Raw genomic sequence first — 54,679 nt, forward strand, 5'->3', positions numbered from 1 at the left:
AGGAACACAGGTGGTCGCCGCCAGCGGTCAAAGGCAAAATCCCTGCTTGGACAATTTGATCATAGAATGCAGTGATCCGCGCCATGCTGTCTTCCAGTCCGGCTGGGTTAGGAGCCACATCGCCAAGGTCGGCGCAGTTCGCCAGTTCAAAGGGGCGGATTTGAGTCGCGCCATTCTGGGCGCGTATCATTGTCGACATGTCACGCAACTGTCGGGGGCCATGACGTGGCCCGGGCCGGTTGGTTGTCCCGCCATCCCAAGGGGTGCCGATGAGACCAATCTGCACATCCTTTAGTCTTGCATCATCCAGCGGCACATGGGGTAACCGCATGAACGTTGGTACGCCCGCAAAGCGGGGAAGATCAAACCCAGAAACCGGGTGGAAAAATGGATCGCTCATTTTGCAAAGTCCTTTTGGCTGCCAGGCACCGCTTCCTGATCTGTCCAACAGGAAAGGACGCGCAGTGCTTGGCACATTGAGCACTACAACTTGTAACCGGGCAATAGAAAACGGCGCCCAACAGGCGCCGCTTGGAAACTAAGATGTTTGGTGGAAACTACCGTTTCCGGTCGCGGCGGGCGCTCATTGGTTGGAAAGCCACTCCAACATGGGCTTCGCAATAGGGTTTGCCCTGCTGCACTGACAGGCCACAGAACCAGAAGTCTTCGGTTGCGGGGTCACCCACTGGCCATTTGCAAGTGCGCTCGGTCAGTTCCATCAGCGACAGGCGCTTTGCCTTTTTCTCGATCTCGTTGACCTTGGCCAAAGCCTCGGGGCTGATCTCGTTGGCGGATGGCTGCGGAGGCAGTGGCTGGCCAGCCGGGATGATCTGTTTGCGGGCAGGCAGATTAGGTTTGCCGTCTGCCGATTTGGCCGGTGCTGGCGTAATCGGACGTGCAGGCTCGGTCTTGGGCTGCACCTTGGGCTTGGGCACCGGTTTAGCCGCGGCTGCGGGCTTCTCCTTGGGCTCGGCCGCCTTGGAGGCGCCTGTTGAGTTACGGTTGGACAGGCCCAACCGGTGTACCTTGCCGATAACCGCATTGCGGGTCACGCCGCCCAGCTCTTTGGCGATCTGGCTGGCCGACTGACCTTCGCCCCACATTTTCTTGAGCAGTTCTACGCGCTCGTCTGTCCAGGACATATGTTGCCTTTCCAAGCTAAAAGCGGCCCCAAGAAACCTGCGGCCGCCGTAGTCATCTGTATCTGGCCCCTATTTTAATCACTGTGACGTGAGTTACAAGCCATCTTGCACCCAGCTGCAGTCGGGTTATGCATGCAGAACACAGAAATCAGGAGCCATCATGTCAGACACCGGGTATCGCATCGGCTTGGGTGAGCGCCGATTTGGCCGCATCAACTGGTTGGGGTTGCGCACTTTGGCAGGGCGAGAGGTCACCCGGTTTCTGGTGGTTTGGACCCAGACTCTGCTGGCGCCTTTGGCAACATCCGCCCTGTTTTTGATGATTTTCAACATCGCCATCGGACCAAATCGCGGCGATGTGATGGGAGTTCCGTTCCTGACCTTCCTGGCTCCGGGCATCCTGATGATGACGGTGATCCAGAATGCCTTTGCCAATACATCGTCTTCTATCGTTATTACTAAGGTTCAAGGCAATATTGTTGACACCTTGATGCCACCACTGTCGGGGTTTGAGATTCTGCTGGGCTATCTTGCTGGCGGCGTTGTGCGCGGGTTGTTGGTAGCGCTGGGGATCTCGGTGGGGCTGGGGCTAACACTTGGTGTCTGGCCAGCACATCCGCTAGTCGCACTGGTGTTTGTGACCCTTGGGGCCTGTTTCCTGGGTGGTCTAGGCATCGTCGCCGGTGTGTTTGCTGACAAGTTTGACCAGATGGCAGCGATTACCAATTTCATTGTTACGCCCTTGGCATTTTTGTCCGGGACTTTCTATTCGGTGTCGGCCTTGCCACCGATTTTGCAAACCGTGTCTTACATGAACCCAGTTTTCTATCTGATCGACGGTGTGCGATTCGGTATGATTGGCACCTCAGACAGCTCGCCATTGTTGGGGCTGGCGGTTTGTAGCGGAGCGACATTCGTTGTTTGTCTGGTTGGCTGGGCGATGCTGCGCTCGGGGTATCGGTTGAAGGCTTAGAACTGTTGGTTCGCAAACGGTCATTTACAGCCCCCATGGGTCGTGCAAATCTCGGCCTGACTGAAAACGGAAAATACTTATGACTTTTGAGACATGGATTGCCTTTGTTCTGGCCAGCGCAATTGTGGTGGTGATCCCCGGGCCCAATATCATTCTGACTGTGAACCATGCGCTTCGCAGCGGACGGCGTACAGGCTGGGGCACGGTTACCGGGCAGGCGTTGGGTGCCTTGGTGGCGATGTCGGCCACCTTGATGGGCGCTGGCGCTATACTGGCGACCTCGGTTACCTTGTTTTCACTCCTCAAAATCGCGGGGGCGGCATATCTGATCTGGATGGCCTATCGCTTGTGGACAGCACCGGTCAGCGAAGTCGAAGACACAGGGCCGATTGCTGGAAAATCACTATGGTCTATTTTTGGTCAATCATTTCTTGTAAGTGCGCTGAACCCCAAAGGCCCAGTGTTCTATATGGCCTTTGTTCCGCAGTTCGTGAACACTTCGCTGCCGGTGTTCGAGCAGTTCGCCATTCTCACCTTCACCTTTTTTGGTGTCGCTACGCTGAATGGTTTGATGTGGCTGTTTTTTGCTTCTGGTCTACGCGCACGGTTGCGCAAACCACGTGCCCAGCGGGCGGTAAACAGAACCGGCGCGTCCTGTATGTTTGCCGCTGGCATCTTCACTGCCAACGCGTCGCGGGTCAGCTGACTTTGGCCGGGAGGGTGGCTTTCCTTAGCCGCCCCTCTCGCCAGGCCAGTACTGCCGCTCCGGTCAGGATGATTACGGCACCCAGAATGGTCACCGCATCTGGCATCGCGCCAAACCCAAAGAAGTCATAGAGCGTGGCAAAGATCAGCGTGGCATAGCTGAACGGCGCCACGAATGAAGCATCTGCCCGCGCCATTCCGTTGACAAAACAAGCTTGGGCACAGGCCATCAACACGCCAAGCGTCGCCAAAGCGGCCCATTGTTCGGGACTGGGCATTTGCCACACCGGGATCACCGCGACCGAGGCAATCAGCACCCCAAGGGTGTTGTTGACCAACAGCACCTGTAGTGGTGATTCACGGCCCGCCAGTTTCTTGATGAAAATCAGTTCCATCCCCATGATCATCGCTGCAGCCAGCGCCAACAAGGCCGCGGGCTGAAAACTATCGGGTGTAGGGCGTAGCAATACCATTGCCCCGATCAAGGCAATCACCGCAGCGCCCCAGCGCCAGGGGCCAACTTTTTCGCCAAGCAGTGGAATAGCCAGCATCATGGCAAACACCGGGTTCAGGAAAGTAATCGCCGTTGCGTCGGCCAGCGGGATATAGGCCACAGCGGCAAACATCAGCGAGACACCGGCCCAGCCAAACGTTGTTCGCCCGATGTGCAGGCCCCAGTTGGGGCGGGTAAGCTTGGGGCGCAGGATCGCAGCGGTCGATGAAATCGCGATAAATGCAAACAGAAACCGCCCATGGCTGACCTGTAGAGGGTGCAGTGGCGTGCCCAATGCATCGGTTCCCAGTGCCTTGGCGATCAGCGTGGTGCCAGCAATAAATGTGGTTGCCACCAGGACAAAGATCGCCGCTAGCGGCGGGTTGTTTTGGATTGGTCTGTTCATGCGCCACCGGTGCGCCAACCGGTGCCACAATGCAAGCCTATTTGATCAGCTCACAGCCGAAGCTTTTGCAAAGCATAGATCCATATGACACCCGTTCCACCTGCGCTGACCAGATAGGGAAGGCGCAGCGCCATCTCGCGGCCCAGGCTTGGCTCTGCTGCGGAAACGATCCAGCCACCCAGCAGCGCACCAAGCGGCAACATCCCCCAACCAAAGAACCGGTACAGGCTGTTCACCCGTCCCAGCAGATCATCAGGTATGCGCCGCTGGCGATAGGACACTGTGACCACGTTCCACAACAGCCCAGCAAACATCCCGATAAACAGCGCCGGAGCAACCATCCAGACATTGGGCATCAGCCCGATCATGCCCCAGCCCACCATCATCAGCGGTAGCGCCAGCATCAGTGATCGCCGCACCCCAAGCCGTGCAGCAATCGCCGGGCAGATCAGCCCTCCGGCCACGCCACCTGCGGCCTCGGCGGTGATCAACAATCCGTACTGGACCGCATTCAGCCCCAACAGTTCCTGCCCAAACAACGGCAGAATGGTCAGTGCCATGATGCTCATCGCGTTCATGCAGCCCAACATGATGGCCAGTTGCAGGATTTCCCTGTGCCCCCACAGCCAGTGAATGCCATCCCGTGCTTCAGCGATCCAAGAACGACGTGGGGTAGCCGGTGCATTTTCCGGTGACAGCCGCATGCACCAAACCAACGCAGCCGCCCCGGCAAAAGTGATCGCGTCCAGAAAGAAAGGTGCAGGCACTGCATAGGCAATCAGGAAACCGGCCAACGGCGGTCCGACAAAGGACCCCATGATCTGCTCGATGCTCCAGATCTGACCGTTGGCTTGTTCTAGCTGATGCTTGGCGACCACCGCTGGCAACACGGTCTGGGCTGCATTGTCCCGTACTACCTCGGCACTGCCCAACAAAAAGGCCAACGCGCACAGTGCAAGGATGTAAGGGGTGCCATTCTCAATGGGGAAATCTGGCGCCGACATGATCACACTGATCACACCCGCGGTCAGCAGAAACCGCACCAGATCGGCCTGCACCATCAACCGCCGCCGATCTACCCGATCGGTCCAGACCCCAGCCGGGATCGAAAACAGTAGCCAGGGCAGGCGGGTGGCAAAGGCAACCAGTGCAATCAACATCGGATCACGGGTGATCAGAGTTGCCAACCAAGGAAAGGCCAATGCGGACACCCCGTCGCCAAGGTTGGAAATAGCAGAAGCAGAAAACAGCAGGCGATAATTTCGCGTCGAAAATAATGATATCATGGCGCCATGAATTGCTTGGGCCGCCGAAATGTCAACACGTCCTGCGCAAAAGGGCTTTTCTTCCGCTCATTCCTCCGCTATGGACCCAAATCATGATCAAACGCACATATATCACCCGACTGGGCACCTCGCTGCGACGCCGACGCTAATTTGCGCCTCGGCCCCTTGATCTATGCGTCACAAAACGACGCAACCCTTCTCAACATCGTTGACCAACTGCCCAGCATACTGCACCTCTTGGGCTTCTATTTCGAAAAAGGATGATCCCGATGATCGCTTCCGTTCTGCCAACCTATAACCGCGCTCCTTTGAACTTTGTCAAAGGCGAGGGCGCATGGCTGATCGAGAATGACGGGCGCCGATTTCTGGACCTTGGGGCCGGTATCGCGGTGAATGCGCTGGGCCATGCGCACCCGGCACTGGTTGATGCCCTGACATCCCAGGCGCAAAACCTGTGGCACGTGTCCAACCTCTATCAGATTCCGCAACAGCAGGCGCTGGCCGACAAGCTGGTGGAACATACCTTTGCCGACACCGTGTTCTTTACCAACTCGGGGACTGAGAGCTGCGAGCTGGCGGTGAAAATGGCGCGCAAGTATTTCCACGACAAGCGGCAGCCGGAAAAGGTCGAAATCATCACTTTTGATGGATCCTTTCATGGCCGTTCCTCGGCTGGTATCGCCGCCGCGGGATCCGAGAAAATGACCGCAGGCTTTGGCCCACTGCTGCCCGGTTTTGTACACCTGACCTTTGGCGACATGGATGGCGTGACCAATGCCATCACGGAAAACACCGCCGCCATCCTGATCGAACCGGTGCAGGGCGAAGGCGGCATTCGCCCGGTCCCCGATGCCGAACTTAAGGCGCTGCGTCAGATCTGTGACGACAACGGGTTGCTGCTGATCTTGGATGAGGTTCAGTGTGGTGTGGGCCGGACCGGTAAACTGTTTGCCCATGAATGGGCGGGGATTACGCCAGACATCATGATGGTGGCCAAAGGCATCGGTGGCGGTTTTCCACTGGGCGCGGTGCTGGCGACTGAAGAGGCAGCCAGTGGCATGACCGCAGGCACCCATGGCTCCACATACGGTGGCAATCCACTAGGTTGCGCCGTGGGTTGCGCGGTGATGGACCATGTCACCAATCCTGATTTCCTGGCTGAGGTAAACCGCAAGGCAGGCCTACTGCGCCAGAAGCTGGAAGGGCTGATTGCATCCCATCCCGAGGTGTTTGAAGAGGTGCGCGGCACCGGCCTGATGTTGGGCCTGAAATGCAAGGCAACCAATATCGACGTGGTCAACGCGGGCTATGACAACCAGGTCATCACCGTACCCGCCGCCGACAATGTGATCCGCCTTCTGCCGCCGCTTACGCTCTCTGATGATGACATCGCCGAAGCATTGAACCGTCTTGACCAAGCCGCAACACAGATTGAACAGGCCTGATCTACATCTGGCCAGAAATATCCCGGGGGTCCGGGGGCAGAGCCCCCGGCGTGACCCAGAAACAAAGTGAAACGTTATGAACCATTTTCTTGATATCCACAAAACCGACCCGGCTGACTTGCGGGCCATCATCGATCAGGCCAAAGCCACCAAAGACGCCCGCCTTGGTCGCCCTAAGGCGGCGTTGGATGATGACCTGCCGCTCAAGGACCGCATGGTTGCGCTGATTTTTGAAAAGCCATCAACCCGGACCCGTGTGTCCTTTGATGTTGGCGTGCGCCAGATGGGTGGCGAAACCATGGTGCTGTCCGGTAAAGACATGCAGCTGGGGCACGGCGAAACCATCGCCGACACCGCCCGAGTGTTGTCGCGCTATGTCGATATGATCATGATCCGGACCTTTGACGAGACTGTGCTGATGGAAATGGCTGAGTTCGCCTCGGTTCCAGTGATCAACGGTCTGACCGACCGCACCCACCCCTGCCAAATCATGGCTGATATTCAGACCTACGAAGAGCACCGCGGTCCGATCAAGGGTAAGAAAGTGGTCTGGACTGGCGACGGCAACAATGTTTGTGCCTCGTTCCTGCATGCCGCAGGTCAGTTTGGTTTTGATCTGACCTTTGCAGGCCCATCGCAGTTGGACCCCGAGGATGAGTTTATCGGTCTGGCACGTCAGGCTGGTTCGAAAATCGTGATCGAGCGGGACGCGCAAAAAGCCGTTGAAGGCGCCGATCTGATTGTGGCCGATACCTGGGTGTCGATGCACGACAGTCAGTCGTCCAAAGAGCGGCGCCACAACATGCTGCGCGGTTATCAGGTCAACGCTGAACTGATGAGCCACGCCAAGCCGGATGCATTGTTCATGCACTGTCTGCCTGCCCACCGCGAAGAGGAAGTCACCTCGGAAGTGATGGACGGCCCACAGTCGGTGATATTCGACGAGGCTGAAAACCGACTACACGCCCAAAAGGCCATCATGCGCTGGTGCATGGGCGGCTGAGGATTTTGTGATGGTTGAAGAAGGATTGCTCGCGAGCCGGGCCGAATTGGCCCGGCTGTTGGCTGGGGAAAAGGTTCAGCGCAACGAGCTTTTTCTGCGCAAAGCATGTTTGGAAGACTGCGAGGCGATTGCAGCCTTTCACCTGCGCCTTTGGTGTCAGACCTATGGGGATATTGCTCCGCAAGCGGCGATCGAGGCCTTGGGCTTTGAACGTCGTAAAGAGCAATGGACAGGGAAGCTGTCGGGCAATCGTCAACACGCTCTGACGTTACTGGCCGAGGATGCACAAGGGCAGAACGTGGGTTTTTGCGATCTTGCCGTGTCAGGGTTTGATGGGTTTGCGGATGCGATTGAACTTACGCATTTGTATCTGGATGAAACAGTACGGGGGCAGGGGCTGGGTCGCCAGTTCCTGAATTTGGCTCAGCACTGGGCACAGGAATGTGACAAAGGTGATTTGGTCTTGGCTGTGGTCCGACAAAACTTGTCCGCGCTTGAGTTTTACTGTGCCGCTGGCGGTACTCCGGTTACTGAACAGATAGACAACGGGCCGCTGTGGCGGTCTGAAAATGTGATCATGCACTGGCCATCTAGCACATGATCTGCAACCTTCGCTCCAAGTTGTATTGGAGCGAAGACCTATGGATCAGACCACAGCCCTTCTTGTTGTTGATATGCAAATGGAGATGGCCAATGCCACCGCGGCAGGCCGTCCCCGTGCGACCCCTGATGCCGAACAGAAAATGGCTGCGCTGATTGAGGCCTTTCGTGGGGCGGGTTTGCCAGTCTGCCACGTCATGCACGATGATCCACGCGCTGAAAGCAAGTTTCGCCGCGATCTTCCCAGTGGTCAGCCGATGGAATGTACTGCTCCCCTCCCAGACGAGCCGGTGTTCTGGAAGACCGGGTCATCCGGTTTTGTCGGCACCGGGCTTGAAGATCACCTGCGCCAATCTGGCACCAATCGCATGGTGATTGTGGGTGGCGTTGCCGCGTTCTGCGTGAATTCCACTGCGCGCTCAGCGGCGAACCTTGGTTTCGAGGTGTTGGTGGTCGAAGATGCTCTGATCGCCTTTGCACTGCCATCACGCCATGGTGGTGATATCGACGCCGAGGTGGCGCTGGAGGTCATACTGTCGGCACTGCATGCGGGCTTTGGCAGGGTCTTGCCTACGCAGGATGTGCTCGACGAGATATCAGCCTTTACCTAATATATTCTGCCTAACAAAAAGCCCCCGCAGCGATACTGCGAGGGCTTTGTTTGATCAGGCTTGGCACTTGAATTAGCCAACCATGATATTCAGCAGCAGGTAAATCACAGCTGACATAGCGGCTGCGGCGGGGACTGTAATCACCCAGGCTGCGATGATGGTCATAAAGTGACTGCGGCGCACCAGTTTGCGGCGGCGGCGTTCTTCTGGGGCCAGCTGCTTTTTCTTCTTTGGGTTCTTTGCTGCATGGTCGCGTACCCGGCGCTCCATGTGCCACTCGCGGAAGAAACCAACACCAAAGACCGCACCAACTGCAATGTGCGTGGATGACACCGGCAAGCCCAACCAGCTGGCAACAATCACGGTGATGGCTGCCGACAGCGACACACAATAGGCGCGCATTGCGTTCAGCTTGGTGATCTGGCTGCCGACCATGCGGATCAGTTTGGGACCAAACAGGAACAGACCAAACGAGATACCAAAGGCGCCAATCACCATGACCCAGGTCGGGATCGATACCTTGGCGGCAAAGTCGCCAAATTCAGTTGCGTGTACGATGGCGGCCAGCGGGCCCACTGCATTGGCCACGTCATTGGCCCCATGGGCAAAGGACAGCAGAGCGGCCGAGATCACCAGCGGGATGCGGAACAGGATCTTCAGCGACTTGTTGCGGTTCTCCAGTCCCTGGGATTGCTTGGCAATCAGCGGCTTGGTGATGGCCCAGCAGGCGGTGCCCAATACCAGACCAATCAGCAGCGCGGTTTGCAGGTCAATCTTGACGATCCGCTTGAGGCCTTTGACCGCCAGGTAAGAGGCAAATGCGCCAGCCATGATGCCCACCAGGATGGGAACCCATTTGCGGGCGGCGGCGATCTTGTCTTCTTTGTAGATGATCTGCGCTTTGATCAGCGCCAGGAAACCCGCAGCGACCAAGCCACCCAGAACTGGGGAAATCACCCAGCTGGCGGCAATCTTGCTCATTGTGCCCCAGCTTACGGCGGAGAGACCGGCGGCAGCAACGCCTGCGCCCATGACACCGCCAACAACCGAGTGAGTGGTGGAAACAGGTGCGCCAACCCAGGTAGCCAGATTGACCCAGAGTGCAGAGGAGATCAGCGCCGCCATCATCGCCCAGATGAAGACATCGCTGGATTCCATGACCTGCGGATCAATAATGCCCTTGGAGATGGTCGAGACAACATCGCCGCCAGCCAGCAAAGCGCCGGCGCTTTCGGCGATGGCGGCGATCAGGATCGCGCCCCCCATGGTCAGCGCATTGGCGCCAACGGCTGGCCCCATGTTGTTGGCGACATCGTTGGCGCCAATGTTAACAGCCATGTAGGCGCCAAAAGCTGCTGCTGCGACAACGACAAAACTGTTTGGTGTTGTGCCCAGTAAAACAGCTGCGGCCACACTGGCCAAAACGATAAAGACCAGGGCTATGCCTGGCGCCACCATGGGCCGAGAGACATAGCTGGTGGCATTCTCAAGGACGGCGATCCTGTTCAGATCGCGGTCCAGTGTCTTCCATTGTCTACGCTGTGGTTCATCGCTCATCGTATCAGTCCCGAGTACAGTGGTCGAAACCGCGCCTAGCCGCCCCTCAGGATTCTCGCAAGAGATTTGTCATGCGAGTGTTGCAATTGTCATAAAACATTTACAATTGGCGTAGCAGTTCCCGTAGCTTTGGTTCGTGTACCAGATTGGCGGCTTCCTCGGCGCGCACCCATTGGCGTTTGCGCTGTTTACGCTCGGGGTAGGACTTTGAAAGTTTGGTGACACGGGCAATATAGACCAGCGTCTGGACCATCTCTGATCGGCCTTTGCCGCGGTTCTTCTGGTAATCATAGTGGCCAATTGGAGCCCCTTTGATCTTGGCTTTCTTAACACCAGCCTCTTCCCAGGCTTCTTGCAGGGCGGATTCTGCGCCGTCTTTGCCATTGATCGGCCAGCCCTTGGGGAGGATCCAGCGGCCGGTGCCGCGGCTGGTGATCATCAGAACTTCGGGGCCGTCATCGGTTTTGCGATAGCAAAGGGCTGCGACCTGCAGGCGTTTGGGCCTGAAGAATAGTGGCTTGAGAATCTCTTCCCAGGCGCGGGTGAGTACGCGCGTCATAAGTGCTCTAAGCCGTTACGGCTTGCCTCGGTTTGTTTTTGTATGCCCCAAGCATAGGCTCTGACCCTGAATATGCAATGAAGGCAAAATATTACGCTTAGGACTGTTACATATTTGGGGGCATTCGCCGGTAACCTGCTGGATTGACAAACGACCGACGCTGGGGTGCCCTGCACCTAATTGTTGGTACGCAAAGGAAGTTTTGATGAAATCTGCACTGATCACCGGCGGCGCGCGGGGCATTGGCTTTGCAACAGCCAAGCAACTGATGGCTGAGGACTGGAACGTAGCAATTTTGGATCGCGACAGCGAGGCGCTGGCCAAGGCGGTGACAGAGTTGCCGGGTGTTATTGGTTTCGATGCGGATGTATCGGTGCCTGAGGATGTTGACCGTGTTGTTAGTGAGGTGTCCGAGAGCCTGGGGCGGCTGGATGGATTGGTGAACAATGCCGGTGTTGCTGACTTTGGCCCGATTCGGGAGACCACATTTGAGCGCTGGCAGCGGGTTATGCGCACCAATCTGGACGGCCCGTTTTTGATGACCCAGGCCTTTACAGAACTGCTGGCGGCGGATGACGGCGGGGCTGTGGTCAACATCACATCGATTTCCGGACTGCGCGCCAGCACCCTGCGGGTGGCCTATGGCACGTCCAAGGCAGCCTTGGCGCAGTTGACGTTGCAACAGGCCGCTGAACTGGGTGAGTTGGGTATTCGGGTTAATGCAGTGGCGCCGGGGCCGGTGGCGACAAAGTTGGCGATGGCGGTGCACTCACCTGAAATCATTGCCGCCTATCACGACGCCCTACCTTTGAACCGCTATGGCAAAGAAGAGGAGATTGCAGCCGGGATTGTCTTCTTATTGTCGGACAAAGCCAGTTTCATTACCGGCCAGATTTTGGCTGCAGATGGTGGGTTTGAAGCAGTGGGGATTGGGCTGCCAGCGCTGCGTTCGGCCGCAAAGACCCAAGACTAAACAGCGATAGCACTTGGCGCAATGTCGGCTCAGGATGAGAGAAGGGGGGCAAGCGCGCCGGGGAGGGATTTCACACGCTGCCCCCATTTTAGGCCCGAGGCCTAATAGTCCGGTTAAAGAGGTCGTCTCGGCACCGGCTGTAGGGGGAATAAAGAAGCTACTCTGTGCCTCGTTACTCTGATTGTTTTTTTGTTCTTGTTTTTGTCGTCTGTAGATAACTTACATTTTTGAGCATCACTTGAATATGAGCATTTAAGCCAAATTCTTCAGAAATGACGCCAATCTGCACCGAGTTGACCTGAAATCGGTCAGTTCAGGCGGTAAATTGCACATATTGTACTACAATTACTTACCTTGTTATCTTCTTTTCTTCGCCCGCAAGGTTGGATCTGCCTGTGTTGGGTCCTCGGGCCAGGGGTGCCTGGGATATTGCGCGCGCATGTCCTTGCGGACATCGTCATATGATCCGGACCAGAAACCCGGCAGGTCGCGGGTGATCTGGATGGGGCGTCGTGCGGGGGAGAGCAGGGTGACCTTTAGGGGGATGCCGCCACTGGTGGGATGTTTGGTCACGCCAAACAGTTCCTGAATGCGCACCTCGATCTCGGGGCCCTCGTCAGCATAGGTGATGGGAATGCGATTGCCGAGCGGGCTGGTGAAATGACTGGCAGCCTCGCGATCGAGCAGTTGGGTCTGTTCCCAGTTCAGTGCGGCACGTAGCGCGGGCAGCAAGTCAAAGCGTTTCCAGTCGTCTGCCGTTTTGACACCGCCTACCATAGGTAGCAACCAGTCCTCGAGGTTGGCCGTTAACCCGTCGGCCGAGAAATCAGGCAGGTCATGGCCCTCGGCACGCACCAATTCCACACGCGCGGCCAGTCGAGCAGCTGCGCCCGACAGGCGTAGGCCAAGATCCCGGATGCCGTCCAGCATCGCTTGGGCCACGGCGTCGGCGGGCACATCCTTCCAGATCCGGTCATCCAGAACCATGGCGCCAAAGCGTTCCTGCTGTCTTGATACCACCCGGCGCTCGCGTTTCGACCAGTCGCAGACATCCTGCCAGTTGATCTGGTTTGCAAACAGTTCGCGAATTTCGGATTGGGATATCTGCGCTGCCAGTCGCACCCGTGCCTCGCGCGGGTTGCCGTCAGTATCCAGCGCCACGATGAAGGGTGCGCCCGCCAGTAGGTCGCCATCGTCCAGCACTGCCCCCTTGCCACCGGACAGTACATATCGCGGCTTGTCGCCTTTGCGGCGCTGGCCAACACGATCCGGATAGGCCAGCGCAGCCAAGGCCGCTGTATTCAGGTCGCTTGCGGTGTTGGGCGCCTGTTTCTTCAGGCGGCGGATTTCTCCCCTGATCCGTTCGACCACGGACATATTGAGTTGGTAGGGGCGTTTGCGCATGAAACCCTTGGGGTCGCGGATTGCGTCCATACGTAGTGAAAGGTCGCTGGGGGCGCCGCGCAGTGGATCCCGCTCAGCCAATAGCGCAGCCAGCGGAGCCGCATCTTGCCCAGCCAAGGTGAGCATATGACCCAAGCGCGGGTGTAGCGGCAGGCGGGCCAGCGCGCGACCGTGGTCGGTGATACGATTGTTCTGGTCCAGCGCGTCGAGCATCTGCAGCAGGGAATGGGCCTCACTCATAGCGCCTTCGGGTGGTGGGGTCAGGAATGACAGATCCGACGGAGCAGCGCCCCACAGCGCCAGCTCCAGGGACAATCCAGTCAGGTCGGCAGCTTCGATTTCTGCAGGCGGGAACGCCGCTAGCGCACCTTCCTCGCCCTTGGTCCAGAGCCGGTAACAGATGCCCTCGGCCACACGGCCAGCGCGGCCTTGGCGTTGGGTGGATTCGGCGCGGGTGACCTTCTCGGTGATCAGCCGCGACATTCCTGAGCCGGGATCAAACCGGGCGCGACGGGCTTGGCCCATGTCGATCACCACGCGGATGTCTTGAATGGTTAGAGAGGTTTCGGCGATTGATGTGGCGAGTACCACCTTGCGGCCGGATTTTATGGGTGCAATGGCGGCGCGTTGCTCGGCAAAGGGCAGGGCGCCAAACAGCGGGCGGATCTCGCAGTCGCCCGACAGGCGGCCATTTAGTGCAGCCACAGCCCGACGTATTTCACCCTCGCCGGGGAGGAACACCAGAATGCCGCCGCCTATGTTGCGGGTGTCTTTCTCAGCCTGTTGCACCAGATCTACCAGCGCATCCAACCGTCGAGCCTTGGGTCCCAGCGGTTTGTCGAGCCAGCGGGTTTCGACCGGGAAGCTGCGTCCCTCGGATGTGATCAGTGGCGCTTGCATCAAAGCCGCGACGGGGGCCGCGTCAAGTGTTGCTGACATGGCCATCAGGATGAGATCGTCGCGCAGTGCGTCTGCCACCTCGAGGCACAGGGCCAGCCCGAGATCGGCATTCAGCGAGCGTTCGTGGAATTCGTCAAAGATCACTGCGCCTACGCCGGGCAGGTCCGGGTCTGATTGCAGCATCCGGGTCAGGATGCCTTCGGTCACCACCTCGATCCGGGTGGATTTGCTGACCTTGGTATCGCCGCGCACCCGGTACCCGACGGTTTCACCGACCTGTTCGCCTAGGGTTTCGGCCATGCGCTCAGCTGCGGCGCGGGCGGCCAGTCGGCGGGGTTCCAGCATGACAATACGGCCCTTGGTCAGGCCCGCCTCTAGCATTGCCAGTGGCACTTTGGTGGTCTTACCTGCACCGGGCGGTGCCTGTAGCACAGCACGGCCCCCTTGTTTCAGGGCAGCAATCAGGTCGGGCAGGGCGTCGTCAATAGGCAGGCGTATCATGCCTGCCTTATCGCCAATGGCGCAGCCAAGGTCCAGCGGCGCGGCATCAGGTCTCTGGACATTCGCCGCAAGCTGACGCCAAGTATGGCAAATTCGATTTGGCAGCCGGGACCACGGGCATGGATATTGCAGAGCTGAGCAAAAGGATCTTGAACGGAGAACGCCGGGCGCTGGCGCGGGCCATCACTCTGGTTGAAAGCGGACGGGCTGACCACCGTGTTCAGGCAACCGAACTGCTGGACCTGCTGGCCCAGCACAAACGGCAGGCTCTGCGTATTGGCTTGTCGGGTACGCCAGGCGTCGGCAAGTCCACCTTTATCGAAAGTTTTGGCATGATGCTGACCGGGCAGGGGCTGCGGGTTGCGGTTCTGGCCGTGGATCCCAGCTCAACCCGGTCGGGCGGTTCGATCTTGGGTGATAAGACACGGATGGAACACTTGTCTCGTGAACCCAACGCATTCATTCGCCCATCCCCTAGTCAGACCCACCTTGGCGGCGTAGCGCGACGTTCACGCGAAGCAGTGGCGCTGTGTGAAGCAGCCGGATTTGATGTGGTGCTGATTGAAACCGTAGGCGTGGGCCAGTCGGAAACTGTGGTGGCCGAGATGTCGGACTTGTTCCTGCTACTGCTGGCACCTGCCGGTGGCGATGAGCTGCAGGGTGTCAAACGCGGCATTATGGAAATTGCAGACCTGATTCTGGTGAACAAAGCCGATGGAGATCTGAAACCCGCCGCAACCCGCACCTGTGCCGATTATGCCGGGGCCCTGCGCCTGCTGCGCAAACGCGCCCGTGACCCTGATAGCTTTCCCAAGGCAATGATGGTTTCGGCGGTTGAAGAGCAGGGGCTAGATGAATCCTGGAACGAGATGCAGGTGCTGATCAATTGGCGCAAAGAGAATGGAATTTGGGACAAGTGCCGAGCAGACCAGGCCCAATACTGGTTCCATGAAGAGCTGCGTCAGGCGGTTCTGGCGCAATTGAAAACGCCCAAAGCGCAGGCCGAGATCAACCGGCTGGCGCTTCGGGTTGCCGAGGGTACAGTTCCCTCGGCCAAGGCGGCAGAGAGTGTCCTGACATTGTTGAACATCACCAGAGGTTAAAGGGCTTCGGTGGTGTGCCGACGTCATTGAACAGGCCGATATCTTTTTGGATGTGGCAGGGCAGATCTCGCAGCGATGCGCGCGCCTGAAGTTGTTTTTCTCCAGTGGTCGAGCGCTTGCGAGATAGGAAATTCTGCACAAGAGACAAAAGCGAAACTTGTGTAAGTGCCGGTAAGCTACGAGTTGTCATTGGGGTCTTCCTTTCGTTATTCTCATGACCTACATGGTTGCTGGCGACCAAAGTGACCAATTGAATATCCGCTACTATGCATAAGGAGGTTTTATGTCGTCTCCCCATCCCTTGCCGCCATTGGCCGCCATTCGGGTGTTTGAATCTGCGGCACGCCACGGCAGCTTTACCCGTGCAGCAGATGAACTTGGCATGACCCAGGCGGCTGTCAGCTATCAAATCAAGCAGTTAGAGGATCGCGCAGGACTTCCCCTGTTTCATCGCCAGCCGCGGGGGGTAAAGCTGACATCCGAGGGGGCGCAACTTGCCGCCAGTTCAGGCGAAGCGCTGGAAATTTTGCGGCAAGCCTTTGCTGATCTGCGCCAGTGCCACGATGAGACGTTGGTTATTTCCGTGCTGGCAACCTTTGCTGCCAGCGTACTTGGGCCGCGATTGTGGCGTTTCCAGGCAGAACACCCGGAAATCGCAACCCGAATCGATATGAACCAAAAGATGGCGGATTTGGAAGCGGGCGAAGCCAGTGTCGCAATCCGTACCGGGAACGGGATTTGGCCGGGCGTGCGCGCCGAGATGCTGATGCGGGCCTACCAGACCCCGATGATCAGTCCCGCCTTTGTTGAACGGTATGGGTCGCTGTCCAGCCCCGAGGATCTTTTAGTTGCGCCGCTGATTGATGCCGGCGATCCAAGTTGGGGTGTATGGTTCAAGGCTGCGGGGCTAGAGCCGCCCAAGCCAGACCGTGGTCATAGGCACTCATTGGGGTCTCAGCTGATTGAGGCGCAGGCCGCAAAGGCCGGACACGGGGTTTGCCTGCTGACGCCATTGTATTATCAACAGGAATTGCGAACGGGTGAGCTGATCCAACCCTTTGATATCGTGGCCGAAGATAACTTCTCCATTTGGTTGGTCTATGCCGAGCGCAGACGCAATGCGCCAGCGATCCGCGCTTTCAGAAAATGGTTGCTGGCAGAAATGAACGATATGATGACCGAGGCACCCCCTGATGCGCTTGACGCCCCTAATGATTCCGCGTAAGAGCAGCCAACGAATTTCTGAGTGCGGCCTTGGGCGGCGCTCTCTTACATCGACGGGGTCTGCTTCCCCGTGACGAAAACGAGGATAATCCCATGTCGCGCCGTTGCGAATTGACCGGAAAAGGCCCGATGACGGGCAACAACGTAAGCCACGCTAAGAACCGCACCCGTCGCCGGTTTTTGCCAAACCTGAACGACGTAACCCTGCAGTCCGAGACTCTGGGCCGTGGCGTTAAGCTGAAGATTTCGGCTGCTGCTCTGCGTTCGGTTGATCACCGTGGTGGTCTGGACGCGTTCCTGGCCAAAGCCAAGGACGATGAGCTGTCGACAACAGCTCTGAAAGTGAAAAAAGAGATCGCCAAGGCCGCTACTGCCGAAGCTTGATCAATTCACTGATCCAAGAATTTGAACGCCGTAGAAGAGAAATCTTCTGCGGCGTTTTCTTGTTTGTTGCGGCTGCGCAAGCTGCGGCAGTTTTGCGGGTTGCGATACCAGTGCCGCAGAGTCATATGATGCGGTGATGAAGCACATTTTGCGGACATATGCGGCCCTGTTGATGGCCCTTGCACTGACGCTCACCGCCCATAATGCGGCAGCGATGCGGACCATGCAGGATGCCACGGGCCAGATGGTGATATGTACCGGCACCGGTCTCGAGGTTGTCTATGTAGATGATCAGGGCCAGCCGACGTCTGCGCCCCATTTCTGCCCGGACTGTGTGACGTTGGCACTGGATGCCGTGGCGGATCCGCGCCATGCAGTTGAAATTGGATTTGTCCTTGTTGCGCCCAGTGATGTCTTAGCCGAACAGCCCATGCATACGGGTGGGACACTGCTCGGCCTGCGCGCTCGTGCACCTCCTTTGTTGTCTGAACTCCAAGCAACTCTATCAAAATCAGACTTCCAAAGAAGGAGAGACCAGATGTCTTTCAAATCCATTGCTCTTGCAACCGTTGCCACTTTCACTCTGGCTGGTGCTGCCTTTGCTGACATGTCGAAGATGATGATCGATGACGCTTATGCGCGTGCGTCGAACAAGATGGCAGGCGCTGCCTTTATGGCGGTGATGAACCACACCAGCGAAGACGACCGCCTGATTGGTGCCAGTACTGATGCCGCCAAACGTGCCGAGCTGCACACTCATATGGAAACCGCTGATGGCGTGATGAAGATGATGCATGTCGAAGAGGGCTTTGCCATCCCAGCCGGCGAGACACACATGCTGCAACGTGGTGGCAATCACGTCATGCTGATGGGCCTGACCCAGGAACTGAAACAGGGCGACACTATTACCATCACTTTGACCTTCGAAAAGGCTGGTGACGTTGTGGTTGAGGTCCCCGTTGATCTGGAGCGCAAGCCTGCTGAAGGTGGCATGGATCACTCCAACCACTAATATGCAGCCAGCGTGGGCGCGACGTCCGACGGCGCTGCCGCCCTCCTTCGCACCCGGCCAGCCCTTTGGGGCTGGCTTTTGCGTTTCAGCGCTTGGCGAGCAGTTCATCAACCCAAGTCGGAACAATCTGTGAGGCTGGGCCAAAGCGGGTCTCTGCAAAATCGGACGCCAGGGCTGAGGGTTCAAGGTTAAGTTCAACCGTATGGGCTCCAGCGGTCAGGGCCTCGTGCACAAAAGCCGCAGCCGGATAAACCTGCGCCGACGTGCCAATGGCGGCAAACAGATCCGCCTGTGATAGATGCGCGTAGATGGCATCCATGTCATAGGGCATTTCGCCGAACCAAACGATGTCAGGGCGCGCCGTTGGGGCTTGGCAGGCAGGGCATTGTTCACCAACCTGCATTTCGGCAGGGGCGGGCCAACGGTGATCACAGGCAGCACAGAGTGCGCCATCCAGAACACCGTGCATATGCAGGACCGATGCCTCACCGCCTTTTTCATGCAGACCATCGACATTCTGGGTGACGATCACAACCTCGTCGGCGTGTTCTGCTTGCAGCCGGGCCAGTGCCTTGTGCGCGGCATTTGGCTGTGCAGCGGCGGCCTGCATGCGGCGGGCATTGTAAAATCCATGTACCAGCGCCGGGTCCCGCGCAAAGCCTTCGGGCGTGGCAACATCTTCAATCCGGTGCTTAGCCCAGAGCCCGTCTTCGTCGCGAAATGTGCCCAACCCGCTTTCGGCGGATATCCCTGCACCGGTCAGGATTACGATTTTTGTCATTGCAACACTCTTAGCGCCAGGTCTTTGACTGTTTCATAGCTTGGCTTGCCTTCAAAAAAATCCAAGGTTGAATGGGTTTCTTCCTCGTACAGGTCGGCATGAAAAAGCCGCTTGGGGCCATCATGGAGCATGGCTGTCATTGCGTAAGATCCAATGGACACTACCTTGCGGTAACAGTTGCCGTCATCCAACAAAAACACATAGGCCTTGGCATAATTTCCCACCACGGGGGACAGCGCATAGGCCAGGATTTGACTGTTTGTGTGGGGGAGAACCTCGATGAGTTCGATGTCTTGATCGTACGGGGCCAGATAACCCGACCAACTTTTCATCACGCAGTCAGTTTCATACTGCGATGGAACGGGTTCTGCCTGGGCGATATTGCCGAAAACAGCGCCTGAAGTGATGGCGACGAGGCCTAGAACGGTGCAAAGTGGTTTCATATCAAAATCTCTGATCCTAAAATGGAAGCCTGATCATAATGCCGCAAAAAGTTCTCTTTGTCTGCCTGGGCAATATTTGCCGCTCTCCAGCTGCCGAGGGCGTGTTTCGCGCATTGGCCCCCGAGGTGCAGACCGACAGTGCAGGCACCGCCTCGTGGCACGTGGGCAAGCCGCCGTATGGGGCTATGCAGCAGGCGTTGCAGGGGCGTGGATTGGATGTGTCAGACCTGCGGGCGCGGAAATTTGGCAGCTCAGACTTTGACCAGTTCGATCTGATCATTGTGATGGATCAAGAAAACCACAGCGATGTAGAAGGCCTGCGCCCGGTTGGCAGTCAAACGCCGGTGCAGGTGTTCACCGACTATGCAAACGGATCTGGCGCTGATCATGTGCCAGACCCCTATTACACCCGTGATTTTGAGGGCTGCCTGGATCTGATCGAGCAGGCCTCAGAGGGTTTGAAAGCAGCGCTTGAGATCTAGTCTTCGATAACCTGCAGCTGTCCGGCCAGCCAGGGCAGTTGGCCAATGGCTGGGTTAATGATCTGACTTTGCACCAGATGGCGCATGGTCTGGGCAACATCACGCGGCACCCGGTCGGCCCAATCGGCGGCGGCAAACAGTGAGATTCGGCGCGAGAAACTGCCAAACGGCAGCGCAAAGGCATCAATCTGGTCGTGGAACCGCACCGCACGCATGTATCCCAGTGGTGTGGTCACCGCCCAACCAACCCGGCGTGCTACCATTGCAATCAAGGCCAGGTGAGAGCCGATTTCAAAGCGCTCTTCGAATTCCAGCTGCTGCCGGGCCAGATGCGCCTCGATCTGTTGTGAAATAAGCTGGTCATGTCCATAGCGCAGCAAGGGCAGTTCATTCAGAAGCTCTGGTTGGGCGTTGGGGTCACGAAACATGCCTTTGGGGGCCACAAGGATAAACGGATCTTGAACCAGAGGGTACTCGACAATGCCCTCGTGCAACTCACCTGTGCTGGCCGCCACCGCAATGTGCAACTCACGCGCCGCCATTGCCTTGTTGATGTCGTGGCTAGAGGCGGTGATCATCTTGAACCGGCACTGGGTCAGGCTATCGGCCAGAATGGTGGCAAGGCGTGGTGTTAGGTCATTGTCGAAATCATCGATCAAGCCAATCGACAGTGTCGACAGATGGGTCAGGTCCATCACTGTCAGCTCGCTCTGTGCCAGACGCAGTTCGGACAATACGGCCTCGGTGCGGTTCAGGAAATTGCGCCCGGCTGGGGTGACCAGCATGGGGCGGCGCCCGTGATCGACCAGATCTGCGCCCAGTGCTTTTTCCAGGTTGCGCAGTTGTTGGCTCACAGCCGGCTGGCTGAGCCCTGTCAGCTCAGCGGCCTGTGCGACGGATCCGGTTTTGGCCAGGGCCTCAAAAACCTCCAAGCCCCGTAGGGTAACCCCTTTCATCAACATCTGCGCGCTCCCCTTCTTTTTGTTGCGCATTTGTGAGACCCCATGCCCGATGGGTCAAGGGGAGAAATCCGCCTTGGGGAGAGAGTTTGCGGTATTTAACTGCCTATGGGGGAATTTGCGTAAACTGGACAGATTTGTCCAGATTTGGATTAGCTACAGAATTGCGCCGCCCGCTCGCCAAAAGCCTTGTAACGTAGCCACAGGCGCTCGTCGCTGCGGCTGTCGGACTGGCGGACAACCTGCGCCTGATGCGGGTCGCTGAACCACTTTGCCACGGTGCGTTGCTCGGAATTGGTGAGGCTAACTTTGGCCACCTTGCCAATGCAGCTACACAGCTCGCGGCTAGACGTCGAGCGGTCCGATTGGCGACAGGCGCGTTCAACAGCGCTGGCCTCGGCGGGGGTGGTTGAAGTAACGGTCATCATCCCTGCGCAAAGCAGGGGGATCAGCAGCAGCTTCATTTTCAGTGCCCTCAGTTCAATATGACGGATCTTGGCGTCCGCATTTCGCGGCACTATGGCGAAAGGCTCGAGTCGTTTCAATCGTGGTTAAGACGATGATACCAATCGGCAGAAATTCGCCAGAACGATCTGAGGGCAGGGGAAATCAGGACTGATTGGGCCCGCGCATCGATCGGATGGCGCGGCGGATGGCCTGCCATTCATCGGCTTTCTCGGCTTTTCCGGCCTCGACGCATTCCTGGGCCTTGTGGGCGGCTTCGGCCTCGGCCTTGTCCCCGTGGGCGCTATAGAGTGCGCGGGCAAATTCAGCGGTTTGGATGGCATTCATGGGCAGGTCCTCCTAGCGGCTGGCATGGGCTGTTCGCGAGTCTGGAGGGCCAGTATACACGAAATCGCCTGTTTTTGCAGTAAGCGGCGTCCGGGAATGTGTCCGGGGGCACATTCAGCCGAGAATGGGCGGAGCCCAAGGCATGTTGTCACCATGGGCGAGGTTTAAGCAGAATACTGACGGAAGTGCCTGACCTTGGGGAGGTGCAACGCGCCTTCCCGGGGGGAAGGTCAGGCGCGTTTGGGGAAGTGATCTGGGGGATTATTTCAGGGGTGAATCGGTGGGGCCGAACTCTATCCCATTCGGGCTGATGACTGGGGAGCGTTCACCAGTACTTTGCTATTACCTTTGACCGGCGGCACAGCCGGTCAGCGCCCGACCCTCCCGTCAAACCGAAGGTTTGCCTTCGGCAAAACGGCGAGCGCTTCACGCCCACCCAGGGTCAGGCGCGGACCTTTGATCGTCAGATAATGCCAAGTATACGAAGGCCAATTTGAACAAGGCTATAAAGCAAATCGAGGACTGTGTATCCAAGGTGTGCCAAGCGCGCGGTTTTGATTTCTTTGCTGTCAAAGATCTTTGCGCCTTTTTCAGTTGCAATCGCCATTTTAGACGCCCGGCTAAACACACGCGCTGTCACATCTGCACCGGGCAGGTGTGGCGCGCCATCTGGCAGGGGCAGGACCGCGTCATTGATGAGTTCGGGAATGTCTGCGTAAAAATCTTCGGCCAATTCCGGCTCACTGATTTCTGCCAAAACGGGCAGGGCCTGTTCCAACAGTTCCTTGTCCTCTGGCGCCAAGGCTTTCATGGCCTGCTGTGCCAGTTGCTCACGGTTCTTTGCCACCTCTGGGTGGTTGGCACGAATGCCGCGTACGCCTTCCTCGACCGCATCCAGCAATGCGAGGTTATCCTCGTTATCTGGCAGTTCCCGCGTGTCGTGCAGTTGACTGCGCAGGCTGCCAGCTACGCGGGTCAGGGTGAGTTCCGCGTTTTGGGGATCATCCCGGTATTTGGTCAGAACACGGTTGAGTTTCTTCACTGAGCCCGAGTGTTGCGCCAACCCATTATGCCCGCCAATGCAATCCTCTAGCGCATCTTCGATCTGCGATAGAAGGGCGGAGAGGGTGATGGGGTTCTCAATGGGAATCGGGACAGCGAGAAACTTGCCTGTTTCGGGGTTGGCCTCAATTGTTTCTGCCATTGGCAGATGTTCAGACAGCATTTCGGCTTGGATGCGCTCGATTTCTTTGGCGACGGCTTTGGGGCCTGCGTTCCAGGTTTCATCCTTGATCAAAGCAACGCGTCGCTGCAGATCCCAATCAAGAGGATTTCCAGTCAAAATCCCATAGTACCATGCATGCCAGAAGGTTGAATTTAGAAAATCAGGGCCCGCTTGCTCTGAGGAAGAGGCTTTGGGAATGCCAGCACCAGAATAGGTACGATCCATAGAAGGAAACTCAATCAGGCTATTCCAAAGCGGAGTTGTAAAACTCAGGTTGTCGGGGTCAGGATCAATATCACTATCTTGCTGTAGCATTTCGAGTGATGAAGAAAAGAAGTCGGTTGGCTTCGCGTTTTCTCTCTCGAACTTAGCTGTCGCGTCCATTGCGTCCGCAAGGCATAGTTCGCTGCAGCGCTCGGTCGAGTGCTGAACTGAGACAACTGAACATCGAGCCGCGTTTTTGGCGCTGATAGAGATGTCGAACCTTGCGCCATCGCCTGGTAGGCGGAGCCTTTCCAGGCTATTTATTCTTGTGGCCGAAGGGCCGAACTTGGCCGCGACGCACAAAAGCAGTCCTGCGCGATAAAGATTTAATAGATGTATAGGTGTGACGGGTGCGTCATTGTCCTCGGTTTCAAATGGTACCGAGAAGATGCATGGCATGGCCCGTAGAAACGTGCGTGCGACTACGTATCTGCGGTGCCAGTCAAATAGCTCCAATGTGAGGTCAATTGCCTTGTCTACCGGTGCAGCAGCACGCATTCAATTCTCCTTGACCAATCGCTAAATCCAAATCATATCCCCAAGCATGACTGATCTGTCCAAAATCCGCAATTTCTCGATCGTGGCGCATATTGACCACGGCAAATCCACCCTTGCTGACCGGCTCATCCAAGAGACCGGCACGGTGGCTGGCCGTGATATGAAGGCGCAGCTGCTCGACAGTATGGATATCGAGCGCGAGCGCGGTATCACGATTAAGGCCAACACGGTGCGGATCGATTACAAGGCGGACGACGGGGAGGACTATGTTCTGAACCTGATCGACACCCCCGGTCACGTTGATTTTGCCTATGAGGTCTCCCGCTCGATGCGTGCGGTTGAAGGCTCGCTGCTGGTGGTCGACAGTTCCCAAGGGGTAGAGGCGCAAACGCTGGCCAATGTCTATCACGCGATGGAGGCCGACCACGAGATCGTGCCTGTGTTGAACAAGATCGACCTGCCGGCATCCGACTGTGACCGCGTGGCCGAACAGATCGAAGATGTTATCGGGATCGAGGCCACAGGCGCCATTCAGGTTTCAGCCAAAACCGGGCAGGGCATCCACGAAACTCTCGAAGCCATCGTCAATGAGCTGCCCGCCCCAACCGGTGACCGCGACGCACCGCTGAAGGCGATGCTGGTGGACAGTTGGTACGACAGCTATCTTGGCGTGATCGTTCTGGTCCGCATCATCGACGGTGAGCTGAAAAAGGGCATGCGCGTCAAGTTCATGTCCAACGACACCCTGCACAGCGTTGACCGTATCGGCGTGTTCCGCCCCGAGATGGAAACCATCGACGTGCTGGGCCCGGGCGAGATCGGCTTTCTGACCGCCTCGATCAAGCAGGTGCGTGACACCCGTGTTGGCGACACCATCACCAATGACCGACAGGGCTGCGAAGCTGCGCTGGACGGCTTTAAACCCGCACAGCCGGTGGTGTTCTGTGGGTTGTTCCCGGTCGATAGCGCCGAGTTCGAAGACCTGCGCGACGCGATTGACAAGCTGGCCCTGAACGACGCCTCGTTCACCTTTGAAATGGAAACCTCGGCCGCGCTGGGCTTCGGCTTCCGCTGTGGCTTCCTGGGCTTGCTGCACCTGGAAGTGGTCCGTGACCGGATCGAACGTGAATATAACATTGACCTGATCACCACCGCGCCGTCGGTGGTGTATCACGTGTTTATGCGCGACGGCACGATGGTCGAGCTGCACAATCCCGCCGACATGCCCGACCTGACCCATGTTGACCACCTGGAAGAGCCGCGCATCAAAGCGACCATTCTGGTGCCTGATGAATACCTCGGCGATGTGCTGAAGCTGTGTCAGGATCGTCGTGGCTTGCAAGAGGACCTGACCTATGCCGGTTCCCGCGCCATGGCGGTCTATGACCTGCCGCTGAACGAGGTGGTGTTTGACTTTTATGACCGTCTGAAATCGGTGACCAAGGGCTATGCCTCGTTCGACTATCAGATGACCGGCTACCGCGAGGATAATCTGGTCAAGATGTCGATCCTGGTCAACGACGAGCCGGTGGATGCGCTGTCGATGATGGTGCACCGCGACCGCGCAGACGCCCGGGGCCGTGCGATGGTTGAAAAGCTAAAAGACCTGATCCCGCGCCACATGTTCAAGATCCCGATCCAGGCGGCTATCGGCGGCAAAGTGATCGCCCGTGAAACCCTGTCTGCTCTGCGCAAAGACGTGACCGCCAAGTGTTACGGCGGCGACGCAAGCCGTAAGCGTAAACTGTTGGACAAGCAGAAAAAGGGTAAGAAAAAGATGCGCCAGTTTGGTAAAGTGGACATCCCGCAGGAAGCGTTTATATCCGCACTTAAAATGGACAGCTAAGGCTGTTCAACTTGAGTGACGGTGGGCGAAAGAGATTGGCACAGCCAATCGCGTGCCCACACCCTAGCGTTCTGTTGAACCCTCGCCAAAAACAGCAATTCCATAAAAAGGTCGCTCCACCAGAGCGACCTTTCTTATGTCCACTACATCAGGATTGCGCCCGACCCAGATCTCAGGTGATCCGGTGTTGATTGGCTAGAAATGTCCTCGTCAGCGTTTGGCTTCCAACTTTGTTTTTTGCTTAGTATTGCCTGTAGGGCGATGATTGTGACATGCTTGCACCTCATAATTGATTTGAGAATTTTGATCAGCGATGAATAACAGTCTCAAAACGGCGCTTGCCAAGTCAGCAATTGTTTTACTGCCGTCGTATACAACGGCCTATTTTACTGGGCAGATGGTTTATGTGGTCCCGACTTTGGCGGCGGCAAGTTTCTTCGCATCGTCCATTGATTTTAGCCAAGTGATGGAGCGGCGTGTTGAGGAAGACGGCGAAGAAACCGAAGAAGTCAATGAGGGTTCGGCCACGCAGAACTTGGAACATACTAATGAGTTCCAGATCGAACGTGAAGCCTAATTGATAAATGGCTATGCTACTCGGGGTCTGGCTCCAAGGCAGGTGATTGCCCAATCTCAGTTCGTAGCCGATGACTAAACTGTTCCTCGCGCATGCATCTGTTGGATGCTGCCCTTAGAGGTGTCCCCAAAAACTACCAAGTATCATACTGATACGCCACTTAACTCCACCCAGCCGGGTGAAGTGTGGCTATAATCAATTTTATGGCGATCAAGGGCTTTTGATAGCTATAAGACGCTTAAATCGCGTCCTGAAAATCCTGTGCGGCGCCGCTGACGGCCGAGCCGAATTTTGAAATGTCTTTGCCTGCGCCCTTGGTGGTTTCACAGGCGGCAAGGCTGAGCAGGGCCAAGCCCAGTATGGCGAATTTGGTCATTTTGGTCTCCGTCTTTGGATGGATGTAGACCTAGCAGTATTCCCAATCCAGGGCCAGATGTCCTGTGCGAGGTGGCAAAAGGATGCGCGGGGCCATCCTCATATCCAGCGAGTTTATTGCGAAGGGGCAACGACCTAAGCTTCCTTTAGCGCCAGGTGGGGGTGTGGATAGGGAAGGGGAGTTGAGGAGATGGATTTTGCCGCCCGCAGATACGCGCTTGAAACACAGCGCCGGGGATTGGCCAAGAAACTGGCCGATGCAAAGCGTGGATTGTCTTTGGCTCTCCCGCTGAGCTGGCAACCACGGGAGCCCGTGCGGCAGGACGGTGAGGTGTTGGAAAGCGTCGAAGCCGATGAATTGCATCAGATCGATGTGGCTTTGGCCCGTCTGCGCGAGGGCAGTTATGGCTTTTGCCAGATCTGCGGTGACGACATCGATGATACCCGCCTTGATGAAAATCCAGCCACTCCATTCTGCGGTAACTGCGCGCCCTGATCAAGCGCTGCTTTCCATTGCCGCTGGCCTGACCTATAGCAGCTCTGACCCCTGATTTCCGGAGCCCCTGCGATGACCTGCGCCCTATGTTCAGCTGACACCCAATTGACTGATTTCCCGGTTTCGGGCGGACCCGACGGCGCGGTGGCCGCGATCTGCGAGATCTGCCGTACCCAGATCGAAGGCGATCTGGACCCCAACCACTGGCGCTGTCTGTCCTCCTCTATGTGGTCCGAAGAGGTGCATGTTCAGGTGATGGCCGCACGGCTGTTGGCACGTCTGTCCGAACACGACTGGGCCCGCGATCTGGGCGAACAGCTGTGGCTGGATGACGAGGCCCGCGCCTGGGTCGACAATGTTGCGACTGCCAGCCAACACAAAGACAGCAACGGCGCTGCGCTCAACCAAGGCGATACCGTGGTGCTGATCAAGGATCTGGTGGTCAAAGGCGCAGGCTTCACCGCCAAGCGCGGCACCGCAGTACGCGGGATTTCGCTGGTTTCGGACCATCCCAAACATATCGAAGGCCGGGTCGAGGGCCAGCGGATTGTGATCCTGACCGAGTTTGTGAAAAAGAAATAGATGTGCTGCGGTGTGGCGGCGATATTTGCCACACGCCCCGTTGCCGCGCCTGCGGGGATGTGGCACAACCACTGACAACTGACTGAACAGAAGAGTTTAGCATATGACTGACTTTGCCGAACGCCGTCGCATGATGGTTGATAATCAGGTCCGCCCGTCGGACGTGACCAAATATCCGATTATCGAGGCGATGCTCAGCGTCTCACGCGAAAACTTTGTTTCCGGTGATCAGCGCGAAGCTGCCTATGCCGACCAGAATATCGATCTGGGGCAGGGGCGCACATTGCTTGAGCCACGGACCCTGGCCAAGATGCTGGATGCGGTGGACGTGCAGAACGACGAGCTGGTGCTCGATGTGGCTTGCGGCATGGGATATTCCTCGGCGGTGGTTGCGCGTATCGCGCAAATGGTCATTGCCGTCGAAAGCGACGAAGAGCTTGCAGCCGAGGCCCAGACCCAGTTGAGCGAGACCGGTGCAGACAATGCGGTTGTTCACGTCGGTGATCTTGGCAAGGGTGCAGCTGAACACGGCCCCTATGATGTGATTCTGGTACAAGGCGGCGTCGAAGAGCTGCCTGCTGGATTGCTGGCACAACTTAAAGACGGTGGCCGTGTTGCTACAATCTTTATGGATGGCGCTTTGGGGCAGGTCAAAATAGGCTATAAGTCGGGTGAGCAAATCTCCTGGCGTTTTGCCTTTAATGCTGGCGCTCCGGTTCTGCCCGGCTTTGCCGCGGCCAAAGAATTTGCGCTCTGATCCTTTTGGGATCGGGCGTGCACCGCTTGTATTATTGGCGGTGACGACACAAGTGTTTTGACAGCGGCGCAAACCTGCGCCGTCTGGGATATAAATGAACGGGCCGTAAAGGCTCTGCACGGGTGAGGCGACAGATGCGCAAGATTGCGGTTAAGGGACTACTTAAGAGCGTTGTATTTGCGGGCGGCCTGGTTGCTGTTGCCCTGCCTCCCAAGGTGGCCCAGGCCGACAACATTTCCGACGCCATGATTGGCGCCTACAAGAGCAGCGGATTGCTGGAGCAAAACCGCGCACTGTTGCGGGCGACCGATGAAAACGTCGCCATTTCGGTTGCGCGACTACGCCCTGTCATCAATTACACGCTTTCAACGGGCCGGACCTACAATCGCTCTGCGTTTGGGTCTACTGCAGTGACATCCGCCAACAGTGCGGTGTCCGTAGGGCTCACACTAAACTGGCTGCTGTACGATAGCGGCGCGTCGCAGTTCGCCCAGCAGGCGGCTCAGGAAACCGTTTTGTCGACCCGCCAATCCTTGTTGGATATCGAACAGCAAGTGCTGTTCTCGGCGGTGCAGGCTTATGTAAACGTGCTCTTGCAGCAAGACACTGTTCGTTTGCGTGGCAATAACTTGCGTCTGTTGCAGGAAGAATTGAAAGCCGCGCAGGACCGGTTTGACGTTGGCGAAGTTACACGAACCGATGTGGCACTGGCGCAAAGCCGCGTGGCAGCAGCCCAGGCAAGCTTGACGGAAAGCCGCGGTGATCTTTTGACAGCACAGGCGGTCTATATCCAAGTTGTTGGCCACGCCCCTAGCAGCCTGGCCGGGCAACCTACTTTGCCCAAACGCGCGGCGTCTTTGGACGCGGCAACAGCTGTTGCAGTTCGTAATCACCCGTCGTTGCTGGCGCAGCAACACGCGGTCAAAGCCGCGGAACTAACCGCTGAAAGCACGTCCAAGGCCATGGGACCGAGCGTGTCTTTCAGTGCCAACGCCACTCATTCCGAAGCCTGGGGTAACTCTGGTCGAACAGACACATCAGGGGCGAGCCTGACCCTGTCACAACCTATTTATGCCGGTGGCTCATTGGCGGCCAGCCGACGTGCCAGCATCGCGCAGACGGATGCCCAGAAAGGTGCCTTGATCAGCGTGCAACGATCCGTGGTACAGCTTGTCAGTCAGGCTTATGTGGTGCTTGAAACCTCGCGTGCCAGCCTGGTGTCCTCGAACGAACGTGTCCGTGCTGCTCAGGTTGCTTTCGACGGCATCCGCGAAGAAGCCACTTTGGGTGCGCGGACTACACTGGACGTATTGCAGTCCGAGCAAGAACTGCTCGACGCTCAGACCTCTCGGGTTCAAGCACGCGCCAATCAGGTGATTGCGGCCTTTGGCCTGCTCAGTTCGCAGGGGCTGCTGACCGCCGAACATCTGGGGCTGGCGGTCGAAATCTATGACCCGACGCTGTATTACAATCTGGTCAAAGATGCGCCTGCCCATGTAAGTCAGCGTAGCAAAGATCTTGATCGGGTGATGAAGGCTCTGGGCAGACCTTAGGAAAGAATTAACAATTCGTTCTATCGGTTGTGCGATAAAGCTAATCTCGCTACACTTCGCTTATTAGGCGAAAGTGTTGAGCAAGATATGTCGGAACCTGTAACCCATGCCGAAATAGAGGATGTGTTGTCGTCGATTCGCCGATTGGTGAGCGAGGACGGCCGCGATGTGCCTTTGGTAGATGCTCCTGAGCTTGCCAAGAAATCTGCCCCGCGCTTGGTATTAACGCCCTCTCTAAGGGTTGCGGACACTGCTGAGCAAGATGGCGCGCCGGCCGTGCAACAATCCGAGATTCGTGTAACCGAGACCGAGCTTGATGCAGCGCTGCAAAACCTTGCCCCGGCGCAACAGGATGGTACCGAAGACGTGCCTGCCTTGGAGCAGGATGAGTGGGCTGCAACTTCGGTAGAACACTCCCCCGAGCAGTCATCGCAGGATGAAGATGACGTTGTCGCACCATCTGCTCCTCTCGCCGTGGATAAGGCGGAGAGGCCAGAAGCCACGGAGGAGGAGGCCCCCTGGCGGGATCCCGCAGCGACTCTGTTTGCCGCTGCCGGAGTTCCTACCACTGTCCCGCATTGTGAAGCTGAGTCTTCGGACATCGCGCGACCGGTCACTGTAACCTTTGCTGAAAAGATTGCCGCACTCGAAGCTGTTATCGGCCAGGCCGATGAACAATGGGAGCCGGATGGCGAGCCGGGCGAAGAAAATGCAGGGACCCCGGTAGAGACACTTGCTTGGGAAGACCTTGAGGAAGAGACCGCAGACCCGGATATGGGCGCTGTTGATGAGGCTGACGAGGGTATGACCCAAGTCGAGGCCGAAGCTGAGGCTGCGCCTGAAGTCGATTCGCCAGAAGCCATTGCCTTGGATGCGCAGCGTCTGGCTGAAGAGTCGGTACAAGAGCAGGTTCTTGATAGTCTGGTCGCCGACGAAGCCGTTTTAGACGAAGAGTCTCTGCGCGAGCTGGTTGCCGATATCGTCCGCGAAGAGTTGCAGGGCGCTCTGGGCGAACGCATCACACGCAACGTGCGCAAACTGGTTCGCCGCGAAATACACCGAGCCCTGGCAGTGCAAGACCTCGGCTAAGGTCTGCGGCGAGGCTTAGGGCCTGATCGGCCCGGCCAGCTCTAGCAGTTGATCCAGATCCATATACTGTTCCAGGTGGTCCGCCAGCGCATCCAGCGTGGCCTCTACACCGTCGTCATAGCCTGCAACACCCTCATGTCCTAACTCATCCAAGAACTTGGCCCGGAACAGGTCCGAGCTGAACAGCCCGTGCAAATAAGAGCCGCGCACCCGACCATCAGCTGAAGCGGCCCCCTCGGGGCGGCCTTCGATGGTTAGCCAAGCTCGGGTGCAATCTGGCCCTTCGCTATGGCCCATATGGATCTCATAGCCTGTGACCGGCTCATTACCGTGCAATGTATGAGCTTGGCGCAGGGCTACTTTCTTCTCACCAGCCATAGTGGTGGAAATGTCCAGCAAGCCCAGCCCGGCAACTTTGCCAGATTTGCCATCCACACCTTCGGGATCGTCAATCACCTTACCCAGCATCTGATAACCGCCACACAGGCCCAACACGTGGCCGCCACGGCGATAGTGGGCCAGAATGTCGATGTCCCAGCCCTGCGCCCGAAGATAGGCCAGATCGCCAATGGTCGATTTGCTGCCGGGGATCAGCACCAGATCCGCATCACCGGGCAGGGGGAGACCGGCTGGAATAATCTCAACCGTGACGTTGGGTTCTGCCGCCAGCGGATCCAGGTCGTCAAAGTTTGCCATCCGCTCTAGCTGGGGCACCACGATCTTGCAGGCCCCCCCTTCGGTCGAGGCAATGTCCATCATATCCTCGGCCGGTAGCTTCCAGGCCTCCCAAAACCACGGAATCACCCCCAGCGAGGACCAGCCAGTTCGCTGGGCAATGTCATCACGCCCACCATCAAACAAGCTTAGGTCGCCACGAAAGCGGTTCACCGCAAATCCCACAACGCGATCCAGGTCTTGTTGGTCCAATACGGCATGGGTGCCGACGATCTGTGCAATTACGCCGCCACGATGAATGTCTCCAATCAAAACCACCGGCACATCCGCCGCACAGGCGAATCCCATGTTGGCGATGTCGTTCTTGCGCAGATTGGTCTCGGCAGGGGAGCCGGCCCCTTCGATCAGCACCAGATCCGCCTCATCCGCCAGTCGGTGAAAGCTCTCCAGCGCTGCCTCAAGCAACCCGGTTTTGTCGCGCATGAACGATCCGGCGGCCTGGGTGCCACGTCGCTTGCCTTGGACAATCACTTGGGCGCCTGTGTCGCTCTCAGGTTTCAACAGCACCGGGTTCATATCCGTATGGGCAGGCACCTTGGCGGCGCGTGCCTGCAAGGCCTGCGCGCGGCCAATTTCACCGCCTTCAGGGGTGACGGCAGCATTGTTCGACATGTTCTGCGGCTTGAACGGTGCGACACTAAACCCGCGCCGCACAAAGGCCCGCGCCAGCCCGGCCACAATCATCGACTTGCCGACATTGCTGCCGGTGCCCTGTATCATGATTGCCTTTGCCATGCCGGTCTCCCCTGTTGCCCTTGGCATGACCTATTTTAAACACCGAGGGAAGTCTGCGAGCGGTCAAAAACGGTGTTCTGAAATAGAAAAACGCGCCCCCCAGGACGCGCTTTTCTATAGTTGGTTTGGCAGTCTTGTCTTAGGCAGCTTCGGCCTGAGCCGCATTGCGCCGCTCGCTTTCTTCGCGAGACAGAGCCACCGAGGTACGAACCCCGCGACCAACAAAGTCCATCAGCCCGGATACAACCCGCTCGTTTGGGTCGATACCAGCACAGGACAACACTTCACGACCATCGCGCGAACGTGCCCAGCGGGCGATTTGCTCGGGACCATTACCGTATTTCTTGTCATCGGCAATGGCATCATCCAACGCAGCCAGGACAACAGCTGCAAACAGTTTACGGGCACGGTTGCCTTGTTCGTTATTAAAGGCTGTGCCGTCAACGAAATCTCTCATCTCGTTTCCTTTGTTGTTCTTGCTATTGCAATTTTGGCGTGGCGCTTCTTATGACTGATCTAGATCGATTCGGATAGGCTCTTGTTGCATAGCTCTTATGCAAATTTTGCATACCTTTTTCTTGCTAACCACAAAATATCGTTGTCTTGCCACGTAGCGCCCCGCCAGATATAGGAGCGGTTAACAAATCATCAACACCCGGACAGGTTTTTTCTTATGCCCAAAATCAACGGAAACGAAATCCGCCCCGGCGCTGTGCTTGAGCATAACGATGGTCTTTGGGCCGCAGTTAAGGTCGATCACGTCAAACCCGGCAAGGGCGGCGCCTTTGCTCAGGTTGAGCTACGTAACCTACGTAACGGTTCAAAGCTAAACGAACGTTTCCGCAGCGCCGACAAGGTTGAAAAAGTTCGTCTTGAGCAAAAAGACCAGCAGTTTCTCTATGAGAGCGACGGCATGCTGGTATTCATGGACACCGAAACTTACGAGCAAATTGAACTACCTGCCGAGTTGCTGGGCGAGCGTCGTCCCTTCTTGCAGGACGGCATGACCATCGTGGTGGAATTCCACGAAACAGAGGCCCTGCACGCCACTGTGCCACAAAAGGTTATCTGTAAGGTTGTCGAGACCGAGCCTGTGGTTAAGGGCCAAACTGCAGCCAAGTCATTCAAGCCAGCAGTTCTGGACAACGGCGTCCGCGTGATGGTGCCTCCGTTTGTTGGCCAAGACGAAATGATCGTCGTCAACACCGACACCATGGAATACGCCGAGCGCGCTTAAGCGTTTGTGCCATTCAGTTAAGGCCCGGCAACCGCAGCGTTGGCGGGCCTTTTTTATCTGACTTCGTAAAATGAAAAATCTTTTTCGCGCCTAATCTGGGGCGTTTTTCAAGTAGCTTCTCAGATATTTTTTGTACTCGACCTCGGCGCTGGCAGCTGCCAGTGCCGCGTTGTAGCGATCAATTGTGTCGAGCTGGACGGTTTGCTTAGAAAAAACGGTGTAAATCTCGACTGGGGCTAGAAAGTCGATGGGCACCAGCTTGACCTCATCGAACGCGCCTGTGTCCTCAAGAATGTTCGAAACTGCAGTCGAAAGCGGAGCATATATTCCGTCAATGCGCCCCATCAGAAGCTTTTCAACATTGCGTTCCATCAGACGTTTCCCGGCGATCAGATCATATGTGATCTGGTCAGATTGCAGCGGTTCTGGGATGCGCCCCCCAACTAAGAAACCAAGCCTTTGCCCATAAAGTTCGTCAACGGAGCTGATCCGCTCAAGCGGGTTCTCTACCTTTAGGGCGATGGCCTCGGGGATAATGAGATAGGGGTTGGGATAGTGAAATATCTGCGTGCGCTCATCTGTTTTCCCCAGAAAAATCATAGCGTCGATTTCCCCCTCGCTCAGTTGGCTCATCAGTCGGGTGGGCGCGGTCACTTCTGTGGCCCATTCGAATGGCAATCCCAAACGCGGTGCAATTTGCTCTTCGAAGTAACTGATAGCGGCTCCACGAGGTCGACCATCTGTGACCCCAGTAACATGTGGCGGAATATCAAAATAGCCAATCCGGAGAGTGTCCTGCGCAGTGGCTGAAAAACCGGCCATGACAAGCAGAAGTGAAACGAAGATGGCGTGTAGCGTGCGCATTTTGATATTCCTTTCACTGTAATCGGCGGGCTTTTGATCCATGTATTTTGGCCGTTCAGCCCAAATCGCCCTATTATGTAGTTCGAACACAACGTTCGTCCGGCCCAGTTGCGGTCTGCTTCGCTGATCTACGAAAGGGCACCATGCGATCGAAGCAAAAGGCGCTCCAGACACTGCGCAGTAAATTCCTGCGCATTACCATCCCGCTGATATTCTTATCTGTTACCGGGGTGTTTTCCGTGATCGAACTGCTTGCCCATAGGACATCGGTAGATCAGCTACAGCTGACGCTAGAAGGTATAATCCAGACCCAGGCCGCCGCGCTTTCCAATCCAGTTTGGAACCTTGATCGTGATCAGATCCTTCTAAGCCTTCAGGCTGTTGTCACCAATCCTGAGATTTTCTCAGCAACGGTGCTTGATGAAAAAGGAATCGAGATGAGTGCGGCTGGAAGTGTGCCCGATGATGCCCCATCTTCTGAACTCATTCCGCTCACCCAAGACATCCTTTACAATGCTGGAAATGGCAACCGCCTGATCGGAGCCTTGGAGCTTACTGCCACCAGGCAATTCGTAAGGGAGAACACCCGAAAACGGCTGCTGATCGCCGCTATTGTTGCTCTGGTTGCGGTGTCAATCGAGGTTGCATCGGCGCTGTTTGCGCTGCGCCGTATTGTTGGGCAACCGCTGCAACGGCTGTTGTCATCAATCGATGAGAAGCGCACAGCAGGCAGTCCGAAGAAAGTGATCTGGAAAAGCACGGATGAGCTGGGGCAGGTTATCAACGCCTATAACCAAATGCAGACCCGCCAGCTGGACTACGAAACCGAACTAAGGTCCGCCCGTGACACATTCGAAGAGCGGGTCATCGAGCGAACCGAGGAACTGGCCATAAAAAGTCGCCAAATGGAGCAGTTGTCCAGCCAGCTCGCCAAATATCTATCGCCGCAAATCTACGATTCCATATTTTCAGGCAATCAAAAGGTGGTGCGTACCTCGGCGAGAAAGAAGCTGACGGTGTTCTTCTCGGACATCGTTGCATTCACAGAAACGGCAGACCGGATGGAGTCTGAGGAGCTTACGCAGCTGCTGAACCACTATTTGACCGAGATGTCCCAGATCGCGTTAGAGCATGGGGCGACAATCGATAAATACGTTGGGGACGCCATCATGATTTTCTTTGGAGACCCCGAAACCAAAGGCGTACAGCAGGATGCGTTGACCTGTGTGCGAATGGCGATTGAAATGCAACGCCGCATGCGGGAGTTGGCTGATATTTGGCATCGATCGGGTATAGAAAAACCACTACAAGTCAGGATGGGGATCAATACCGGATATTGCACAGTTGGCAACTTCGGTAGCGATGATCGCTTGGATTATACGATCATCGGAGGAGCGGTGAATACGGCCTCGCGGTTGGAAGCCATTGCCCCTCCGGGGGGGATCCTGATATCGTATGAAACCTTTGCTCAAGTGTCAGACGAAATCTGCTGCCAGGACCACGATAAGGTTGAGGTCAAGGGCATTGCTTATCCAATCACCACCTACCAGGTTGTTGATGCCGCAGATAAAGACCAGCGCGAAACTGGGCATTTCTACGAAAGCCTTCCATCGCTCACGATCAAACTCAACACCAACCAAATGACATCAGATGAGCGGGACAAGGCCGCTTTGATCCTACAACAGGCATTAAAACGGTTGTCATCTGAAGACCCTGTAACTGGAGTTCCAGAAAGAGACAACGATGAAGAATGCAGTGATAGGCCCAATCACAAGACGTAGGCCATGGCAAATCTACCCAGTAGACGAATGCTCGTCACGTGTACCTTTCGGCGAGCGGTCCAAATCGATGGCGTGAACCGCACGCAGTTGTTTTGCAAACCGTTTACGGGTGGCCTAATTCATCGCCAGCGTAAATCCGCACTCATCCATCATTTTGCCATAGGCTGCGGTAAAGCCGCTCAGCGAGGCGGTGGCGATGACTTCTTGATTTGTCACGGCATCAACAGTGCTGCCTCGGCGCATGGCCATTAGCATTAACAGCACAGCGTTATAGTGTGGTGCGCTTTCTGCCTGGAATAAGCCGTCTTCGTTTAGAAAAGCAGAGGCTTTGCCGTGAATTGCGCTGCCGGTGTCGAATTGGAATTCGACGGATTGCTGGTCTTGCATCATCGTATCATAGTGTCTGGGGGCAATTTCAACCAAGCGCGGCACCGGAAAGAAATCTGGCGGCCCTGCATCGCCGTTGGAAATTTCCAACGCCCAAACCGGATCGCCATCTCCGCCGGTATGCGCATAGCAGGTCACGCGCAGGTCCTCACCCGTATCAATACGTTCAACCGAGACATGCCAATCGTTATAGTTCCAGTAGTCTGCCGTGGCGGGCAGGGCCGATGTCGCAGCGATAGCCGTTGCAATCAATAAACGCATAATTGGGTCCTCTGAGATGGTTTTTGCACGGTGGCACAAAAGGAAGGGGCTTCCTATTTTTGTTCGACTAAAAATCAACCTGTTCGCCCAGCTGGCAAACAGGTTTGCTCGTTGCCAGTTAGGCTGCAGAATATCTATTTGATATTAATGGGTGTTGTGACGCGGCGGCAGAATATCACGCAGTAGTTCAAATTTTACCCGGTTGGCGCTGACCTGACGATAAAACGCGATCAAAAAGGCCGTGGGGGCCTGCAGGCGTGACAAACCTAGTGTGGCGGCAACCACAGTGCCTACATCGGTGCGGCCCTGCAGTACCAGCCAGCCGCCCAGCATCAGTACAGCCACGGTCCCAGCGCCATTGATTATGCTGAGCAGAAACTTGGTCGACAGCTTCCAGATGAACATGCGCCGACGGGTTTCATAGATGTCGTCAAACTCATCCAGCACCGCTTGGCTGATCTCAGCCACGTCACTTGTGCTAACTTGATTGGTGGCGTGGCGCAGCATGCGAACACGATCGGCGACCAGCGTGTTGATCCTACCTTGTGTGAAAAGAACAAGGACCACCTGCGGGATAATCATCGACAGCGCAATTGTACCCAATCCCGGTTGGGTTGCGGCGATAAAGCCAATCACGCTGATCAGTGTCCCGATCTGAACCACGGGCTCCGAGTAGGCGCTGCCGGCAAACTTTCCCAGTTCTTCGGCTTCGGCTGAAATCGCAGTGGTCAAGGTGCCGGTTTTGATCGCCTTGGGATCGGTCTGGCAGCGATTGGTATCCGCATATAGCCGCCGTCTCAGAAGTCGGATGATGTCTTCGCCTAGTACTCCGGACCGCACCCCCATCAGCCACTTCAATGCCAGGCTAAGCAGGATGGCCAAAGACATGCCCGCACCAAGCCAGAACACTGTCTGGGGTGTAGCCACGCCGTCGGTCAGCGCGTTGACGATCTTCTGCTGAAACTTCAATGGCACCGCCGCCAGAGCAGCGATTGAGATCGACAGGGCAATCAGCACCAGCTGACGACGGCCGCTCACCCGCCAGATCGCAAGATAAAGCTGTAGCAATAGAGGTCCCGATCCTTACCAGTTCAAGCTGATCGTGGACCGGACAGCGACAAAGCTCAACCCGGATCGACCATCCGAAGCGTTGCTTTATCCGCCTGCATCTCGCCTTTGGCACGATCAAAGCGCAAATAGGCAATGGCGTGGTCGCCAGACCGGGTAAACAGTGTGCCTGCGACTTTTCCGCCGCTGGTGATCTCGCTGCCGACAGCGGCCTCACCATCAATCTCAACACGGCACAGCCCTTTGCGCAGTGTGGTCTTGTGCTTCATACGCGCGGTGACTTCTTGGCCGACATAGCAGCCCTTGCGGAAATCAACGCCGTTGAGGGCTTCAAACCCAGCTTCCAAAATGAAACTGTCGGTGGTCAGCTCAACCCCCGTTTCGGGAATGCAATGGGCCACCCGGATTGCCGCCCAGTCGCTGCCATCATCGCCGCCCTCGGTCCCGTAGAGCCGCCAACCCAGATCGCTGTGGCGTTGGTCCGTCAACGCCCCGGCTGGGGCTGGGCCAGTGCCGCGTTGGACTTGTAGATCGGTCACTTCAATTTCGACCTGAGCGCGCAGCCGGTACATCGACAGGCGCTTCAACAGCCCATCTGCTAGATCCTCAGCCACATCCAGTAAGATGCCTTCACCCTCGGCCAGCAAAAAGAAATCCGCCAGATACTTGCCCTGCGGGGTCAACAGCGCGGCGTAAACCAATCCTTGATCCACTTTGGCCACATCATTGGTGACCAGCCCTTGCAGAAAGGCGCGGGTGTCCGGGCCAGTAAGGCGAAAAACGCGACGTGGGCTCATGATGGGGCTCCATCGAAGGGGTCAGAGAGTGGGATAGTGATATAGCAATAAACGATGAGGGAAACCGCAAAAACCGCGATTTCACCATGGCCTTACCAGATCACTGACGAAACACTTTGCGGCTGATCCGGCGCCACCAGCTGGGCTGAATGGTTGAATCCTGGGTCACGGTTGGTGCCTGTGCAGCCACACCAACCGGGTCGACCAAGGTTTTGCCGTCCTGGAATTGCAGCCGGTACAGATCGGCATAGACCCCGCCACGTTCCAGCAGCTCGTCATGGGTGCCTTGGTCAACAACTTGCCCCCGTTCCATCACCACAATCTTGTCGGCATTGCGGATGGTCGACAACCGGTGCGCAATGACAAGAGTGGTGCGCCCACCCGAAAGCTGGTCCAGCGCCTGTTGCACAACCTTTTCAGACTGAGCATCCAGCGCCGAGGTCGCCTCGTCCAGCAGCAAAATCGGAGTATCACGGAGCAGGGCGCGGGCAATCACCACGCGCTGACGCTGTCCGCCAGACAGGGCAGACCCACGTGGGCCAACCATACTGTCCAGACCGTCCGGCAGCTTGGGCAGGAAATCAGCGACATGAGCGGCTTCCAGCACCTTTTGTAGCTGCTCATCGCTGACATCGGTGCGCCCCAGCAGAATGTTTTCACGCAGGGTTTCGTCAAACAGCAATGCCTCTTGGGTCACAACCGAGAACAGATCACGCAGTTTCTCGAGTGCCATGTCACTGACAGCAACGCTACCCACGGTCACATTGCCCGCTTGCGGATCAATCAGACGGGTCAATAGGTTGAAAATGGTGGATTTCCCGGCTCCCGAGGCCCCAACCAAGGCGGTTGTCTTGCCCGCTTCGGCTACCAGCGTCAGATCCCGCAGAACTTTGGCCTCGCCATAGTTCAGGTCAACATTGCCAAGCTCTATCTTCGGCAGACCAGAGGGCTGCGCAACTGGGTTTTTCGGAGATTGCAGCAAGATAGGAGCATCTATCAGCTCCTTGATCCGTTCTAGCGCAGCTGCGGCCGCCTGCCAGGTTCCACTGATCGAGGCCAATCGGCGCATCGGGTCAAAAGCCAGGCCCATGGCTGTGAAAAAGGTCATAAACTGGCCAACAGTTTTTTCACCCGAAATGATCTCGCCTCCGCCATACAGCACCACGCCCATCACGCCGAGCCCGGCCATGATATCGATCATGCCGGTGATCGAAGCCGTGCCAAACGAGGCGCGAACTTCGGCCCGTACAAAGGTTTTGGTCTGATTGCCAAACCGCTCGGTCTGATAGTCCTCAAGATTGTTCAGCTTGATGGGCACCATGCCGTGAAATATTTCATCCAGCCGGGTCGCCAACGAGGCCCCCATATCCCGCGCTTGGCTGGCCTTTTTGCGTACATACCGCTGGATGGCAGAAATTGGCAACAAAAGCAGCGGCAACCCGACAAGCATGATCAAGGTCCAGCGCCAGTCGACGCTGATTGCAACCCCGATTACAGCAACCAATTGGGCCATATCGCGGCCCGCACCGGTGATAACAGCCTGCCAGACCTGGTTGATCGCCATGACATCACTTTGAACACGCTGGATCAAGAAACCGGGTGGGTTGATCTGATGAAACGCCGGATCTTGGCGGATCAAACGGGCCAACATATCTTTGCGCAGATGCGCAGCCGAGGTTTGCGAGATTTGGCTGAGAATGACCTTTTGGCCAACACTTGCCATACCGCGCAGGGTGAAGATTATGAAAAATGTAAACGCCACCCAGAACAGCGCATCCGAGTTGCCCGCAACAAAGACCAGATCGAACATCGGCTGCATCATGTAGCTCAGCGCACCAACGGCCCCGCCTTCGATCAGCATAAATAAAATGGCGACCCCCAGTAGAGGTATGTAGTGACGCAAGTACCCCCGCCACAACCAGCCCATCAGCGCGCGGGAAGACATTGGTTTTCTGCTCATAGGTGGGAACTTTCGCCGGGAATGTTGTTGTATTTCAGCACATGTCTGGGTCGTTGGCGACATTTAAGCATCTGAGACGAACGGTGCAAGCATGCAGGGGCCGGCTACGCCGTTGACGAATTGGAGTTTGAAGAGAGGATTTGAGTTATCCACCTTGGACCATGCGGTCGACATGCCAGTTTGATCTAGTCGAACAAGGCACAGGGGAATGGGGCTGGATTGCGCAGGTTACGACTTCAGGCGCTCTTCCAAACGGTCGATGAAGTGGTTGATCAACACGGCCAGAACCAGCACAGGAACCAGTCCATAGAGCATCCAGATCACAAAGAAGATCCACATCATATTAATGCCCAAAAAGGTAATGGCAGCAGCAAGAAGATCAGGTTTTCGGGGCAGCTTTTGATCGTGCATGAGAGCCTCGGCTTTTTCTTGGATTGTGCAATACAATCTAGTCCGAGGCCGCTGAAAGTCCGGTAAAACTGCCGCGAGGCTTACGTAAAAACGGCTCAATCCGATAGGCGCGCCTTATCAAGTGCTAGGGGCAAAGCCGCTGCAAAGGCGTCAAGATTGCTCTCGCTGCCACAGCTGATGCGGATACAGCGGTTTTGTGGGGCTGCAAATGGCATCCGCACAAACAGCCCCTGATCCACCAGCGCATCCAGAACCCGTTTGGCAAACGCCCCATCAGCCCCGCAATCAATGGACACAAAATTGGTGGCCGAGGGCAGGGCGGTTAGCCCGTTGTCGCTGGCAATCTCGGCGATGCGATCTCGCGCCGAAGTGATCTGGGACACTACGTGTTGCAGCCAGTCCTGATCCTGCAACGCGGCCAGAGCGCCTGCCTGGGCGGCGCGGTTCATGCCAAAGTGATTGCGCACCTTGTTGAACGCAGAAATCAGCTCAGGGGCCGCCATGACATAGCCCACTCGCGCGCCGGCCATCCCATAGGCCTTGGAAAAGGTGCGGGTGCGGATCACGCGAGGGTCATTCGCATCAATCGGTGCCGCAGTGCCCTCGGGCGCGCATTCAACATAGGCCTCATCCAGCAAAAGCAGGCAGCCCTCCGGCAGATGTTCCATGGCTTTGACGATATCTTCGCCGCAGTGCCAGCTGCCCATTGGGTTGTCGGGGTTGGCCAGATAGACGATCTTGGCATTAACCTCAGCCGCTTTGGCAAACAGGCTGGCGGGATCTTCGTGGTCATTCACATAGGGCACAGTGTGCAGCACGCCGCCAAAGCCGCTGACGTGATAGTTGAAGGTCGGATAGGCCCCGGTTGAGGTGACCACATTATCGCCTTCTCCGATCAGCAACCGCACCAAATAGCACAGCAATCCATCGATGCCTTCACCCACCATGATGTTGTCAGGTGAAATGCCATGATGCGCCGCCAGGGCTTGGCGCAGCTCAAAGTTCTCCGGATCGCCATACATCCAGATGTCGCCCGATGCCGCCTGCATGACCTCAATAGCCTTGGGCGAGGGGCCAAAGACATTTTCGTTTGCTCCCAACCGCGCCTTGAAGGCCGTGCCACGGGCACGTTCCTGGGTTTCGGGGCCAACAAACGGCACGGTTGCAGGCAGGGATTGGGCAAGCGGGGTATAGCGAGGATCTGTCATATGGGCAGATAATCCTATCGTTGAAGGGACGACAAGGCTTGCCTGACACTCAAGCCGCGCGCAGTGTGGAAAAAAAATCTGGAGTTTCGAATGCGTATTGTTTGGGGAATTATAGCGCTTGGCCTTGGTTATCTGCTTTTCTGGCCAGTGCCGATGGAGCCAGAGGTTTATGAACCGCCAACCTCACCGGGCTTTGTCGGTGAGTTCGCCACAAACACTGTTCTAGATCAGGCGCAGATGATTACGCTGCCAGATGGCACAATAGGGCCCGAAGATCTGGCCGTGATGCCCGACGGTAGGGTTTTTACCACCGACCTGAATGGAAACCTGTATCAAATCGAAGGCGAAACCCCAGTTGTGGTTGACCAACTGGGCGGACGACCCTTGGGGCTTAAGGCGGGGCCTGATGGGGCGCTCTATATTGCCGACAGCTTTCGCGGCATCCTGCGCTGGACCGGCCCGGGCACGTTGGAAACCTTGGTTGATCAGATCGGTGGTGAGCCGATCATCTATGCCAACCAGCTGGATGTGGGGCAGGACGGCACCATCTATTTCTCCAACTCTTCGGATCGGTTTGATCCTGAATTTCTGGGCGGCACCAAACCCACTTCGGTGATGACCGTTTGGGAACAGTCCGACACTGGCTATGTCGCGCGGTGGACACCGGGCGGCACGGTTGAGAAAATCGCCACCGGCTTTGTTTATACCAACGGGGTGGCGCTGTCCCCGGATGAGGATTTTCTGCTGATCAACGAAACCGGTCGGGCGCGGGTACACCGACTATGGCTGACTGGGCCAAAGGCAGGGGAGCAAGAGGTGTTTCTGGAGAACCTGCCCGGCTATCCCGACAATATCGAGGCACAGGGCGATGGCACCTATTGGCTGGCCTTTGCCAGCCCGCGCGTTCCGGCCGAGGCGCTGATGCCTTATCCGTTTCTGCGCAAGATTGTCTGGCGGCTGGGCCCGATGGTACGTCCAGCGCCAATTCACCGTGGCATGATGGTGCAGCTTGACGGGCAGGGGAACATCCTGCGCACCCTGCAAGATCCGGATGGTCGGCTTGGCATCACAACCGGGGGAAGGATTGTCGGCGATCAGTTTTACATCATGACACTCGACAGTGACGGTTTTGCCCGGATGCCGGTGGGTGACATGCCGCCGATAACCCAGCCCTAATGCCCCAGCGTCAGGCTGGAAGCATATTACGTTCCACGGCACTGTGATCGCGAGATCAGATCAGGAGGCACCATCATGGCACGGGTATCAGTTGAGTACAGGGATCACATCGCCCATGTGACCCTGACACGGGGTGACAAAATGAACGCGCTCGACCCTGAGATGGTTCAGGCCATCATCGCAGCCGGGCAAGAGGTGGCCGCCTCGGATGCACGCGCGGTGGTGCTGTCGGGCGAGGGCAAAAGCTTTTGCGCCGGGCTTGATCTGATGAGCTTTGCCCAGATGGGCAAGGTCGACCCCGAAGAGTGGTTGATGACCCGCAGCCATCACGATGCCAATGACATGCAAGAGGTTGCAATGATCTGGCGCCGGGTGCCTGTGCCGGTGATCGCTGCCATCCAAGGAGCCGCCTATGGCGGTGGTCTGCAACTGTCGCTGGGCGCTGACATTCGTGTCGCCTCGCCAGATGCCAAATTGTCGGTGATGGAAATGAAATGGGGCATCGTGCCCGACATGGGCGGCATGGTGCTGTTACCCCGCCTGCTGCGCTCCGATGTGCTGCGCCGACTGACTTATACAGCTGAGGTGGTGCCCGCGTCACAGGCACTGGATTGGGGGCTGGTAACGGAACTGGCCGACGACCCGCTGGCCCGCGCGCAGGAACTGGCAGAACAGATCGCAGGACAAGGCCCCAACGCCATCCGCGCTGCCAAACGGTTGATCGAACGGGCCGAAGCAGAGGATCGCGAGGCGGTGTTATTGGCCGAGTCATCCGAACAGGTTCAGCTGATTGGCAAACCAGAACAGATGGAAGTGATCGCGGCGCAGATGGGTGGTAGGAAACCGGTGTTTAAGTGACACGGGCAATTCGTGTCTGCGATGTGCCGTAGAAATAGGTGAACAAAACCATATGTTTGCTATGTGATTTTAGATATTTTTTATAAAAGAAATTGGGAGAAGGTGTTGTGGCATGAGCTTGCGGAAGGCGCTGAAAAATGTGGCGATCTTGGGTGTCACGCTTGGCTTGAGCGCCTGCGTGCAAACCATGATCAATTCCCACTTGCTCATTTCAGATGACTACCTAACCGACGAAACCCGCAAAAGGCTTGTGCAAGAGGTCTACCTCAAAGTGGATCAACTGGGTGGGGAGTGCAAATTGCTGGACCCTTCGCGACAATATCATAGCTGCACAACAGCATTTCGCGGAAGTCGAAGTTTTGGGCTTGGCGTTGGGTATGGGCCCAAGGGCGACTATAGTGTCTCGGTAAAGTCAGTTTTGGGTCACTGGATTCCTCCGCGCAAGCAGGCTGTGATTTCGGGAAACTATTTGTCAGATCATCAAAAGGACCTTGAACAATGGATGCGGTCTCTGGTTCCAGAGAGCGCGATACTTAGAGCGACCCGTACTTATACCGGTTATGACCATAGGGAAACTTTCTAACGGCTTAGGAGGATACCTAGGGCTAAATGGAGCGGCGTAAATGAATGTCAGTCGCACTACATATTTTTGGGACCATATCTATTCCTGGCTACATTTTCTAATGAATGATTTGTACAGGCGCGGTTTAGGATGAGGTTGAGAAAAGTTTCTATTTGGCTCGCGATGCTATGTGTCGCACTTGGCTTGAGCGCCTGCGTGCAAACCAGAATAATCTCAACTCTTCAGGTATCCGAGCATTACCTCACCGATGCTAACAGGGCGGCAGTCGTTCTGCAGGTCTATCAAAAAGCTGAGCTGCTTGGTGGAGAGTGCAAGGTATTGAACGAAGGAAGACACTACCACAGCTGTACGGTGCAAACCGGTAATCCGGCTTTCCAGTTCAACGTTGGGTACCAGCCATCTGGAGATTTTACTGTTTCCGTGACGTCTTGGTTTGTTCATTGGTGGCCGTCGAGCAAACACGTGGTGAATTCAGGTGAAAATCTGACAGATCAACAAAAAGAACTGGAAGAATGGATGCGGGCGCTGGTTCCGGAAAGCGCGATCTCGGAAAGAAGCCGAAGGTACTTAGGCGCTGACTTTTAGGAAGTCTTCTGGCTATGCTTGCTATTCCAGCTAGCTTTCCCTCTGTGTCGGTTGTGCCGTTAGGGGAAGCTAATATCGCAAAAAACAGCCTGTTCCGGGTCGTGGGGCTACCAGTATATTTTTGAACTCGGGAGGAAACTGTCTGGGTTGCGATCCTCTCGCTAATTTTCTTTGGTATCACAGTCAGCGACGGATCAATCTAAATAGTTCGGAATTCTGCCGGGGTAGATGCCACCATAATATACGCCACAGCGCTTGAGCGCGCCAATGACCCGTGTTGGTAGCGCCATGCGAAAAATATCCCCGTCGAGGAAGCCTTCTGCCCCGTAGGTTTCATAGGCTGTTACTTTGCCTGCCTCGATGGAAAGTATCACCTCCCAGGTGATATGCCATCCTATGCGTCCACCAATGAAGTCCTGAGTGGAGCGCCAAGGGGCACCAAAGCTTGTGTGAGCTTTCAAGATCTCTGGTGAATACAAATCCCACCACACTCGGGCGCGGTTTCGGTAATTCAGGCAGTTCACAACGGAATGCGTCAAGCGATCTATCGGCATCTCGCTCAAGCCAATTGAAGCCTCGGCGTTGATAAAATGTAGCCGCTCATAAATGCGCGGTGTTACAAAAAGCCAAATCACCGCAGTCAGGAGGGAGCCAAAAATAAGCAGTGTTCTTCTCAGCAATAATCGCATTTTGTCCCTTGCTGACAATTGAATAGTACACAGAGAATTTGGGACGCTTTCCTGTACCAGCTTGAAATAACGCCCATAAAAATACAATTCCGGTTTCTATTCAACCAAATACGGTTTGACTTAACTCAAGGTTCCAAATGGGTGCTGCCGTTACACTAGCCTCAAATCTAACCCAAGTTGGAGGCTCGCCATGTATAAGCATATTCTTGTTCCGGTCCTGTTTGACGAACGCCACGATACCCAGGCATCCTATCTCGCGGCCAAGGCACTGGCGGATGACAATGCCCGGTTCACTGTGGTGCATGTGATGGAAACTATTCCCAGTTACGTGACTGCCGAAATCCCCAATGAAGTGCTGGCAAAAACCCGCAACGAAATCGAGAAAGCCCTACTGCAGTCCGCCCGCGCGCTTCCCGGTGCCGAGGCCATGTTGATTTCCGGCCATGCAGGGCGCGCCATCGTGGATTTTGCCAGTGAGAATGGCATTGACTGCATCGTGCTTGCTTCGCATCGTCCGGGGTTCGAGGACCTGTTCCTGGGCTCCACTGCTGCCCGCGTAGTGCGACACGCCAAATGCTCGGTGCATGTGATCCGGTAATCCGCAAGCCGCTTATTTCGAGACTGTGCTGACGTTGCCAGTTGTTGTGAACTTGGGGTGGATTTTCTGCTGCGGGCCGTTAAGGTCTGTGGCTTATTGAGGTTGATTTGAAGTAATTTACATTACCCAAGGGCGAACATGATTACCCATACAAGTTGCGGCCCATGTTCTGGCAGAGGTTACACCGAAGGTGGGCCTGAAAGTTGTCGTGCCTGTAGTGGCTCTGGGTCACGAGGGCATGTAACGGGGCCAGATGGCAGTATTGATAGGCTGGTTTGTAACCCTTGCGGAGGGTCTGGAAACTCCACAACCCGTGAAAAACACAGATGCACCTTTTGTTCTGGATCTGGGCAACGGGAAGTGCACTCCCCCGTTAACAACAACACAAAGCCAAAAGCTCCTTCGAAACGAGCAAAAAGCTCCAAAACACCCAAAGCCGCCAAGGTTCAAAAGCCCGCCGAGACGGTAAGCTTCAAAGACCGCCTGTTTGCCATTGGCTTCTTGCTCGTGGTTTCGTTTCTTGTACCGCTGCCAGACTTTGTTGGCGCCAAAGGGCGCACATTTTTTGAAACGCTTCACGGATTGGGCGGGAGCATCTTGTCGGACGCTCCTGCGCTTGGCACGGCCTTGACCCTGTTGATCTCTGGCCTCGTTATCCCAAAAGTCAGCGCCTATTTTGCGCTCTTCCTTTGCGCCATCTGGCTGCTAGAATACCTGGTGCTTTAGGCATCAACCTCCCTTGGGAATGCTGATGCCTAAATGAAGCTCACAGGGGGGAGTTGTCTCCTGCCTCCCTTAATCACCGCCTCGGGCCATCTCTGTAGTCAAGAACGCTTCGGGGCTGTCTACTTCCACCAGTTTCTTGCCGTTGATCCACCAGAACCGGTTGCCCACATTGCGTAGGAAACTGCGGTCGTGGCTGACCAGCAGGCAGGAGGCCCCGTGGGCAATCAACTCGCTTTCCAACGCTTCCTGGCCTTCGATGTCCAGATGGTTGGTCGGCTCGTCCAGCAGATAGAAATTGGGCTGTTTCAACCGCAGCACCAGCATCGCCAGCCGCGCCTTTTGGCCACCCGACAGCGCACCAAGTTTGGTGTCCTGCATTTGGATCGACACACCAGCCCCAGCCAGCAACCCGCGTGCGCGTTGGTCGCCAACATCAAATTGCCCGGCAACGGTTGTCATCGGGGTGTCGGCGTCATCCAGCTGGCTTAGATTCTGATCGGAATAGGCAGGCACCACCGATGGTGCACATTTTACCGCGTCGTCCTGGCCCAGCAGGGCGCGCTGTACCATCTTGATCAGCCGGGTCTTGCCGGTGCCATTGGCCCCCAGCAACACAATGCGATCGCCCTGGCAAATCCATTTCTGACCGGTGGAATACAGCGCCCGCCGGTCCGGCGTTTCTACTGGTACATCGTTCAGTGTGATCAGCGCCTTGGCATGGGTGCCACTGTTGCCCAATTTGATATCCCCGGCACCGCGCTCCTGATGGGCAGGCTTGGCCGCGGCCTCCATCTTGGCGGCGCGTTCATTCAACTGCTTGGTCTTGTTCACCAACAGATCGGACCCTGAGTTGATGCCGATGTTTTTCAGCTTGGCTGCTTGGCGGCGCAACTGCTGCGCCTTGTTCAGATCATTGGCAAAACGGCGCTCGTCCGCCTCGTCGGCTTCATCCAAGGCAGCCCGCGCTGCGGTAAAGGGCAGTTGGAACACCCGCGATCGCTCAGCCCGCAGAAACAGGGTCCGGTTGGTGGTGGCATCCAGAAACGCCCGATCATGCGAGGTGATCACCACCGGCATGTCACGGGGCAGGGCGCTCAGCCAGTCTTGTAGCAGGGAAATCCGGTGCAGGTCCAGATGGTTGGTGGGCTCGTCCAGTAGCAATAGATCCGGTTCGGTGATCCAGGCGGCCGCCAGCATCGCAGTGCGTTGCCAGCCGCCGCTGAGTTCTACCAGCGGTTTGTGTTGCAACTCATAGGGCACCTTCAGCTCATCCAGCGCCACATCCACGCGCCAGCTTTCATAGTCGGCCTGTTCCTGTGGCAGCGCTGCCAGCACCCAGTCATACAGGCTCAACGCCAAGGCATGATCCGGCACATATTGCTGCACATGCCCCATCCGCAGGCCGCGCGCGCGGGTGATCTCACCGTGGGTTTGCTCAAACGTTGCGGACATGCAGCCCAGCAGGGTGGACTTGCCACGCCCATTGGCGGCCACCAGCCCAATGCGGTCGCCCTTGGTGATGGTCAGGTTCAGGTCAGAAAACAGCGGCTCACCCAGGGTCACACCCAGGTCATTGATCGTCAGAATTGTCATGGTTTTATCAAGTCACATAAAAGTAAGGAGCCGCAGCGCGGCAATAGGCAGACCGTTGAAGCTGTGTTCGGTGGTCGGCCCTGCAAACGGATTTACAGGGCGTAACGGGGACCATGCTGAAGTCGGCGGATGATACGCATGTTCAGCTTGTGCCCTCCCGTTGTTGAATGTGTGACGTTAGCGCGAGGGTAGGAAAACAGCAAAGGCTTGGCAACCGGTTTTCCAATTCCACGAAAAAGGCCGCGCTCTGATGGGCGCGGCCTTTGAAATTCTTAGTTAGTTCTGACTTACTGCGAAGCCTGATAGATCTTGTCGATGTTCGATCCCAGAGCTGCATTGTAGCTCTCATCGCTCATCGCAGCGTTCAAACCTTCGGTCAGCGCACGCGAGAACGAGGCAATCATCTTGGCGTTCTGGCTCAGCAGGGCACAGGCCTGATCGGTGGAATAGCCACCCGACAGGGCCACAACACGCACCACATTGTCGTGGTCGGCCAGCTCATCATACATGCCCGACACATTTGGCAGGGTCAGCTTCAGCGCAACCTTGGTGTCAGCAGGTAGGGCGTTCAGCTGCTTCAGCAATTCCGCCTTCAGCAGGATCTCGGCCTCACCCTTGGTGTCCGAATGGATGTCGACCTCGGGCTCGATGATCGGCAGCAGGCCAGCAGCGGCGATTTGTTTGCCAACTTCGAACTGCTGGGCAACAACGTCACGCACGCCCTCTGTGTTGGCGGATTTAATGACCGAACGCATCTTGGTGCCAAAAATGCCAGCCTTGCCAGCGCGGGCCAGCAGGGCATCAAGCTCGGGCATCGGCTTCATCACCTGGGCGCCATTGGCCTCATCTGCCAGACCCTTGTCGACCTTCAGGAACGGCACGACGCCGCAGTTGTTCCACAGGTAGGTGGCAACCGGCGTGTTGTCGATTTCGGCATCCATTGTTTTTTCAAACAGGATAGCGCCGATGATCTTTTTGCTGTCGAAATCCGGTGCGGTGATGATACGGGCGCGCATCTTCTGGATCTGGCCAAACATTTCCTCTTCGCCAGAGTAAGCGTCTTCCATTACGCCATACAGTGCCAGCGCTTTGGGGGTCGATCCACCGGACTGGTCCAGAGCCGCAATAAAGCCCTCACCAGATGCAATTCGTTCAAACTGTTCCTGATTGATAGAATTCTCTTGTGTCATATGCCCGGATCTCCGCAAATGTTCAGCTTTCGGTCCGTCTATAACGTGGTTGTAGTGAAAACAACTGGCCGCTTGCCTCGGTATCGCTAACGGAGAGCGGATTTCCTTACGTCAGTTGTCCTAAGGCAGCGCTTTCCATGTTCGCAGCCCTGATCAACAAACAAATAGGGCGCACCAGTTACCTGATACGCCCTTTTCTATGTCAGTGAAGGGTGCGTGCTTGCACGCACCGCGCGTTGGGTCAGACCAGACGCGAGGTCTCGATTGCGGCCCGTACAAAATCGCTGAACAGCGGATGCGGTGCAAAAGGCTTGGACTTCAGTTCCGGGTGGAACTGAACGCCGATGAACCAAGGGTGATCCGCCCATTCAACAATCTCTGGCAGGCGACCATCTGGCGACATGCCCGAGAACTTCAGGCCAGCTTCTTCCAGCTGCTCGCGGTATTTGATGTCGACCTCATAGCGGTGACGGTGACGCTCCTCGATGTGGCTGCCGCCGTATACCTTGGCCACATTGGATCCTTCGGCCAGGGTAGCATCATAAGCGCCCAGACGCATGGTGCCGCCCTTGTCGTCATCGGTCTTGCGCTGAACCTTGTGGTTGCCCTGCACCCATTCTTTCAGGTGATAGACAACCGGCTCAAAGCGTTTCTTGCCAGCCTCGTGGTCAAACTCTTCGGATCCGGCTTCGGAGATGCCAGCCACATTACGCGCAGCTTCGATAACAGCCATCTGCATGCCCAAACAGATACCCAGATAGGGTACCTTGTGCTCGCGGGCATATTGCGCCGCCTTGATCTTGCCTTCGGTGCCACGCTCGCCAAAGCCGCCGGGCACCAGAATCGCATGATAGCCCTGCAGGTGTGGCGTGGCGTCTTCGGTGTCAAAGGTTTCAGCGTCCACCCATTCGATCTTGACCTTGACCCGGTTGGCCATGCCACCGTGGGTCAGCGCCTCGACAACCGATTTATAGGCGTCTTCCAGCTGGATGTACTTACCAACGATAGCGATTTTAACCTCGCCCTCGGGGTTGTAGATCCGATCCGCCACATCTTCCCAGCGCGCCAGATTTGGCTTGGGGGCAGGGGCGATGCCAAAGGCATCCAGAACCGCCTGATCCATACCTTCGCGGTGATAGGCCAGTGGGGCTTCGTAGATGGATTTCAAATCCTGCGCGGCAATCACGCTGTCGGGGCGCACGTTACAGAACAGTGCCAGCTTTTCGCGCTCTTTCTTTGGGATCGGACCCTCGGAACGACAAACCAGAATATCCGGTGCCAGACCAATCGAACGCAGCTCTTTGACCGAGTGCTGGGTTGGCTTGGTCTTCAGCTCGCCGCTTGCCTTGATATAGGGCAGCAGCGTTAGGTGCATGTAGATACACTGGCCGCGCGGTTTGTCCTGGCCATATTGGCGAATGGCTTCAAAGAACGGCAGCCCTTCGATGTCGCCAACAGTGCCGCCAATTTCACACAGCATGAAATCAACTTCGTCGCCACCAATATCAAGGAAGTCTTTGATCTCGTTGGTGACATGCGGAATCACCTGAATGGTCTTGCCCAGGTAATCGCCGCGGCGTTCTTTTTCCAGAACGTTGGAATAGACCCGGCCAGACGAGATCGAATCTGTCTTGCGCGCCGGTACGCCGGTGAAACGCTCATAGTGACCCAGATCCAGATCGGTTTCGGCACCATCATCGGTGATGAACACTTCGCCGTGTTCAAACGGGCTCATGGTGCCCGGATCAACGTTCAAATAGGGATCCAGCTTGCGCAGGCGCACCGAATAGCCACGGGCCTGAAGCAGCGAACCCAAAGCCGCCGAAGCCAGACCTTTGCCAAGGGAGGAGACCACCCCACCAGTAATGAAGATATAACGCGCCATGGTGTCGGCTGCCCCCGTGAGAAGTCGTCTAGAAATAAGAATTCAGGTGCCCAAATAGGTTCCGAAAAACCAAAGCATCACGGGACTTCACTAGTAAAGGATTCGCGCGATCAACGCAAGGGAGCCGCAAGATGCTGTTGCGGCTCAGGATCCTTGTCTAGGTATGGTAGCTCAGTCGGCGCTTGGAACCAGTGGCGCATTGTCACCTTCGGCAGGTGGCAACAGGTCTGTACCCAATGGGGCAGCAGGTGCCGCCGGAGCGCCATCGTCAGTTTCGGTTGCAGCAGGAACACCTGTGCGATCCAGAACCGAAGAACCGGCATTTTTCTGCGCAGCCAGAATAGTCAGCGTGATCGAAGTGATGATGAAAGCAATCGCCAGCAACCAGGTCAGCTTGCTCATGGCTGTTGCAGCTGAACGGCCGGACATCGCGCCGCCACCGCCGCCACCCATGCCAAGGCCTCCACCTTCTGATCGCTGCAGAAGTACGATGGCAATCAGGCCAAGGGCCAGAAAAAGGTGAATGATGAGAACAACGTTTTCCATGGGCCCCTGCGGCAATTGGCTTACTATCGGGCGGTATGTAGGCAAGTTTACGGGGCGGGGCAAGACCCGAGTTTGCCGTGTCTCGGGTTGAAGGCCACAAACCCCATATTGTCCAAGACTTATCAGACTGGACAGAGCAGGCGGCATTTCGCACTCTGATCCCATGCCTCATGATGATCCTGATCACCCGCATGCCCTGTTACCACCTGATCCCGCCCTGCGGGTCAAGGCGCTGGAAACGATTCTGACCCGCAAGGGATTGATTGATCCTGCGGCGCTGGATGAAATTATCGACACCTACCAGAACAAAATTGGCCCACAGAATGGCACACAGGTGGTGGCGCGGGCCTGGTCCGATCCCGAATTTCGTAGCGCGTTGCTAAAGGACGCCACCGCTGCCGTTTATGATCTGGGCTATTTTGGCCGTCAGGGCGAGCATATGGTCGCGGTCGAAAATACCCCCGAGCGGCATAACATGGTCGTGTGCACCCTGTGCAGCTGCTACCCGTGGCCACTGCTGGGCATCCCTCCTGCTTGGTATAAATCCGATGCCTACCGCGCCCGTGTAGTACGGGAACCCCGTGCCGTCCTGGCAGATTTTGGCGTCACCCTGCCAGAACAGACTGCGGTCAGAGTTTGGGATTCCACCGCCGAAGTCCGCTATCTGGTGATTCCAATGCGGCCAGCAGGCACCGAAGGCTGGGATGTCGATGCGTTGGCGGCATTGGTCACACGCGACAGCATGATCGGCACCGGTCTGCCCAAAGAGCCAACATGACCCGCGTACATGACATGGGCGGGCGATTCGGCGACGGGCCTGTGGTGCCCGACGATCCCGATGCCCCGATTTTTGCCACTAACTGGCACGCCCGCGCGCTGGCCGTGACGCTTGCCTGCGGTGCGCTGGGGAAATGGAACATCGATATCTCGCGCCACGCCCGCGAACGGCTGTCCCCAACCGATTACACCACCTTCTCTTACTACGAAAAATGGATTGCCGCCCTGGCCGCCCTCTTAGTTGAACGTGGGGTGCTAAGCCGCGACGACCTGCTGGGGCAGGGGGACGACGCCCCACACCCGCTGGCCAACAAGGTGCTCAAGGCTGAGGCCGTGGCAGGAGTACTTGCCCAAGGCGGCCCGGCAGATCGCGACACTGGCGCCAAACCGCGGTTCTCGCCGGGGCAGGGGGTGCGGTGCCGTCTCCCATCTGACAGCGCAGTGGTCAATGGCGGCCACACCCGGCTGCCATCTTATGCAGCTGGTGCCCGAGGGTATATTGAACGGGTTCACGGCATTCATGTCCTGCCCGACAGCAGTGCCCATGATCTGGGCGAGGCCCCCGAGCCGCTGTATGCTGTGCGCCTTGCCGCTTCGCAGCTCTGGTCCCATCCGGAACACCCCGATGATCAGGTGGTTCTGGACCTGTGGGAAAGCTATTTGGTGCCGCTATGAGCGATTGCCTCACAACCTCAGCCCCCGAACCGGTGTTCCAACAGCCTTGGCACGCTCAGGTCTTTGCCCTCACCGTGTCGCTGAATGAAGCAGAGCACTTTAGCTGGGCGCAGTGGGTAGACGCATTCTCAACCATGCTGGCCCGGCATGGACTGGATCGCAATCTGGACGGCGGCGAGGACTACTTCAACGCCTGGCTGGAAACGCTGGAGCTGATTCTGGCCAATAACGGCGTCGCACCAGCGCTCGAGCGGAATCAGCTTAAGAAAGACTGGGAGCAGGCCTACCTTTCAACACCCCACGGCTTGGCAGTTTGTCTCCCTGATTAGGCGCTCTGTGTAGGGTGTGTGCTTG

General features: G+C 56.7%; 59 protein-coding genes (1 of these 59 running past the window's edge). 30 read left to right on the forward strand and 29 right to left on the reverse strand.

Annotated elements, in window-relative coordinates; all coding sequences use genetic code 11:
• Positions 1-400 carry the start of an agmatinase gene (gene speB / locus AC2T28_RS15985; RefSeq protein ID WP_486749629.1) on the reverse strand. It extends 566 nt beyond the left edge of the window, so only the first 400 of its 966 coding nucleotides appear in the window; the start codon lies at positions 398-400; its stop codon lies off the left edge, out of view.
• Between the two features lie 157 nt (positions 401-557).
• Positions 558-1,142, reverse strand: a complete 585-nt coding sequence (locus AC2T28_RS15990; protein ID WP_486749630.1) for a GcrA family cell cycle regulator — start codon at positions 1,140-1,142, stop codon at positions 558-560.
• A 160-nt stretch (positions 1,143-1,302) separates the two neighbouring features.
• On the opposite strand from AC2T28_RS15990, the gene AC2T28_RS15995 reads away from it, so the two are divergent.
• Positions 1,303-2,115 carry an ABC transporter permease gene (locus AC2T28_RS15995; protein ID WP_486749631.1) on the forward strand — a complete coding sequence of 271 codons (813 nt, stop codon included), beginning with the start codon at positions 1,303-1,305 and terminating at the stop codon, positions 2,113-2,115.
• 79 nt (positions 2,116-2,194) lie between these two features.
• Complete coding sequence (locus tag AC2T28_RS16000; protein ID WP_486749632.1) at positions 2,195-2,821, forward strand: LysE family translocator; 627 nt, start codon at positions 2,195-2,197, stop codon at positions 2,819-2,821.
• On the opposite strand, the gene AC2T28_RS16005 is transcribed toward AC2T28_RS16000, so the two are convergent.
• Positions 2,814-3,719, reverse strand: coding sequence for a DMT family transporter (locus AC2T28_RS16005; protein WP_486749633.1), 906 nt, complete (start codon positions 3,717-3,719; stop codon positions 2,814-2,816). The genes AC2T28_RS16000 and AC2T28_RS16005 overlap by 8 nt on opposite strands.
• Positions 3,720-3,769: 50 nt before the next feature.
• Entirely contained in the window at positions 3,770-5,005 is a 1,236-nt protein-coding gene (locus tag AC2T28_RS16010) for an MFS transporter (protein WP_486749634.1), read from the reverse strand.
• 269 nt (positions 5,006-5,274) lie between these two features.
• Between AC2T28_RS16010 and AC2T28_RS16015 the strand changes: the two genes are divergently transcribed.
• From AC2T28_RS16015 to AC2T28_RS16030, 4 genes are all read left to right on the forward strand, one after another.
• Positions 5,275-6,450: an acetylornithine transaminase gene (locus AC2T28_RS16015; protein ID WP_486749635.1), complete on the forward strand. Its 1,176-nt coding sequence runs from the start codon at positions 5,275-5,277 to the stop codon at positions 6,448-6,450.
• 76 nt (positions 6,451-6,526) lie between these two features.
• Positions 6,527-7,453 carry an ornithine carbamoyltransferase gene (gene argF / locus AC2T28_RS16020; protein ID WP_486749636.1) on the forward strand — a complete coding sequence of 309 codons (927 nt, stop codon included), beginning with the start codon at positions 6,527-6,529 and terminating at the stop codon, positions 7,451-7,453.
• A gap of 10 nt (positions 7,454-7,463) precedes the next feature.
• Positions 7,464-8,054, forward strand: a complete 591-nt coding sequence (locus AC2T28_RS16025) for a GNAT family N-acetyltransferase (protein ID WP_486749637.1) — start codon at positions 7,464-7,466, stop codon at positions 8,052-8,054.
• 40 nt (positions 8,055-8,094) lie between these two features.
• On the forward strand, positions 8,095-8,664 hold the full coding sequence (locus AC2T28_RS16030) for an isochorismatase family protein (protein ID WP_486749638.1): 570 nt from the start codon (positions 8,095-8,097) through the stop codon (positions 8,662-8,664).
• 72 nt (positions 8,665-8,736) lie between these two features.
• Here the strand turns inward: AC2T28_RS16030 and AC2T28_RS16035 are convergent, their stop codons facing one another.
• Positions 8,737-10,221 (reverse strand): inorganic phosphate transporter, encoded by a 1,485-nt coding sequence (locus AC2T28_RS16035; protein ID WP_486749639.1) that lies wholly within the window; start codon positions 10,219-10,221, stop codon positions 8,737-8,739.
• Between the two features lie 100 nt (positions 10,222-10,321).
• Positions 10,322-10,780, reverse strand: coding sequence for an NUDIX hydrolase (locus tag AC2T28_RS16040; protein WP_486749640.1), 459 nt, complete (start codon positions 10,778-10,780; stop codon positions 10,322-10,324).
• Between the two features lie 205 nt (positions 10,781-10,985).
• Between AC2T28_RS16040 and AC2T28_RS16045 the strand changes: the two genes are divergently transcribed.
• Positions 10,986-11,753, forward strand: a complete 768-nt coding sequence (locus tag AC2T28_RS16045; protein ID WP_486749641.1) for an SDR family NAD(P)-dependent oxidoreductase — start codon at positions 10,986-10,988, stop codon at positions 11,751-11,753.
• Between the two features lie 357 nt (positions 11,754-12,110).
• On the opposite strand, the gene hrpB is transcribed toward AC2T28_RS16045, so the two are convergent.
• A complete protein-coding gene (gene hrpB, locus AC2T28_RS16050) occupies positions 12,111-14,558 on the reverse strand; it encodes an ATP-dependent helicase HrpB (protein WP_486749642.1) in 2,448 nt (815 codons plus the stop codon).
• Between the two features lie 119 nt (positions 14,559-14,677).
• On the opposite strand from hrpB, the gene meaB reads away from it, so the two are divergent.
• Entirely contained in the window at positions 14,678-15,661 is a 984-nt protein-coding gene (gene meaB, locus AC2T28_RS16055; protein ID WP_486749643.1) for a methylmalonyl Co-A mutase-associated GTPase MeaB, read from the forward strand.
• On the opposite strand, the gene AC2T28_RS16060 is transcribed toward meaB, so the two are convergent.
• Positions 15,648-15,851, reverse strand: coding sequence for a hypothetical protein (locus AC2T28_RS16060; RefSeq protein WP_486749644.1), 204 nt, complete (start codon positions 15,849-15,851; stop codon positions 15,648-15,650). The two genes, meaB and AC2T28_RS16060, sit on opposite strands and share 14 nt — an antisense overlap.
• Before the next feature lie 93 nt (positions 15,852-15,944).
• On the opposite strand from AC2T28_RS16060, the gene AC2T28_RS16065 reads away from it, so the two are divergent.
• From AC2T28_RS16065 to AC2T28_RS16075, 3 genes are all read left to right on the forward strand, one after another.
• On the forward strand, positions 15,945-16,886 hold the full coding sequence (locus AC2T28_RS16065; protein ID WP_486749645.1) for a LysR substrate-binding domain-containing protein: 942 nt from the start codon (positions 15,945-15,947) through the stop codon (positions 16,884-16,886).
• A gap of 92 nt (positions 16,887-16,978) precedes the next feature.
• Complete coding sequence (gene rpmB, locus AC2T28_RS16070) at positions 16,979-17,269, forward strand: 50S ribosomal protein L28 (RefSeq protein WP_486749646.1); 291 nt, start codon at positions 16,979-16,981, stop codon at positions 17,267-17,269.
• A 538-nt stretch (positions 17,270-17,807) separates the two neighbouring features.
• The gene (locus AC2T28_RS16075) at positions 17,808-18,281 is read left to right on the forward strand and encodes a copper chaperone PCu(A)C (RefSeq protein WP_486749775.1); all 474 of its coding nucleotides are present in this window, start codon (positions 17,808-17,810) and stop codon (positions 18,279-18,281) included.
• An 85-nt stretch (positions 18,282-18,366) separates the two neighbouring features.
• On the opposite strand, the gene AC2T28_RS16080 is transcribed toward AC2T28_RS16075, so the two are convergent.
• Positions 18,367-19,062 carry an NAD-dependent deacylase gene (locus AC2T28_RS16080; RefSeq protein ID WP_486749647.1) on the reverse strand — a complete coding sequence of 232 codons (696 nt, stop codon included), beginning with the start codon at positions 19,060-19,062 and terminating at the stop codon, positions 18,367-18,369.
• Positions 19,059-19,505, reverse strand: coding sequence for a hypothetical protein (locus tag AC2T28_RS16085; RefSeq protein WP_486749648.1), 447 nt, complete (start codon positions 19,503-19,505; stop codon positions 19,059-19,061). The genes AC2T28_RS16080 and AC2T28_RS16085 overlap by 4 nt, the downstream gene beginning before the upstream one ends.
• 38 nt (positions 19,506-19,543) lie before the next feature.
• Here AC2T28_RS16085 and AC2T28_RS16090 point away from each other — a divergent pair, with 38 nt between their 5' ends.
• Entirely contained in the window at positions 19,544-19,987 is a 444-nt protein-coding gene (locus AC2T28_RS16090) for a low molecular weight protein-tyrosine-phosphatase (protein WP_486749649.1), read from the forward strand.
• Here the strand turns inward: AC2T28_RS16090 and AC2T28_RS16095 are convergent.
• The 4 genes from AC2T28_RS16095 to AC2T28_RS16110 all read right to left on the reverse strand — a co-directional run bounded on the left by AC2T28_RS16095 (position 19,984) and on the right by AC2T28_RS16110 (position 23,725).
• Complete coding sequence (locus AC2T28_RS16095) at positions 19,984-20,949, reverse strand: LysR family transcriptional regulator (RefSeq protein ID WP_486749776.1); 966 nt, start codon at positions 20,947-20,949, stop codon at positions 19,984-19,986. The two genes, AC2T28_RS16090 and AC2T28_RS16095, sit on opposite strands and share 4 nt — an antisense overlap.
• A 149-nt stretch (positions 20,950-21,098) precedes the next feature.
• Positions 21,099-21,410 carry a hypothetical protein gene (locus AC2T28_RS16100; RefSeq protein WP_486749650.1) on the reverse strand — a complete coding sequence of 104 codons (312 nt, stop codon included), beginning with the start codon at positions 21,408-21,410 and terminating at the stop codon, positions 21,099-21,101.
• A 145-nt stretch (positions 21,411-21,555) separates the two neighbouring features.
• Positions 21,556-21,738 (reverse strand): hypothetical protein, encoded by a 183-nt coding sequence (locus AC2T28_RS16105; protein ID WP_486749651.1) that lies wholly within the window; start codon positions 21,736-21,738, stop codon positions 21,556-21,558.
• A 463-nt stretch (positions 21,739-22,201) separates the two neighbouring features.
• Positions 22,202-23,725: a hypothetical protein gene (locus AC2T28_RS16110; RefSeq protein WP_486749652.1), complete on the reverse strand. Its 1,524-nt coding sequence runs from the start codon at positions 23,723-23,725 to the stop codon at positions 22,202-22,204.
• 46 nt (positions 23,726-23,771) lie between these two features.
• Here AC2T28_RS16110 and lepA point away from each other — a divergent pair, with 46 nt between their 5' ends.
• On the forward strand, positions 23,772-25,571 hold the full coding sequence (lepA, locus tag AC2T28_RS16115) for a translation elongation factor 4 (RefSeq protein WP_486749653.1): 1,800 nt from the start codon (positions 23,772-23,774) through the stop codon (positions 25,569-25,571).
• Between the two features lie 313 nt (positions 25,572-25,884).
• Positions 25,885-26,148, forward strand: a complete 264-nt coding sequence (locus AC2T28_RS16120) for a hypothetical protein (RefSeq protein WP_486749654.1) — start codon at positions 25,885-25,887, stop codon at positions 26,146-26,148.
• Positions 26,149-26,386: 238 nt separating this feature from the next.
• Here AC2T28_RS16120 and AC2T28_RS16125 read toward each other — a convergent pair whose 3' ends face one another.
• Positions 26,387-26,524, reverse strand: a complete 138-nt coding sequence (locus AC2T28_RS16125) for an entericidin A/B family lipoprotein (RefSeq protein WP_486749655.1) — start codon at positions 26,522-26,524, stop codon at positions 26,387-26,389.
• Positions 26,525-26,713: 189 nt separating this feature from the next.
• Here AC2T28_RS16125 and AC2T28_RS16130 point away from each other — a divergent pair, with 189 nt between their 5' ends.
• The 5 genes from AC2T28_RS16130 to AC2T28_RS16150 all read left to right on the forward strand — a co-directional run bounded on the left by AC2T28_RS16130 (position 26,714) and on the right by AC2T28_RS16150 (position 31,000).
• The gene (locus AC2T28_RS16130) at positions 26,714-27,019 is read left to right on the forward strand and encodes a TraR/DksA family transcriptional regulator (RefSeq protein ID WP_486749656.1); all 306 of its coding nucleotides are present in this window, start codon (positions 26,714-26,716) and stop codon (positions 27,017-27,019) included.
• Between the two features lie 72 nt (positions 27,020-27,091).
• Positions 27,092-27,601, forward strand: a complete 510-nt coding sequence (locus AC2T28_RS16135; protein ID WP_486749657.1) for a PhnA domain-containing protein — start codon at positions 27,092-27,094, stop codon at positions 27,599-27,601.
• A 103-nt stretch (positions 27,602-27,704) separates the two neighbouring features.
• Positions 27,705-28,358 carry a protein-L-isoaspartate O-methyltransferase family protein gene (locus AC2T28_RS16140; protein WP_486749658.1) on the forward strand — a complete coding sequence of 218 codons (654 nt, stop codon included), beginning with the start codon at positions 27,705-27,707 and terminating at the stop codon, positions 28,356-28,358.
• Between the two features lie 134 nt (positions 28,359-28,492).
• A complete protein-coding gene (locus AC2T28_RS16145) occupies positions 28,493-29,911 on the forward strand; it encodes a TolC family outer membrane protein (RefSeq protein ID WP_486749659.1) in 1,419 nt (472 codons plus the stop codon).
• A gap of 87 nt (positions 29,912-29,998) precedes the next feature.
• The gene (locus AC2T28_RS16150; protein WP_486749660.1) at positions 29,999-31,000 is read left to right on the forward strand and encodes a hypothetical protein; all 1,002 of its coding nucleotides are present in this window, start codon (positions 29,999-30,001) and stop codon (positions 30,998-31,000) included.
• A 15-nt stretch (positions 31,001-31,015) separates the two neighbouring features.
• Here AC2T28_RS16150 and AC2T28_RS16155 read toward each other — a convergent pair whose 3' ends face one another.
• Together AC2T28_RS16155 and AC2T28_RS16160 are read right to left on the reverse strand one after the other, a co-directional pair.
• On the reverse strand, positions 31,016-32,470 hold the full coding sequence (locus AC2T28_RS16155; RefSeq protein WP_486749661.1) for a cobyric acid synthase: 1,455 nt from the start codon (positions 32,468-32,470) through the stop codon (positions 31,016-31,018).
• A 139-nt stretch (positions 32,471-32,609) separates the two neighbouring features.
• Entirely contained in the window at positions 32,610-32,927 is a 318-nt protein-coding gene (locus tag AC2T28_RS16160) for a DUF6280 family protein (protein WP_127749698.1), read from the reverse strand.
• A gap of 216 nt (positions 32,928-33,143) precedes the next feature.
• Between AC2T28_RS16160 and efp the strand changes: the two genes are divergently transcribed.
• Positions 33,144-33,707 carry an elongation factor P gene (efp, locus tag AC2T28_RS16165; RefSeq protein WP_486749662.1) on the forward strand — a complete coding sequence of 188 codons (564 nt, stop codon included), beginning with the start codon at positions 33,144-33,146 and terminating at the stop codon, positions 33,705-33,707.
• Between the two features lie 90 nt (positions 33,708-33,797).
• Here efp and AC2T28_RS16170 read toward each other — a convergent pair whose 3' ends face one another.
• Complete coding sequence (locus AC2T28_RS16170; protein WP_486749663.1) at positions 33,798-34,571, reverse strand: transporter substrate-binding domain-containing protein; 774 nt, start codon at positions 34,569-34,571, stop codon at positions 33,798-33,800.
• A 143-nt stretch (positions 34,572-34,714) separates the two neighbouring features.
• On the opposite strand from AC2T28_RS16170, the gene AC2T28_RS16175 reads away from it, so the two are divergent.
• Positions 34,715-36,352 carry an adenylate/guanylate cyclase domain-containing protein gene (locus AC2T28_RS16175; protein WP_486749664.1) on the forward strand — a complete coding sequence of 546 codons (1,638 nt, stop codon included), beginning with the start codon at positions 34,715-34,717 and terminating at the stop codon, positions 36,350-36,352.
• Positions 36,353-36,466: 114 nt separating this feature from the next.
• On the opposite strand, the gene AC2T28_RS16180 is transcribed toward AC2T28_RS16175, so the two are convergent.
• The 6 genes from AC2T28_RS16180 to AC2T28_RS16205 form a co-directional block, all read right to left on the reverse strand.
• Positions 36,467-37,000: a hypothetical protein gene (locus AC2T28_RS16180; protein WP_486749665.1), complete on the reverse strand. Its 534-nt coding sequence runs from the start codon at positions 36,998-37,000 to the stop codon at positions 36,467-36,469.
• A gap of 144 nt (positions 37,001-37,144) precedes the next feature.
• A complete protein-coding gene (locus tag AC2T28_RS16185; protein WP_486749666.1) occupies positions 37,145-38,068 on the reverse strand; it encodes an ABC transporter transmembrane domain-containing protein in 924 nt (307 codons plus the stop codon).
• Between the two features lie 56 nt (positions 38,069-38,124).
• A complete protein-coding gene (ygfZ, locus tag AC2T28_RS16190; RefSeq protein ID WP_486749667.1) occupies positions 38,125-38,865 on the reverse strand; it encodes a CAF17-like 4Fe-4S cluster assembly/insertion protein YgfZ in 741 nt (246 codons plus the stop codon).
• Positions 38,866-38,965: 100 nt separating this feature from the next.
• Positions 38,966-40,825 (reverse strand): ABC transporter ATP-binding protein, encoded by a 1,860-nt coding sequence (locus AC2T28_RS16195; RefSeq protein ID WP_486749668.1) that lies wholly within the window; start codon positions 40,823-40,825, stop codon positions 38,966-38,968.
• Between the two features lie 228 nt (positions 40,826-41,053).
• Complete coding sequence (locus AC2T28_RS16200) at positions 41,054-41,236, reverse strand: histidinol phosphate aminotransferase (RefSeq protein ID WP_486749669.1); 183 nt, start codon at positions 41,234-41,236, stop codon at positions 41,054-41,056.
• Between the two features lie 95 nt (positions 41,237-41,331).
• Positions 41,332-42,444 (reverse strand): pyridoxal phosphate-dependent aminotransferase, encoded by a 1,113-nt coding sequence (locus AC2T28_RS16205; RefSeq protein ID WP_486749670.1) that lies wholly within the window; start codon positions 42,442-42,444, stop codon positions 41,332-41,334.
• Positions 42,445-42,534: 90 nt separating this feature from the next.
• On the opposite strand from AC2T28_RS16205, the gene AC2T28_RS16210 reads away from it, so the two are divergent.
• The 4 genes from AC2T28_RS16210 (at position 42,535) to AC2T28_RS16225 (ending at position 45,646) form a co-directional block, all read left to right on the forward strand.
• Entirely contained in the window at positions 42,535-43,620 is a 1,086-nt protein-coding gene (locus tag AC2T28_RS16210; RefSeq protein ID WP_486749671.1) for an SMP-30/gluconolactonase/LRE family protein, read from the forward strand.
• 75 nt (positions 43,621-43,695) lie between these two features.
• Positions 43,696-44,478, forward strand: coding sequence for a crotonase/enoyl-CoA hydratase family protein (locus AC2T28_RS16215; protein WP_486749672.1), 783 nt, complete (start codon positions 43,696-43,698; stop codon positions 44,476-44,478).
• 112 nt (positions 44,479-44,590) lie between these two features.
• On the forward strand, positions 44,591-45,061 hold the full coding sequence (locus AC2T28_RS16220) for a hypothetical protein (protein WP_486749673.1): 471 nt from the start codon (positions 44,591-44,593) through the stop codon (positions 45,059-45,061).
• A gap of 129 nt (positions 45,062-45,190) precedes the next feature.
• Entirely contained in the window at positions 45,191-45,646 is a 456-nt protein-coding gene (locus AC2T28_RS16225; RefSeq protein WP_486749674.1) for a hypothetical protein, read from the forward strand.
• A 194-nt stretch (positions 45,647-45,840) separates the two neighbouring features.
• On the opposite strand, the gene AC2T28_RS16230 is transcribed toward AC2T28_RS16225, so the two are convergent.
• On the reverse strand, positions 45,841-46,335 hold the full coding sequence (locus AC2T28_RS16230; protein WP_486749675.1) for a hypothetical protein: 495 nt from the start codon (positions 46,333-46,335) through the stop codon (positions 45,841-45,843).
• Between the two features lie 190 nt (positions 46,336-46,525).
• On the opposite strand from AC2T28_RS16230, the gene AC2T28_RS16235 reads away from it, so the two are divergent.
• Together AC2T28_RS16235 and AC2T28_RS16240 are read left to right on the forward strand one after the other, a co-directional pair.
• Positions 46,526-46,933: a universal stress protein gene (locus AC2T28_RS16235; protein ID WP_486749676.1), complete on the forward strand. Its 408-nt coding sequence runs from the start codon at positions 46,526-46,528 to the stop codon at positions 46,931-46,933.
• A gap of 360 nt (positions 46,934-47,293) precedes the next feature.
• The gene (locus tag AC2T28_RS16240) at positions 47,294-47,659 is read left to right on the forward strand and encodes a hypothetical protein (RefSeq protein ID WP_486749677.1); all 366 of its coding nucleotides are present in this window, start codon (positions 47,294-47,296) and stop codon (positions 47,657-47,659) included.
• 69 nt (positions 47,660-47,728) lie between these two features.
• Here the strand turns inward: AC2T28_RS16240 and AC2T28_RS16245 are convergent, their stop codons facing one another.
• The 4 genes from AC2T28_RS16245 to secG form a co-directional block, all read right to left on the reverse strand.
• The gene (locus tag AC2T28_RS16245) at positions 47,729-49,252 is read right to left on the reverse strand and encodes an ABC-F family ATP-binding cassette domain-containing protein (RefSeq protein ID WP_486749678.1); all 1,524 of its coding nucleotides are present in this window, start codon (positions 49,250-49,252) and stop codon (positions 47,729-47,731) included.
• Positions 49,253-49,539: 287 nt separating this feature from the next.
• On the reverse strand, positions 49,540-50,442 hold the full coding sequence (locus AC2T28_RS16250) for a fructose bisphosphate aldolase (protein WP_486749679.1): 903 nt from the start codon (positions 50,440-50,442) through the stop codon (positions 49,540-49,542).
• Between the two features lie 241 nt (positions 50,443-50,683).
• The gene (gene pyrG, locus AC2T28_RS16255; protein ID WP_486749680.1) at positions 50,684-52,327 is read right to left on the reverse strand and encodes a CTP synthase; all 1,644 of its coding nucleotides are present in this window, start codon (positions 52,325-52,327) and stop codon (positions 50,684-50,686) included.
• A gap of 171 nt (positions 52,328-52,498) precedes the next feature.
• Positions 52,499-52,873 (reverse strand): preprotein translocase subunit SecG, encoded by a 375-nt coding sequence (secG, locus tag AC2T28_RS16260; protein WP_486749681.1) that lies wholly within the window; start codon positions 52,871-52,873, stop codon positions 52,499-52,501.
• Positions 52,874-53,036: 163 nt separating this feature from the next.
• Here secG and nthA point away from each other — a divergent pair, with 163 nt between their 5' ends.
• Genes nthA through AC2T28_RS16275 form a run of 3 tightly spaced genes read left to right on the forward strand, consistent with a single transcriptional unit; the run spans position 53,037 to position 54,654 of the window.
• Complete coding sequence (nthA, locus tag AC2T28_RS16265; RefSeq protein ID WP_486749682.1) at positions 53,037-53,651, forward strand: nitrile hydratase subunit alpha; 615 nt, start codon at positions 53,037-53,039, stop codon at positions 53,649-53,651.
• The gene (nthB, locus tag AC2T28_RS16270) at positions 53,648-54,325 is read left to right on the forward strand and encodes a nitrile hydratase subunit beta (protein ID WP_486749683.1); all 678 of its coding nucleotides are present in this window, start codon (positions 53,648-53,650) and stop codon (positions 54,323-54,325) included. The genes nthA and nthB overlap by 4 nt, the downstream gene beginning before the upstream one ends.
• A complete protein-coding gene (locus AC2T28_RS16275; RefSeq protein WP_486749684.1) occupies positions 54,322-54,654 on the forward strand; it encodes a nitrile hydratase accessory protein in 333 nt (110 codons plus the stop codon). The genes nthB and AC2T28_RS16275 overlap by 4 nt, the downstream gene beginning before the upstream one ends.
• The last annotated feature ends 25 nt before the right edge of the window (positions 54,655-54,679 follow it).

This window comes from Parasedimentitalea nitratireducens, from assembly GCF_057444295.1.

Excerpts from the sequence above, each read along its gene's own strand:
- AC2T28_RS16230 (WP_486749675.1), bottom strand. The coding sequence starts at position 46,335 with ATGCGATTATTGCTGAGAAGAACACTGCTTATTTTTGGCTCCCTCCTG.
- nthB (WP_486749683.1), top strand. The coding sequence starts at position 53,648 with ATGACCCGCGTACATGACATGGGCGGGCGATTCGGCGACGGGCCTGTG.
- AC2T28_RS16040 (WP_486749640.1), bottom strand. The coding sequence starts at position 10,780 with ATGACGCGCGTACTCACCCGCGCCTGGGAAGAGATTCTCAAGCCACTA.
- AC2T28_RS16075 (WP_486749775.1), top strand. The coding sequence starts at position 17,808 with ATGTCTTTCAAATCCATTGCTCTTGCAACCGTTGCCACTTTCACTCTG.
- AC2T28_RS16160 (WP_127749698.1), bottom strand. The coding sequence starts at position 32,927 with ATGAGAGATTTCGTTGACGGCACAGCCTTTAATAACGAACAAGGCAAC.
- AC2T28_RS16215 (WP_486749672.1), top strand. The coding sequence starts at position 43,696 with ATGGCACGGGTATCAGTTGAGTACAGGGATCACATCGCCCATGTGACC.
- AC2T28_RS16275 (WP_486749684.1), top strand. The coding sequence starts at position 54,322 with ATGAGCGATTGCCTCACAACCTCAGCCCCCGAACCGGTGTTCCAACAG.
- AC2T28_RS16245 (WP_486749678.1), bottom strand. The coding sequence starts at position 49,252 with ATGACAATTCTGACGATCAATGACCTGGGTGTGACCCTGGGTGAGCCG.
- AC2T28_RS16200 (WP_486749669.1), bottom strand. The coding sequence starts at position 41,236 with ATGCACGATCAAAAGCTGCCCCGAAAACCTGATCTTCTTGCTGCTGCC.
- hrpB (WP_486749642.1), bottom strand. The coding sequence starts at position 14,558 with ATGATACGCCTGCCTATTGACGACGCCCTGCCCGACCTGATTGCTGCC.
- AC2T28_RS16100 (WP_486749650.1), bottom strand. The coding sequence starts at position 21,410 with ATGAAGCTGCTGCTGATCCCCCTGCTTTGCGCAGGGATGATGACCGTT.
- AC2T28_RS16015 (WP_486749635.1), top strand. The coding sequence starts at position 5,275 with ATGATCGCTTCCGTTCTGCCAACCTATAACCGCGCTCCTTTGAACTTT.
- AC2T28_RS16110 (WP_486749652.1), bottom strand. The coding sequence starts at position 23,725 with ATGCGTGCTGCTGCACCGGTAGACAAGGCAATTGACCTCACATTGGAG.
- AC2T28_RS15995 (WP_486749631.1), top strand. The coding sequence starts at position 1,303 with ATGTCAGACACCGGGTATCGCATCGGCTTGGGTGAGCGCCGATTTGGC.
- AC2T28_RS16080 (WP_486749647.1), bottom strand. The coding sequence starts at position 19,062 with ATGACAAAAATCGTAATCCTGACCGGTGCAGGGATATCCGCCGAAAGC.
- rpmB (WP_486749646.1), top strand. The coding sequence starts at position 16,979 with ATGTCGCGCCGTTGCGAATTGACCGGAAAAGGCCCGATGACGGGCAAC.
- AC2T28_RS16235 (WP_486749676.1), top strand. The coding sequence starts at position 46,526 with ATGTATAAGCATATTCTTGTTCCGGTCCTGTTTGACGAACGCCACGAT.
- AC2T28_RS16045 (WP_486749641.1), top strand. The coding sequence starts at position 10,986 with ATGAAATCTGCACTGATCACCGGCGGCGCGCGGGGCATTGGCTTTGCA.
- AC2T28_RS16095 (WP_486749776.1), bottom strand. The coding sequence starts at position 20,949 with ATGTTGATGAAAGGGGTTACCCTACGGGGCTTGGAGGTTTTTGAGGCC.
- AC2T28_RS16205 (WP_486749670.1), bottom strand. The coding sequence starts at position 42,444 with ATGACAGATCCTCGCTATACCCCGCTTGCCCAATCCCTGCCTGCAACC.
- AC2T28_RS16175 (WP_486749664.1), top strand. The coding sequence starts at position 34,715 with ATGCGATCGAAGCAAAAGGCGCTCCAGACACTGCGCAGTAAATTCCTG.
- AC2T28_RS16120 (WP_486749654.1), top strand. The coding sequence starts at position 25,885 with ATGAATAACAGTCTCAAAACGGCGCTTGCCAAGTCAGCAATTGTTTTA.
- AC2T28_RS16225 (WP_486749674.1), top strand. The coding sequence starts at position 45,191 with ATGAGGTTGAGAAAAGTTTCTATTTGGCTCGCGATGCTATGTGTCGCA.
- AC2T28_RS16250 (WP_486749679.1), bottom strand. The coding sequence starts at position 50,442 with ATGACACAAGAGAATTCTATCAATCAGGAACAGTTTGAACGAATTGCA.
- AC2T28_RS16030 (WP_486749638.1), top strand. The coding sequence starts at position 8,095 with ATGGATCAGACCACAGCCCTTCTTGTTGTTGATATGCAAATGGAGATG.
- nthA (WP_486749682.1), top strand. The coding sequence starts at position 53,037 with ATGCCTCATGATGATCCTGATCACCCGCATGCCCTGTTACCACCTGAT.
- AC2T28_RS16140 (WP_486749658.1), top strand. The coding sequence starts at position 27,705 with ATGACTGACTTTGCCGAACGCCGTCGCATGATGGTTGATAATCAGGTC.
- secG (WP_486749681.1), bottom strand. The coding sequence starts at position 52,873 with ATGGAAAACGTTGTTCTCATCATTCACCTTTTTCTGGCCCTTGGCCTG.
- AC2T28_RS16145 (WP_486749659.1), top strand. The coding sequence starts at position 28,493 with ATGCGCAAGATTGCGGTTAAGGGACTACTTAAGAGCGTTGTATTTGCG.
- AC2T28_RS16210 (WP_486749671.1), top strand. The coding sequence starts at position 42,535 with ATGCGTATTGTTTGGGGAATTATAGCGCTTGGCCTTGGTTATCTGCTT.
- AC2T28_RS16125 (WP_486749655.1), bottom strand. The coding sequence starts at position 26,524 with ATGACCAAATTCGCCATACTGGGCTTGGCCCTGCTCAGCCTTGCCGCC.
- AC2T28_RS16195 (WP_486749668.1), bottom strand. The coding sequence starts at position 40,825 with ATGAGCAGAAAACCAATGTCTTCCCGCGCGCTGATGGGCTGGTTGTGG.
- AC2T28_RS16135 (WP_486749657.1), top strand. The coding sequence starts at position 27,092 with ATGACCTGCGCCCTATGTTCAGCTGACACCCAATTGACTGATTTCCCG.
- AC2T28_RS16065 (WP_486749645.1), top strand. The coding sequence starts at position 15,945 with ATGTCGTCTCCCCATCCCTTGCCGCCATTGGCCGCCATTCGGGTGTTT.
- AC2T28_RS16155 (WP_486749661.1), bottom strand. The coding sequence starts at position 32,470 with ATGGCAAAGGCAATCATGATACAGGGCACCGGCAGCAATGTCGGCAAG.
- pyrG (WP_486749680.1), bottom strand. The coding sequence starts at position 52,327 with ATGGCGCGTTATATCTTCATTACTGGTGGGGTGGTCTCCTCCCTTGGC.
- AC2T28_RS15990 (WP_486749630.1), bottom strand. The coding sequence starts at position 1,142 with ATGTCCTGGACAGACGAGCGCGTAGAACTGCTCAAGAAAATGTGGGGC.
- AC2T28_RS16060 (WP_486749644.1), bottom strand. The coding sequence starts at position 15,851 with ATGACAACTCGTAGCTTACCGGCACTTACACAAGTTTCGCTTTTGTCT.
- argF (WP_486749636.1), top strand. The coding sequence starts at position 6,527 with ATGAACCATTTTCTTGATATCCACAAAACCGACCCGGCTGACTTGCGG.
- AC2T28_RS16010 (WP_486749634.1), bottom strand. The coding sequence starts at position 5,005 with ATGATATCATTATTTTCGACGCGAAATTATCGCCTGCTGTTTTCTGCT.
- AC2T28_RS16130 (WP_486749656.1), top strand. The coding sequence starts at position 26,714 with ATGGATTTTGCCGCCCGCAGATACGCGCTTGAAACACAGCGCCGGGGA.
- AC2T28_RS16090 (WP_486749649.1), top strand. The coding sequence starts at position 19,544 with ATGCCGCAAAAAGTTCTCTTTGTCTGCCTGGGCAATATTTGCCGCTCT.
- AC2T28_RS16150 (WP_486749660.1), top strand. The coding sequence starts at position 29,999 with ATGTCGGAACCTGTAACCCATGCCGAAATAGAGGATGTGTTGTCGTCG.
- lepA (WP_486749653.1), top strand. The coding sequence starts at position 23,772 with ATGACTGATCTGTCCAAAATCCGCAATTTCTCGATCGTGGCGCATATT.
- meaB (WP_486749643.1), top strand. The coding sequence starts at position 14,678 with ATGGATATTGCAGAGCTGAGCAAAAGGATCTTGAACGGAGAACGCCGG.
- AC2T28_RS16085 (WP_486749648.1), bottom strand. The coding sequence starts at position 19,505 with ATGAAACCACTTTGCACCGTTCTAGGCCTCGTCGCCATCACTTCAGGC.
- AC2T28_RS16035 (WP_486749639.1), bottom strand. The coding sequence starts at position 10,221 with ATGAGCGATGAACCACAGCGTAGACAATGGAAGACACTGGACCGCGAT.
- AC2T28_RS16180 (WP_486749665.1), bottom strand. The coding sequence starts at position 37,000 with ATGCGTTTATTGATTGCAACGGCTATCGCTGCGACATCGGCCCTGCCC.
- AC2T28_RS16170 (WP_486749663.1), bottom strand. The coding sequence starts at position 34,571 with ATGCGCACGCTACACGCCATCTTCGTTTCACTTCTGCTTGTCATGGCC.
- AC2T28_RS16025 (WP_486749637.1), top strand. The coding sequence starts at position 7,464 with ATGGTTGAAGAAGGATTGCTCGCGAGCCGGGCCGAATTGGCCCGGCTG.
- efp (WP_486749662.1), top strand. The coding sequence starts at position 33,144 with ATGCCCAAAATCAACGGAAACGAAATCCGCCCCGGCGCTGTGCTTGAG.
- AC2T28_RS16220 (WP_486749673.1), top strand. The coding sequence starts at position 44,591 with ATGAGCTTGCGGAAGGCGCTGAAAAATGTGGCGATCTTGGGTGTCACG.
- AC2T28_RS16005 (WP_486749633.1), bottom strand. The coding sequence starts at position 3,719 with ATGAACAGACCAATCCAAAACAACCCGCCGCTAGCGGCGATCTTTGTC.
- AC2T28_RS16000 (WP_486749632.1), top strand. The coding sequence starts at position 2,195 with ATGACTTTTGAGACATGGATTGCCTTTGTTCTGGCCAGCGCAATTGTG.
- ygfZ (WP_486749667.1), bottom strand. The coding sequence starts at position 38,865 with ATGAGCCCACGTCGCGTTTTTCGCCTTACTGGCCCGGACACCCGCGCC.
- AC2T28_RS16105 (WP_486749651.1), bottom strand. The coding sequence starts at position 21,738 with ATGAATGCCATCCAAACCGCTGAATTTGCCCGCGCACTCTATAGCGCC.